This is a genomic window from Citrobacter sp. Cpo126, from assembly GCF_030332445.1.
Lineage (GTDB): Bacteria > Pseudomonadota > Gammaproteobacteria > Enterobacterales > Enterobacteriaceae > Citrobacter > Citrobacter portucalensis.
The window spans coordinates 287,243-344,913 of record NZ_JAOWHT010000027.1 but is presented as its reverse complement, the minus strand read 5'-3'; the positions used below and the strand labels follow the sequence as shown (position 1 = coordinate 344,913).

Annotated in this window: 53 protein-coding genes, 1 tRNA gene and 1 pseudogene (2 of these 55 running past the window's edge); 21 read left to right on the top strand and 34 right to left on the bottom strand. The window is 52.3% G+C overall.

Features of this window, described 5'->3' with window-relative positions:
- Window positions 1–1,340 carry the 5' portion of a YbaL family putative K(+) efflux transporter gene (gene ybaL / locus OGY17_RS06615; protein ID WP_003021783.1) on the bottom strand. 340 nt of this gene lie to the left of the window's left edge, so 1,340 of the gene's 1,680 nt are visible here — the first part of the coding sequence; its start codon is at window positions 1,338–1,340; its stop codon lies off the left edge, out of view.
- Window positions 1,341–1,565: 225 nt separating this feature from the next.
- Window positions 1,566–2,786: a fosmidomycin MFS transporter gene (gene fsr / locus OGY17_RS06610; protein WP_003021788.1), complete on the bottom strand. Its 1,221-nt coding sequence runs from the start codon at window positions 2,784–2,786 to the stop codon at window positions 1,566–1,568.
- A 174-nt stretch (window positions 2,787–2,960) separates the two neighbouring features.
- Here fsr and ushA point away from each other — a divergent pair, with 174 nt between their 5' ends.
- Complete coding sequence (ushA, locus tag OGY17_RS06605; protein WP_125362858.1) at window positions 2,961–4,613, top strand: bifunctional UDP-sugar hydrolase/5'-nucleotidase UshA; 1,653 nt, start codon at window positions 2,961–2,963, stop codon at window positions 4,611–4,613.
- Between the two features lie 181 nt (window positions 4,614–4,794).
- Here ushA and ybaK read toward each other — a convergent pair whose 3' ends face one another.
- Both ybaK and OGY17_RS06595 read right to left on the bottom strand, forming a co-directional pair.
- Entirely contained in the window at window positions 4,795–5,274 is a 480-nt protein-coding gene (gene ybaK, locus OGY17_RS06600; protein WP_149607768.1) for a Cys-tRNA(Pro)/Cys-tRNA(Cys) deacylase YbaK, read from the bottom strand.
- A gap of 201 nt (window positions 5,275–5,475) precedes the next feature.
- The gene (locus OGY17_RS06595) at window positions 5,476–6,270 is read right to left on the bottom strand and encodes a TraB/GumN family protein (RefSeq protein ID WP_003831057.1); all 795 of its coding nucleotides are present in this window, start codon (window positions 6,268–6,270) and stop codon (window positions 5,476–5,478) included.
- Between the two features lie 88 nt (window positions 6,271–6,358).
- Here OGY17_RS06595 and OGY17_RS06590 point away from each other — a divergent pair.
- Window positions 6,359–6,597, top strand: a pseudogene (locus OGY17_RS06590) (serine hydrolase); the annotation flags it as partial.
- Window positions 6,598–6,658: 61 nt separating this feature from the next.
- Here the strand turns inward: OGY17_RS06590 and OGY17_RS06585 are convergent.
- The 10 genes from OGY17_RS06585 to OGY17_RS06540 all read right to left on the bottom strand — a co-directional run bounded on the left by OGY17_RS06585 (window position 6,659) and on the right by OGY17_RS06540 (window position 19,253).
- A complete protein-coding gene (locus OGY17_RS06585) occupies window positions 6,659–7,075 on the bottom strand; it encodes a hypothetical protein (RefSeq protein WP_060682641.1) in 417 nt (138 codons plus the stop codon).
- Window positions 7,044–8,918 (bottom strand): PAAR domain-containing protein, encoded by a 1,875-nt coding sequence (locus OGY17_RS06580; RefSeq protein WP_286606698.1) that lies wholly within the window; start codon window positions 8,916–8,918, stop codon window positions 7,044–7,046. The genes OGY17_RS06585 and OGY17_RS06580 overlap by 32 nt, the downstream gene beginning before the upstream one ends.
- 417 nt (window positions 8,919–9,335) lie before the next feature.
- Complete coding sequence (copA, locus tag OGY17_RS06575; RefSeq protein WP_008783975.1) at window positions 9,336–11,837, bottom strand: copper-exporting P-type ATPase CopA; 2,502 nt, start codon at window positions 11,835–11,837, stop codon at window positions 9,336–9,338.
- Between the two features lie 147 nt (window positions 11,838–11,984).
- Window positions 11,985–12,755: a heme ABC transporter ATP-binding protein gene (locus OGY17_RS06570; RefSeq protein ID WP_008783976.1), complete on the bottom strand. Its 771-nt coding sequence runs from the start codon at window positions 12,753–12,755 to the stop codon at window positions 11,985–11,987.
- On the bottom strand, window positions 12,752–13,744 hold the full coding sequence (locus OGY17_RS06565; RefSeq protein ID WP_048235958.1) for a FecCD family ABC transporter permease: 993 nt from the start codon (window positions 13,742–13,744) through the stop codon (window positions 12,752–12,754). The genes OGY17_RS06570 and OGY17_RS06565 overlap by 4 nt, the downstream gene beginning before the upstream one ends.
- A 51-nt stretch (window positions 13,745–13,795) precedes the next feature.
- The gene (chuY, locus tag OGY17_RS06560; protein ID WP_286606694.1) at window positions 13,796–14,419 is read right to left on the bottom strand and encodes an anaerobilin reductase; all 624 of its coding nucleotides are present in this window, start codon (window positions 14,417–14,419) and stop codon (window positions 13,796–13,798) included.
- Complete coding sequence (gene hutX, locus OGY17_RS06555; protein WP_032942563.1) at window positions 14,419–14,913, bottom strand: heme utilization cystosolic carrier protein HutX; 495 nt, start codon at window positions 14,911–14,913, stop codon at window positions 14,419–14,421. Before hutX ends, chuY begins: the two co-directional genes overlap by 1 nt.
- 12 nt (window positions 14,914–14,925) lie before the next feature.
- A complete protein-coding gene (hutW, locus tag OGY17_RS06550) occupies window positions 14,926–16,263 on the bottom strand; it encodes a heme anaerobic degradation radical SAM methyltransferase ChuW/HutW (RefSeq protein WP_008783980.1) in 1,338 nt (445 codons plus the stop codon).
- Between the two features lie 18 nt (window positions 16,264–16,281).
- A complete protein-coding gene (locus tag OGY17_RS06545; RefSeq protein WP_286606692.1) occupies window positions 16,282–17,106 on the bottom strand; it encodes a heme/hemin ABC transporter substrate-binding protein in 825 nt (274 codons plus the stop codon).
- A 2-nt stretch (window positions 17,107–17,108) separates the two neighbouring features.
- Window positions 17,109–19,253 (bottom strand): TonB-dependent receptor plug domain-containing protein, encoded by a 2,145-nt coding sequence (locus tag OGY17_RS06540; RefSeq protein ID WP_286606690.1) that lies wholly within the window; start codon window positions 19,251–19,253, stop codon window positions 17,109–17,111.
- Between the two features lie 290 nt (window positions 19,254–19,543).
- On the opposite strand from OGY17_RS06540, the gene cueR reads away from it, so the two are divergent.
- Window positions 19,544–19,954, top strand: coding sequence for a Cu(I)-responsive transcriptional regulator (cueR, locus tag OGY17_RS06535; RefSeq protein ID WP_008783984.1), 411 nt, complete (start codon window positions 19,544–19,546; stop codon window positions 19,952–19,954).
- Here cueR and OGY17_RS06530 read toward each other — a convergent pair.
- From OGY17_RS06530 to OGY17_RS06515, 4 genes are read right to left on the bottom strand one after another with little or no spacing between them, the layout of a single operon-like run.
- Window positions 19,951–20,667, bottom strand: a complete 717-nt coding sequence (locus tag OGY17_RS06530; RefSeq protein ID WP_286606688.1) for a DUF3142 domain-containing protein — start codon at window positions 20,665–20,667, stop codon at window positions 19,951–19,953. The two genes, cueR and OGY17_RS06530, sit on opposite strands and share 4 nt — an antisense overlap.
- Window positions 20,637–22,781: a PA5441 family protein gene (locus OGY17_RS06525; RefSeq protein ID WP_286606686.1), complete on the bottom strand. Its 2,145-nt coding sequence runs from the start codon at window positions 22,779–22,781 to the stop codon at window positions 20,637–20,639. The genes OGY17_RS06530 and OGY17_RS06525 overlap by 31 nt, the downstream gene beginning before the upstream one ends.
- A gap of 19 nt (window positions 22,782–22,800) precedes the next feature.
- The gene (locus tag OGY17_RS06520) at window positions 22,801–23,259 is read right to left on the bottom strand and encodes an NfeD family protein (RefSeq protein WP_032942572.1); all 459 of its coding nucleotides are present in this window, start codon (window positions 23,257–23,259) and stop codon (window positions 22,801–22,803) included.
- The gene (locus OGY17_RS06515) at window positions 23,256–24,173 is read right to left on the bottom strand and encodes an SPFH domain-containing protein (protein WP_003831073.1); all 918 of its coding nucleotides are present in this window, start codon (window positions 24,171–24,173) and stop codon (window positions 23,256–23,258) included. The genes OGY17_RS06520 and OGY17_RS06515 overlap by 4 nt, the downstream gene beginning before the upstream one ends.
- A gap of 258 nt (window positions 24,174–24,431) precedes the next feature.
- Between OGY17_RS06515 and fetA the strand changes: the two genes are divergently transcribed.
- Window positions 24,432–25,109, top strand: coding sequence for an iron efflux ABC transporter ATP-binding subunit FetA (fetA, locus tag OGY17_RS06510; protein WP_008783988.1), 678 nt, complete (start codon window positions 24,432–24,434; stop codon window positions 25,107–25,109).
- Window positions 25,096–25,875 (top strand): iron efflux ABC transporter permease subunit FetB, encoded by a 780-nt coding sequence (fetB, locus tag OGY17_RS06505; protein WP_048214769.1) that lies wholly within the window; start codon window positions 25,096–25,098, stop codon window positions 25,873–25,875. Before fetA ends, fetB begins: the two co-directional genes overlap by 14 nt.
- Before the next feature lie 105 nt (window positions 25,876–25,980).
- Here the strand turns inward: fetB and OGY17_RS06500 are convergent, their stop codons facing one another.
- From OGY17_RS06500 to tesA, 3 genes are all read right to left on the bottom strand, one after another.
- A complete protein-coding gene (locus tag OGY17_RS06500) occupies window positions 25,981–26,835 on the bottom strand; it encodes a co-chaperone YbbN (RefSeq protein ID WP_267454096.1) in 855 nt (284 codons plus the stop codon).
- A 58-nt stretch (window positions 26,836–26,893) separates the two neighbouring features.
- Complete coding sequence (locus OGY17_RS06495) at window positions 26,894–27,664, bottom strand: SDR family oxidoreductase (protein WP_003835790.1); 771 nt, start codon at window positions 27,662–27,664, stop codon at window positions 26,894–26,896.
- A gap of 163 nt (window positions 27,665–27,827) precedes the next feature.
- On the bottom strand, window positions 27,828–28,442 hold the full coding sequence (tesA, locus tag OGY17_RS06490) for a multifunctional acyl-CoA thioesterase I/protease I/lysophospholipase L1 (RefSeq protein ID WP_043015448.1): 615 nt from the start codon (window positions 28,440–28,442) through the stop codon (window positions 27,828–27,830).
- On the opposite strand from tesA, the gene ybbA reads away from it, so the two are divergent.
- The 6 genes from ybbA to OGY17_RS06460 all read left to right on the top strand — a co-directional run bounded on the left by ybbA (window position 28,413) and on the right by OGY17_RS06460 (window position 35,654).
- Window positions 28,413–29,099 (top strand): putative ABC transporter ATP-binding protein YbbA, encoded by a 687-nt coding sequence (ybbA, locus tag OGY17_RS06485; protein WP_286606683.1) that lies wholly within the window; start codon window positions 28,413–28,415, stop codon window positions 29,097–29,099. The two genes, tesA and ybbA, sit on opposite strands and share 30 nt — an antisense overlap.
- Entirely contained in the window at window positions 29,096–31,510 is a 2,415-nt protein-coding gene (ybbP, locus tag OGY17_RS06480) for a putative ABC transporter permease subunit YbbP (RefSeq protein ID WP_286606681.1), read from the top strand. The genes ybbA and ybbP overlap by 4 nt, the downstream gene beginning before the upstream one ends.
- Before the next feature lie 186 nt (window positions 31,511–31,696).
- A complete protein-coding gene (locus OGY17_RS06475) occupies window positions 31,697–32,830 on the top strand; it encodes a porin (protein ID WP_008783995.1) in 1,134 nt (377 codons plus the stop codon).
- A gap of 261 nt (window positions 32,831–33,091) precedes the next feature.
- Window positions 33,092–33,922 carry a MetQ/NlpA family ABC transporter substrate-binding protein gene (locus OGY17_RS06470; protein ID WP_204557235.1) on the top strand — a complete coding sequence of 277 codons (831 nt, stop codon included), beginning with the start codon at window positions 33,092–33,094 and terminating at the stop codon, window positions 33,920–33,922.
- Between the two features lie 63 nt (window positions 33,923–33,985).
- Entirely contained in the window at window positions 33,986–35,002 is a 1,017-nt protein-coding gene (sfbB, locus tag OGY17_RS06465) for a virulence-associated ABC transporter ATP-binding protein SfbB (protein ID WP_234096059.1), read from the top strand.
- The gene (locus OGY17_RS06460; RefSeq protein ID WP_003831085.1) at window positions 34,995–35,654 is read left to right on the top strand and encodes a methionine ABC transporter permease; all 660 of its coding nucleotides are present in this window, start codon (window positions 34,995–34,997) and stop codon (window positions 35,652–35,654) included. The genes sfbB and OGY17_RS06460 overlap by 8 nt, the downstream gene beginning before the upstream one ends.
- On the opposite strand, the gene mnmH is transcribed toward OGY17_RS06460, so the two are convergent.
- From mnmH to ppiB, 5 genes are all read right to left on the bottom strand, one after another.
- Window positions 35,655–36,740, bottom strand: coding sequence for a tRNA 2-selenouridine(34) synthase MnmH (mnmH, locus tag OGY17_RS06455; protein ID WP_219377138.1), 1,086 nt, complete (start codon window positions 36,738–36,740; stop codon window positions 35,655–35,657). It lies immediately after the preceding gene.
- A gap of 96 nt (window positions 36,741–36,836) precedes the next feature.
- Window positions 36,837–37,904, bottom strand: coding sequence for a 5-(carboxyamino)imidazole ribonucleotide synthase (gene purK, locus OGY17_RS06450; protein WP_252430775.1), 1,068 nt, complete (start codon window positions 37,902–37,904; stop codon window positions 36,837–36,839).
- Window positions 37,901–38,410, bottom strand: coding sequence for a 5-(carboxyamino)imidazole ribonucleotide mutase (gene purE / locus OGY17_RS06445; protein ID WP_048226215.1), 510 nt, complete (start codon window positions 38,408–38,410; stop codon window positions 37,901–37,903). Before purE ends, purK begins: the two co-directional genes overlap by 4 nt.
- Window positions 38,411–38,648: 238 nt before the next feature.
- Complete coding sequence (gene lpxH / locus OGY17_RS06440; RefSeq protein WP_048214761.1) at window positions 38,649–39,371, bottom strand: UDP-2,3-diacylglucosamine diphosphatase; 723 nt, start codon at window positions 39,369–39,371, stop codon at window positions 38,649–38,651.
- A gap of 2 nt (window positions 39,372–39,373) precedes the next feature.
- Window positions 39,374–39,868, bottom strand: coding sequence for a peptidylprolyl isomerase B (gene ppiB / locus OGY17_RS06435; protein ID WP_003021875.1), 495 nt, complete (start codon window positions 39,866–39,868; stop codon window positions 39,374–39,376).
- A 173-nt stretch (window positions 39,869–40,041) separates the two neighbouring features.
- Here ppiB and cysS point away from each other — a divergent pair, with 173 nt between their 5' ends.
- Window positions 40,042–41,427 carry a cysteine--tRNA ligase gene (cysS, locus tag OGY17_RS06430; protein ID WP_003831109.1) on the top strand — a complete coding sequence of 462 codons (1,386 nt, stop codon included), beginning with the start codon at window positions 40,042–40,044 and terminating at the stop codon, window positions 41,425–41,427.
- A 77-nt stretch (window positions 41,428–41,504) separates the two neighbouring features.
- Here the strand turns inward: cysS and OGY17_RS06425 are convergent, their stop codons facing one another.
- The 3 genes from OGY17_RS06425 to folD form a co-directional block, all read right to left on the bottom strand.
- Entirely contained in the window at window positions 41,505–42,029 is a 525-nt protein-coding gene (locus OGY17_RS06425; RefSeq protein ID WP_003831110.1) for a metal-dependent hydrolase, read from the bottom strand.
- A 126-nt stretch (window positions 42,030–42,155) separates the two neighbouring features.
- Window positions 42,156–42,368 carry a ribosome-associated protein YbcJ gene (gene ybcJ / locus OGY17_RS06420; RefSeq protein ID WP_003021885.1) on the bottom strand — a complete coding sequence of 71 codons (213 nt, stop codon included), beginning with the start codon at window positions 42,366–42,368 and terminating at the stop codon, window positions 42,156–42,158.
- A gap of 1 nt (window position 42,369) precedes the next feature.
- Window positions 42,370–43,236 carry a bifunctional methylenetetrahydrofolate dehydrogenase/methenyltetrahydrofolate cyclohydrolase FolD gene (folD, locus tag OGY17_RS06415; RefSeq protein ID WP_286606670.1) on the bottom strand — a complete coding sequence of 289 codons (867 nt, stop codon included), beginning with the start codon at window positions 43,234–43,236 and terminating at the stop codon, window positions 42,370–42,372.
- A gap of 575 nt (window positions 43,237–43,811) precedes the next feature.
- On the opposite strand from folD, the gene fimA reads away from it, so the two are divergent.
- The 6 genes from fimA to sfmF all read left to right on the top strand — a co-directional run bounded on the left by fimA (window position 43,812) and on the right by sfmF (window position 49,881).
- Window positions 43,812–44,366, top strand: a complete 555-nt coding sequence (gene fimA, locus OGY17_RS06410; protein ID WP_032934356.1) for a type 1 fimbrial major subunit FimA — start codon at window positions 43,812–43,814, stop codon at window positions 44,364–44,366.
- 77 nt (window positions 44,367–44,443) lie between these two features.
- Window positions 44,444–44,977, top strand: a complete 534-nt coding sequence (fimI, locus tag OGY17_RS06405) for a type 1 fimbrial protein subunit FimI (protein ID WP_048214759.1) — start codon at window positions 44,444–44,446, stop codon at window positions 44,975–44,977.
- A 41-nt stretch (window positions 44,978–45,018) separates the two neighbouring features.
- Window positions 45,019–45,711 (top strand): type 1 fimbria chaperone FimC, encoded by a 693-nt coding sequence (gene fimC, locus OGY17_RS06400; protein WP_286606668.1) that lies wholly within the window; start codon window positions 45,019–45,021, stop codon window positions 45,709–45,711.
- Window positions 45,712–45,718: 7 nt separating this feature from the next.
- On the top strand, window positions 45,719–48,340 hold the full coding sequence (locus OGY17_RS06395; protein WP_267448364.1) for a fimbrial biogenesis usher protein: 2,622 nt from the start codon (window positions 45,719–45,721) through the stop codon (window positions 48,338–48,340).
- A gap of 4 nt (window positions 48,341–48,344) precedes the next feature.
- On the top strand, window positions 48,345–49,352 hold the full coding sequence (gene fimH, locus OGY17_RS06390; RefSeq protein ID WP_048214757.1) for a type 1 fimbria D-mannose specific adhesin FimH: 1,008 nt from the start codon (window positions 48,345–48,347) through the stop codon (window positions 49,350–49,352).
- A 34-nt stretch (window positions 49,353–49,386) separates the two neighbouring features.
- Window positions 49,387–49,881 carry a fimbria assembly protein gene (gene sfmF / locus OGY17_RS06385; RefSeq protein WP_286606711.1) on the top strand — a complete coding sequence of 165 codons (495 nt, stop codon included), beginning with the start codon at window positions 49,387–49,389 and terminating at the stop codon, window positions 49,879–49,881.
- Window positions 49,882–49,930: 49 nt separating this feature from the next.
- Here the strand turns inward: sfmF and fimZ are convergent, their stop codons facing one another.
- From fimZ to fimW, 3 genes are all read right to left on the bottom strand, one after another.
- Complete coding sequence (fimZ, locus tag OGY17_RS06380) at window positions 49,931–50,563, bottom strand: fimbria biosynthesis transcriptional regulator FimZ (protein WP_003831119.1); 633 nt, start codon at window positions 50,561–50,563, stop codon at window positions 49,931–49,933.
- Window positions 50,564–51,149: 586 nt separating this feature from the next.
- Window positions 51,150–51,872, bottom strand: a complete 723-nt coding sequence (gene fimY / locus OGY17_RS06375) for a fimbria biosynthesis regulator FimY (protein ID WP_032942589.1) — start codon at window positions 51,870–51,872, stop codon at window positions 51,150–51,152.
- A 386-nt stretch (window positions 51,873–52,258) separates the two neighbouring features.
- Entirely contained in the window at window positions 52,259–52,852 is a 594-nt protein-coding gene (gene fimW, locus OGY17_RS06370; RefSeq protein ID WP_008784010.1) for a fimbria biosynthesis transcriptional regulator FimW, read from the bottom strand.
- A 34-nt stretch (window positions 52,853–52,886) separates the two neighbouring features.
- Here fimW and OGY17_RS06365 point away from each other — a divergent pair, with 34 nt between their 5' ends.
- Together OGY17_RS06365 and OGY17_RS06360 are read left to right on the top strand one after the other, a co-directional pair.
- Window positions 52,887–53,066 carry a hypothetical protein gene (locus tag OGY17_RS06365; RefSeq protein WP_003831122.1) on the top strand — a complete coding sequence of 60 codons (180 nt, stop codon included), beginning with the start codon at window positions 52,887–52,889 and terminating at the stop codon, window positions 53,064–53,066.
- 39 nt (window positions 53,067–53,105) lie between these two features.
- Window positions 53,106–53,182, top strand: a tRNA-Arg gene (locus OGY17_RS06360).
- Window positions 53,183–53,208: 26 nt separating this feature from the next.
- On the opposite strand, the gene torS is transcribed toward OGY17_RS06360, so the two are convergent.
- Entirely contained in the window at window positions 53,209–55,983 is a 2,775-nt protein-coding gene (torS, locus tag OGY17_RS06355; protein WP_286606664.1) for a TMAO reductase system sensor histidine kinase/response regulator TorS, read from the bottom strand.
- 82 nt (window positions 55,984–56,065) lie between these two features.
- Here torS and torT point away from each other — a divergent pair, with 82 nt between their 5' ends.
- Window positions 56,066–57,097 carry a TMAO reductase system periplasmic protein TorT gene (gene torT / locus OGY17_RS06350; RefSeq protein ID WP_111465967.1) on the top strand — a complete coding sequence of 344 codons (1,032 nt, stop codon included), beginning with the start codon at window positions 56,066–56,068 and terminating at the stop codon, window positions 57,095–57,097.
- Here torT and torR read toward each other — a convergent pair.
- A protein-coding gene (torR, locus tag OGY17_RS06345; protein WP_020996565.1) for a two-component system response regulator TorR crosses the window boundary here: on the bottom strand, window positions 57,070–57,671 show its 3' portion. 91 nt of this gene lie beyond the right edge of the window; only the last 602 of its 693 coding nucleotides appear in the window; its start codon lies beyond the right edge, outside the window — the gene reads right to left on this strand; the stop codon is at window positions 57,070–57,072. The genes torT and torR overlap by 28 nt on opposite strands.

The following is a 57,671-nucleotide window of genomic DNA, read 5'->3' as shown; positions in this document are numbered from 1 at the left end:
TCGATCACCACCAGCGGGATCCCTGCAGCCATCAATTTCTCACCCAGCAGGCTGCCGACGCGACCAAAGCCAACCAGCAAGGCATGATTGCAGATATCCACCGGAATTTGCTTCTCTTCTTCGATGGCCTCTTCCAGCGTCTGCTCCTCCAGCGTTTCTGTTTTGGCGAGGTATTTTTCTAACACCGCAAACAGCACCGGGTTGAGCATGATGGACAGGATTGCCCCGGCCAGCACCAGATTCTGTCCGGCCTGCGGCAGCAGGTTTAACGCCATTCCCAGACCCGCCAGGATAAAGGCAAATTCACCAATCTGCGCCAGGCTGGTGGCAATGGTGAGCGCCGTGCGTTGGGAGTGACCAAACAGGCGCACCAGGAAATAGGCGGCAAGGGATTTACCAAAGATGATAATCGCCAGCGTGCCCAGTACCGCCAACGGCTGCTGGATCAGAACTAACGGATCGAACAGCATCCCGACGGAAACGAAGAACAGCACGGCGAACGCATCGCGCAGCGGCAGAGTATCATGCGCCGCACGGTGGCTTAGTTCAGATTCATTCAGCACCATACCGGCGAAGAACGCGCCCAGCGCAAAGGAGACATCGAACAGCTCTACTGCGCCAAAGGCGATACCTAAGGCGAGGGCGAGGACTGAGAGGGTAAACAGTTCGCGTGAACCGGTTGCGGCGCTGCGGGCCATAATCCACGGTACCAGACGACGACCCACCAGCATCATAATCGCGATAAACGCCACCACCTTGCCGATGGTAATGCCCATATCGACGGCCAGCGAGGCGAAACCGACGTCTTCTTTTTCCAGCATCCCGGCGACGGCTGGCAGGAGAACCAGCGTCAGCACCATCATCAGATCTTCGACAATCAGCCAGCCAATGGCAATTTGCCCGCGCTGGCTGTCAATGAGCTGTCGTTCTTCAAGTGCACGCAATAGCACCACGGTACTGGCGGTTGAAAGACACAGACCAAACACGATCCCCACCATCAGCGACCAGCCTAATACGGCTGAAAGCGCCATACCCAGCAGCGTTGCCACTGCTATCTGGGCAATCGCGCCGGGAATGGCGATAGACTTTACCGCCATCAAATCCTTCAACGAAAAGTGCAGCCCCACGCCGAACATCAGCAGAATAACGCCAAGCTCAGCCAGCTCAGGCGCGAGCTTAGTATCAGCAACAAAACCAGGTGTAAATGGACCGGCCAGAACGCCCGCTAACAGATATCCCACCAGAGGAGAAATACGTAGTTTATTGGCAATCATGCCTAATATAAAAGCGAGCACAAGGCCGCCGACAATGGTGGTGATAAGCGGGGTGGCGTGATGCATTCCGTCTCCTTTGGTTGCTGTGATAATCCTAAAAACCCAAACTACGAGTAATAGTTTATGACAATTTTAATGTTTATGTTTATGAATAATTGTTGAATTTTGAAGAAAACGGGATTTTAAGCGTAAAAAAGCACGGATCGGAAAAGTACGGTGATATGTGAGAGGTAAAGGCTGATGGCTACTGCAAGTAATGACGGCCAAAATTTACTTTTGGCCGTCAGAAAATCAGGCTTTGTGTCGGTTATCAGGTAAGAATATGGTCAGTATCCCCAGAAGTGGCAGGAAAGCACATATTTTGTAGACCAAATCGATGCTGGTATGGTCGGCTATCAGCCCTAGCACCGCGGCTCCCAAGCCGCCCATGCCGAAGGCAAACCCGAAAAATAGCCCAGAAACCATGCCGATACGCCCAGGAAGCAGCTCCTGCGCGTAGACTAAAATAGCAGAAAACGCCGATGCGAGGATAAAACCAATGATCACGGTTAAAATCCCGGTCCATTCCAGCGTTGCGTAGGGTAAAACGAGGGTAAATGGCGCAACGCCGAGGATAGACCCCCAAATAACATATTTTCTGCCAATTTTATCGCCTAATGGTCCGCCAATCACCGTCCCGGCCGCGACGGCAAACAGGAAGGCAAACAGGTGAAACTGGGCGTTTTGTACCGATAATCCGAATTTTTGCATCAGATAAAAGGTGTAATAGCTGCTGATGCTTGCCATATAGAAGTATTTGGAGAAAATCAGCACCAGCAGGATGCTTACCGCCAGCACCACTTTATTGCGCGGTAACGGATTTACGATGGCAACTTTCGGTTTTCCTTTACTCATCCGATGCTGCGCGGCATACCAACGGCTGATTTGTGCCAGGACGACAATCGCTAATAACGCAGCCAGAACAAACCAGGCCACATTACCCTTACCATATGGCGCGATGATGACAGCTGCCAGCAAGGGTCCCAGAGAGCTGCCGAAGTTGCCGCCAACCTGGAAAATTGACTGCGCCAGGCCGTGACGACCGCCGGAGGCCATGCGTGCCACGCGGGACGATTCCGGATGAAATACCGAAGAGCCGGTGCCAACCAGCGCCGCGGCGAGCAGCACCATATGGAAACTACCGGCCATGGCCAGCAAAACAAGCCCACTCAGCGTGAAGCACATCCCAATGGGCAGCGACCACGGCATCGGGTATTTGTCCGTCCAGTAACCCACCACCGGTTGCAGCAGCGAGGAAGCAAGCTGGAAGGTTAGGGTGATCATCCCGATCTGCATAAACGTTAGCGAGAACTCTGACTGCAATAGCGGATAAATCGCCAGGATCAGCGACTGAATCATATCGTTTAGCAGATGGGAGAGGCTGATCGCTCCTAAAATGCCAAATGAGGTGCGTGCTTTAGCAACCGACGCTGACGCGCCAGCCACAGGCTGGGTTGGTTCACTTATTGCCATAGAAAGTCACTTCTGTTTGGGTTGCGATTATGAGGGTAATCTATTTTGTTATTATTACCTGACTAACATACCTGCGGAAGGTGTTTGAAGGAAGTCTCATTTCTGAAAACATTTTCGACTATTATTTCATATCATTGTAATTTCAGTCGTTGATTTTGGCTCAGGGAGAGAATTATGAAGTTTTTAAAACGGGGCGTGGCGCTGGCGTTATTAGCCGCATTTACGCTGGCAGGTCAGCCTGCACAAGCGTACGAAAAAGATAAAACCTACAAAATTACCATTCTGCATACCAACGATCATCACGGTCACTTCTGGCGCAGCGAATACGGAGAATACGGACTGGCGGCGCAAAAAACGCTGGTGGACAGTATTCGTAAAGAGGTGGCAGAGGAAGGGGGCAGCGTACTGCTGCTTTCCGGTGGCGACATTAATACCGGTGTACCGGAGTCCGATCTGCAGGATGCGGAACCTGATTTTCGTGGGATGAACCTGATTGGCTATGACGCGATGGCGGTCGGAAACCACGAGTTTGATAATCCCATGACCGTATTGCGTCAGCAGGAAAAATGGTCCAAATTTCCGTTTCTCTCGGCCAATATCTATCAGAAAAGCACCGGCGAGCGTTTATTTAAGCCGTGGGCCATCTTTAAGCGCCAGGATTTAAAAATTGCTGTACTCGGTTTAACCACCGACGATACGGCGAAAATAGGCAACCCCGAGTTCTTTACCGATATTGAGTTCCGTAAACCTGCTGATGAAGCCAAACTGGTTATCCAGGAACTGAATATGGGTGAAAAGCCAGACATCATTATCGCGACCACCCATATGGGACATTATGACAACGGCAACCACGGCTCGAATGCCCCTGGCGATGTCGAAATGGCGCGTAGCCTGCCGGCGGGATCGCTGGCGATGATTGTCGGTGGTCACTCGCAGGATCCGGTGTGTATGGCTTCAGAGAACAAGAAGCAGGTTGATTACGTACCGGGTACGCCGTGTGCGCCAGACAAGCAAAATGGGATCTGGATTGTGCAGGCACACGAGTGGGGGAAATATGTGGGCCGGGCGGACTTTGAGTTCCGTAACGGCGAAATGAAAATGGTCAACTACCAGCTCATACCCGTCAACCTGAAGAAAAAAGTGACCTGGGACAACGGTAAAAGTGAGCGCGTACTCTACACCCCGGAAATAGCTGAAAATCAGCAAATGCTCTCGCTGCTGACGCCGTTCCAGAATAAAGGTAAAGCGCAGCTCGACGTGAAAATCGGTAGCGTCAATGCGCGCCTCGAAGGCGACCGAAGCAAAGTCCGTTTCGTGCAGACCAACATGGGACATTTGCTGCTGGCTGCGCAAATGGCGCGGACCAGCGCTGACTTTGGCGTGATGAGCGGCGGTGGCATCCGTGATTCCATCGAAGGCGGTGATATCACCTATAAGAGCGTGCTGAAAGTACAGCCGTTCGGAAACATCGTGGTGTATGCCGACATGAGCGGGAAAGAGGTGATTGACTATCTGACCGCCGTGGCGCAAATGAAGCCGGACTCCGGGGCCTATCCGCAGTTTGCCAACGTCAGCTTTGTGGCGAAAGACGGCAAGCTTAACGATTTGAAAATCAAAGGCGAACCCGTTGACCCAGCCAAAACCTATCGCATGGCAACGCTAAGCTTCAACGCAACCGGCGGCGATGGCTATCCGCGAATTGATAACAAACCAGGCTATGTGAATACCGGGTTTATTGATGCGGAAGTGCTGAAAGAGTTCGTGCAGAAGAACTCACCGCTGGATGCCAGTGTGTATGAGCCGAGGGGTGAAGTTACCTGGCAGTAACAGGGCTATTTTGTTCGCCATTTTGAACGCGGGCAGTGCTCGGAATCCTCACGTACTACATGTACGCTCCGGTTCCTGCGCGCTGGCCGAGTCCAAACTGCCTTCACCAATAACGCCCTGTTGAGTATTCGGTTTGTAGGCCTTAAAGCTGCGCGCCATCAGGCAATCATTCTATAACCGCTTAATCACGGCGTGCGATGTCGGCGAATTTCGCATCCAGAATTTTCGCCAGGTCGCCGGCTGCTAGTTCGATATCCAGCCCGCGTTTGCCGCCGGAAACATAAATGGTGTCAAACGCCTGGGCAGGGGCATCAATGAGCGTTGGCAATCTCTTTTTCTGTCCTAATGGGCTGATCCCCCCCACCAGATAACCGGTGGTTCGTTGCGCAACCATTGGATCGGCCATATCGACCTTTTTAGCCCCCAGAGCCTTAGCGACCTTTTTGAGATCCAGTTGACCGGCTACAGGCGTGACCGCAACTGCCAGATGCTTCATATCGCCATTCACGGCAACCAGCAGCGTTTTGTAGACCTGGTCCGCATTCAGACCTAACTTGCGCACCACTTCATCACCAAAGTTCGTCTCGGACGGATCGTGATCGTAGGTGTGGATCTGGAAAGAAATTTTGTTTTTTTCGAGTAATTTAACGGCGGGTGTCATAGCAATTTTCCTGGACCAGACAAAATACGACTCAAGCATACGCCTGATGTCTGTCTAAAAAATAGTACCATCTTGCGCAATAGTATTGGCAGGATGATGACTTTGAGCGACAATCGAACTACACCGATGCTTTAAGCATTGGGATCATAATAATGATGAAATTCCTCTTTGACGGGCCAATAGAAATATTGGCCATTTTTTTTACCGTAACATCTCCGGCAAATTTCCCTCTCCGTACAGATGCAACGCGCCAACGGCCACGACGTAATGACCAGCAGGCATCGCCCTGAGCCGATCGCGCCAGGCTGTGTTGCGTTGATGCATCAATACGTCATACAACGACTGGCTAAAGGTATTGGGAAGCGTCAGTTCGCTATTGCGTGGCGGTGTTTTAAGCCACCAGCCCATCATTTGTTGCAACAATCTGGCATTGGTATGCCAGTGCGTCAGAGTATCGTCCAACAGAGCCAGTCCGTTATCAGGCAACTGACATAACAGCTCTATTTGACTGGATGCGCCTTCCAACTCGATAACGGGTTTATGCGCTTGTTTTGCCGCTTTCAGCAATTGGTAATCAATCCCGTATTCTGCCCGTAGACCCAACTGCTGTGCCTGTGTCGCCTGTAATACCATGGCGATTTGCCACAACGGCTGAGTAGATAACAGCGATGGGGAAATACCCAGTTCGTTGGTGACTTTACGCAGGTTTTCTAACTGCTCCGGGCTGATACGTTCTTCGAGTGCGGCAAATGTAGGAAGGTTAGCAAACGGCGCGTCGTCACCGGAAACATCCGCTTCGACAATCAGCGCGTCGGCATGGTTGAGTTTTTTGAGTAATTTGGCAGGCAGAGGTGCCATATCGCGACTGCCCATGTGAATACTGCCAATCAGATGAAAATGGCGGTTGCCGGGCAATGAAATGTCGATGGCAGGCCAGGTATAGTGGTTGCCGCGTAGCGCGGTGAAAAATGTTTTTACCCGGTATAACAGATCCATACGACCTCCCTAAGTAGACTTTCATGCTAGCGCGTGGTCCAGGAAGGTGCAATGCGAGAATCGCCGGATGGCGACGCGAAATCGCCAGGGATGGCGTGTAAACGGCAACGCATCGATAACGCCAACGTTTAGTGTATTAGCCAACTCAAAACGTATGGTCATACAGGCTTGACTGGAACGTTGACCTTTATCGACCCGGTTTATCATATGGCTATTGTGATTTTAGGTAACAGGCCATACTCGGCAGTTACAGAACCTAGAGTGAATCCAAACGTTTTTGTAAGTGGGTTATTACCTTATGCTAAGTATGGTTGGGTTGTTGATTAGATATATGGTGCCTTGAAATAAAATTAAAGAAGGGACTCTGACAAAGTCCCCTCTGTGCAACTTACACTATATTTTCAATACAAATCAAACTAGATATTAGTATAGTCAATATGAACCAAATGGCAGCTTCCACCTTAAAACCTGTAATCAGATAACCAGGTAAATTGCGAATAAATGTATATCCTTCTATGCTCATATCATGATTTGTAACACGATTATATGGAAATATTAGGCTACCCATTATAAAACCAACTTTTGCGTGATATGCAGCCGGGGAACCAATCAAACTAGCCCCCCTTGCCAGACGCGCTGTCTGAGGTAAACGGTCAAATTTTTCCTCATATAATTTCACGATTTTCTCATAGTTATCTTTATTAATTACATATGAAACAAATACTAATACAACAAAACCAAATAAAATAGCCGTAATAAATAAAAACCTTATATTATCGAAGTTTTCTATCAAAAAATTTTTCATATATTAGCATCCCTGATTCTTCATTAAACGTGTCGGGTGAATGGGTTAATTTATCTGGATTATTATCTATCGCATTATTAATAGTTTCTCCCCAAAACTCCCCCCATTCTTCACCTTCTTCCTCAGCTACTTTTCCAGCTACAATTCCCGTACCGATTCCTGTTACCAGGCATAGTCCCGCACCGATCGCACCTACTTCTGATGTGACAAGCCCCAATGCCCACATACAGATTGCCCTTGCTGTTGGTCCAGCGGCACCTCCCGCAGCAATACCCACTACCTGTTTAGCGCCAAATTTACTATACTCCGTTATTGCCGCTTTTTTGCACTCGCTTTCTCGTCCCTTTGCGCAAGCCTCATAAACGTTAGTTGTATAACTCGCTAAATCCAGACCAATACCGACATAACCTGTCGTTCTCATTATTTTTAGAAGTTTGGCAGATTTTTCTATGTAGCTTGCATAACCTTCAATATCTTTCACACCTGTTTGATCCCACTTATGTATAATGGATTTTGTCGATAAACCCAGTGCTTGTTTTATTTCCTTGTATTGTTTTAAATTTAATTGTTCTTTTGAAAACCTATTCAAAATGCCATCTAACTTCTTAAACAACCTTTCTCGTTGACCAAAAAACTCCTCCCCGGAAATACGACCAGAATTACTACTGTATGTTCTTTTATAAAGTTCCTGTATCTCATTGAGAGTTTTATTAATTTCTCCATAATAACCCCCTCCAGCATCCTTTATATATCCTAAGATATCTCCACTTTGTCCTAAAGCATCGCTGTATATATTAGATGAAAATATATCTATTGGGGTTCTGTTTTCATACAATAACTTGGCTTCCTCATTCGTCAGCGGCTCAAGTGCTTTATCAATTTTGTTCCTTGCCGTTTGCAATTGCGCAATTTTTTCAGGCGACTGGGATAGTGGATCAGCAACAACTAAGATTGAACCTGGTTTTTTCTTTTTTTCAGAATTCAACTGATGATATAACTCTTTTACTCCTGATGGCGGATTAACCATTAACTCACATTCATATAATTTAGGCGTCGTCAATTCTGGTACTACACAAAAACCCGGTTCAACTGATAGTCTCGACTCTGAAATTTGTCTTGTTGCGTGAACCGGAGATGTGGGATTTTGAGGCCTGTTTGCTGATTTATAACTTGCTAAAATATAATCATCATATCTGTAAGTAATATTCAAATGGGGGACAAATCGACAGTGGCAAGGACATGTACCTCTGCTATGTGCTGAACCAGCCAGTGAACAGATAATTTCCGTTTCGTATTGAGACATATCACGTCCCATTATTAAGTAATGATCATATAATTCATTACTTATCCTTGTTCTGAATAAAAAATTAGATTTTCTATGAGAAAAGATATCTTTGCTTTCATCATTAACGATTATTTTTTTTCTCAGGTTTATCGTTCCCCCTACACTTCCGAGAAATCTGCAATGTTCAAATCCGTTTTCGGAACCCCGAAGATAATCAGGGGGCCTTCTATACAAAGTAGTTTCTTCTTTAAGCCGTTTCATCGATGTTGATGGTGGCTCTACTTTTCGACCTTCCGAGTCCATATCACTATCCCAGGAACTTAAGTTTGTTCGGCGAAATGAGTTTTTCCCTCTTTCAATCCATGAACCTTTAGGTACGCCGCCTTTAATGTTATATTTTTTACCATTAACGCCGCATACATACTCGTCCATTTCATACACTATTTCCATTCCATCAACGGTATGGCATTCCTTACTCTTTAATATAAATCCGCCACAACTCGTTCTATCTCCCGGTGATAATAAAAAACCTTCAGAACGATTATTAAAAAATCTCATAATTAAATTCTTCCATAAACTATCAAAGGTTGATATCAGTCTATTTTTATTGATTTTGTTGTGATGTTACATGCAAATTTCAAAAAAAATCTTGAACTTTTACATTGAATATTCAGGATGTAAATGTGATGCCCGGAATTAATAAATATTTTAAATCTTGTTCTAATTCAAATAGAGGTTTTTAAAGATTAAGTCTGTGTCTCTTATTTCAGGGAATGACAGATAACGTTCACCAGGTTTACGCGCATTCATTTTTTAAATATTCGTTTCTTGGTTATCGGGAACGTTAAATCCAATTACATTTATATTTGCGATTAAATTATCGTCAATGATTTTGAACAATGTTGGTTTGATCCGGCCTACAATGTTACTTGCACTTTGTAGGCCGGATAAGCGTGAGCGCCATGCGGCAGGGGGTTACTCTTTCGGTTTGAAGCGCAGCAGTCGGTTAGCGTTGCTCACCACAGTAATGGAGGAGAGTGCCATCGCCGCTCCTGCAACGACTGGATTCAGCAGTGTTCCGGTGAACGGCCACAGGATCCCCGCGGCAACGGGAATACCGATGCTGTTATAAATAAACGCGCCGACCAGGTTCTGCTTCATATTACGCAACGTTGCCCGGGAGATAGACAGTGCATCCGCAACGCCCATCAGGCTATGGCGCATCAGCGTAATCGCGGCGGTTTCAATCGCTACATCGCTGCCGCCACCCATGGCAATTCCTACATCGGCCTGAGCCAGCGCAGGTGCATCGTTGATACCGTCACCCACCATGGCAACCTGACGCCCCTGGCTTTGCAGACGTTTAATCGCCTCGGCTTTACCGTCCGGCAGAACACCGGCAATCACCTCATCAATACCGGCTTCTTTGGCAATAGCGTTAGCCGTGGTCGGGTTGTCACCGGTAAGCATCACCAGACGATATCCGTTGCGGTGCAGGCGCTGAAGTGCTGCCACGCTGTCGCTACGCAGCGGATCACGCACCGCTAACAGAGCAGCCGCTTTACCATCAATCGCCAACAGGACCGGGGTTGACCCCTGGGATGCCTGAGCGGTGATTTCAGCTTCCATTTCAGTGGTATCTACCTGTTGCTCATTGAGCAGCGCCTGGTTGCCCAGCAGCAGCGTATGACCTTCCGTTTCACCGCTTACGCCTAAACCGCGCAGCGTACGGAAACCATTGACCTGTGGCAGCGTAACATCACCGGCTTTGTCCAGTATCGCTCTGGCCAGCGGGTGGCTGGACCCCTGTTCAAGGGCCGCAGCCAGACGAATTGCCAGTGCTTCATCGGTGTTGCCAAACGTTTTGATGGCGACAACCTGCGGTTTACCTTCAGTCAATGTCCCGGTTTTATCAAATACGACGGTATCAAGCGTACTGGCGCGCTGCAGCGCATCGGCATCACGAACCAGAACCCCAAACTCAGCAGCACGACCCACACCGGAAATAATCGACATTGGTGTAGCCAGGCCCAGCGCACAAGGGCAGGCAATAATCAGTACGGTAGTGGCAATCACCAGCGTATAAACAATTTGTGGTGCCGGCCCGAAGAAATACCAGATTGCCGCACTCACCAGCGCAATGACGACGACGACCGGAACGAACACTGAGGAGATACGGTCGGCTAGTTTACCAATCTCCGGTTTACTGCTTTGCGCCTGGCGCACCATACGAATAATGCGTGACAGCGTGGTATGGCTGCCAACGGCACTGGCGCGGAACAGCACGCTGCCGTCCTGTACGACCGTACCGGCGTGGACGCTATCGCCTTCGCCTTTTTGTTGCGGAATAGGCTCTCCGGTCAGCATGGCTTCATCCAGCCAGGCTTCGCCCTGAGTGATTTCGCCATCTACCGGAACGCGGTCACCGGTGGTCAGGCGCAGCAACATTCCCGCCTGAACGTCTGCCAGCGGCACGTTCTTTTCGCCTTCGTCGGTAACAACACGCGCGGTCGGCGGTGTCAGATCGAGTAATTTTTCCAGTGCTTTGGACGAACGCTGGCGAGCCCGCGCTTCCAGCATGTGCCCGAGGTTAATCAGACCGATAATCATCGCACTGGCTTCATAATAGAGGTGTCGCGCTTCCATCGGGAACCATTGCGGCCAGAGGTTGACGCTCATGGAATAAAGCCATGCCACCCCCGTACCCAGCGCCACCAGCGTATCCATGGTCGCGGTGCCGTTCATCAGGCTTTTCCACGCATTGCGGTAAAAGTGACCGCCCGCGAAAACCATCACGGCAAGCGTTGTCAGACCAATCGTCAGCCACAGGCTGCGGTTGTCGGCAGTGACCATCATGTTTTCGCCAATCATTCCCCATACCATGACAGGGATACCCAGCAGCAGCGCGACGGCCGCCTGCCAGCGAAAACGTTTCATGGTTGCTACGGCGGTTTCTTGCTGACGCTCGCGGCGCTTAACATCATCTTCAATGGCTTCTGCACCGTAGCCCGCTTTTTCCACCGCTTTCACTAACTGGTCGGCGGACGCACTGCCCATTACCAGCGCAGTACGTTCCGCCAGGTTTACCCGTGCCTGCGTGACACCCGGTACGCTTTGCAGAGCATCTTGTACGCGGATAACACAGCTGGCGCAGCTCATGCCGTTTAACAGCAACTGTTGGCTGTCATCATCAGCCGTAGCTGCCGGAAGCTCGGAAGGGACCGCTGCCAGTGCTTCCGACGGGATTGATGACTCCGTCAGCGGTTTAGCCTTTGGGTGGCTTAACTCCGCGCCGTAACCGGCTTGTTTGATGGTTTCAATCAGCGCTTCAGCACTGGCGCTCCCGGTGATGTGCGCTTCAGTCACAGTGACATCCGCTTGCTCAACGTCCGGGCGTTGCTCCAGACTTTCTTTAACGCGTTTTACGCAGTGACCACAGGACAAGCCGTCCAGGGTTAGATCGATTGTTTGAGACATAACCAACTCCTTTATTGCAGGATTAACTGACTGTGATAAAGGTTAAACCTTCCATCTAGGGGAAGGTCAAGGGAGTTTTTAGAAAAGGTGCAAAAAGGGCGTAAAGGAAGAAAAACGGGAACGTCAGGTCAGCACGTTCCCGGTCTGTTATTGATTGAGAACGATAAGCGGCGTTCGATGCTGCGGTTCATTCATCACCGTGAGATCGGCGCCGTACAGTGCATTTAGTGACGATTGCTGCAGAACATCCTGCGGACGACCGTTATCAACTATCCTGCCGCGTTCCATCAATACAACGCGGTCAGCATAGCGCGCCGCAAGGTTGAGATCGTGCAGGACGCAGCAGACGCTGAACTGTCGTTCACCTACCAGACGACGCAGCAGACGAAAAAGATGCTGTTGGTGGTGAATATCCAGGGCGGAGGTGGGTTCATCGAGAAACAACCATTTTGGCCTGGGTTCGGGCTCCCAAAGTTGAACCAGCAGACGCGCCAGCTGTACCCGCTGTTGTTCTCCTCCCGACAGGTGCCGGTAATCGCGCGCGGCCAGCGCCTGGCAGTCACACAACGTCATGATGTGCTCCGTTTCATCGCCCGTGTTGCGCGTACGATACGGATGCCTGCCCATGCGGATGACCTCCTGCACGCTAAACGGGAAGGCCATATGACTGTTCTGGCGCATCACGGCACGGGTTTTTGCCAGCTCGGTGATTGGCCACTCGTTCAGCGGCTTGCCAAACAAGCTACAACGCCCGCTGTGGGGCTGCAGATAGCCCGTAAGCTGGCGAAGCAGCGTCGATTTTCCGGCCCCATTCGGGCCAAGAATCGCGATGATTTCTCCATCAGGTAGCGTCAGGGAAACGTCATCGGTCAGTCGTCTGCCCTGAATGTGGTAGACCAGATTTTCAGCGACGATCATGACATCCTCCGGCTACGCAGTATTAACCACAGGAAATACGGTCCACCGATCAGGCTGGTTAACAGACCAACAGGCATTTCGGCAGGCTGAACAAGTGTGCGGGCCAGCGTGTCGGCAATCAGAAGTAAACAGGCACCGGCCAACGTAGAGCAAGGAATCAACCAGCGATGATCGGCGCCGGTAGTCATTCTGATCAGATGCGGGATCACCAGGCCAATAAAGCCAATCACGCCGCTGACGGAAACGGCAGCGCCAACCAGGAGCGAGCTGAGCAACAGTAACTGCTGGCGCTTACGTTTGACGTTTACGCCGAGGTAATGCGCCTCTTCATCACCCAACTGCAGCAAATTAAGCGTTCCCGCCATACAGACGGTGACTGCAATGGCTGGAAGAACAAACGTGCTGGCAACCAGCAGCGTTGGCCACTGGGCCTGGCCGAGATTCCCCATCATCCACAGCGTAAGTTGACGTAGCTGCTGTTCGTCGCCCACATAGCTCAGTACACCAATAGCCGAACCGCACAGAGCATTGATAGCGATACCTGCTAACAGTAGTTGCATCATTCCGCCGTGGTTATGACGCTGACTTATCAGGAAAATAATCGTGCAGACCACCATGCTGCCCGCGACGGCAAAAATCATCTGCTCATACAACACCAGCACTACGGGGAATGAAAATGGGATAACTATCGCGATGCCGACCATCAGCGCGGAGCCGCTGCTGACGCCAAGCAGGCCGGGATCGGCCATTGGATTGCGAAAAAGTCCCTGCATAATGACCCCTGCCGTAGCCAGCGCAGCACCGACCAAAACGGCCAGCAGTACGCGGGGCAGGCGGATGTTCAACCAGATATCTCGGTATTCGTCGTTGAACAGGGCGCTGAAGCTAATGTTCAACGCCCCCTGGCTGGCACCGAACAGCATCAGAGCGACCAGCAAGAGAGAAAGGCCCGTCAGAATGCTGACGGAAGAAAGCGAGTCCTTAAGCACGCAACGCTCCATAACGTCTTTGCGGCGCGAAGTTTCCGCGCCGCGAGGGGTTTACGCGGGTTTCAGTCCCGGCTCAACTAAACTGTAAATCTGGTTATTGAGTGTCGGCGCCGTGGCCAGTTCGTGAATGTGCCTGGCAACATCCGCGCGCATCACAAAGCCATGACACTCCTCGGCCTGTATGCGTTGCGCCAGACCTGTGGCTTCACCATTCAGCAAACCGCCGGGGCGGAGAATGGCGTAGTCCAGTAGACTGGTTTGTAGCCAGCTTTCAGCCAACGATTTTTCCCGTACGGCCTGGCCAAATGCGGCCCTGGCGCGTGGGGACAAAAAGGGCCAACTGTCGCCACAGCCCAGAGAGGTAACCAGAATCATGCGTTTGATCTCAGCTTTTTCTGCTTCATCAATGACGGTTCTGTGCGCCAGATAATCCTGGGTACCGCCCATGGAGGAGATCACCGTGGCATGCTGACCCGCTGCGCGACAGGCGCAGGCGGTGACCTGGCTGTCGCAGGCGTCGCCAATAAAGACCTGCACACCTTTTTCCTGCAGCCCGGCAGCAACCTGGGGATTGCGAACGACAGCAATCACCGGACGATGCTCCGCCAGTGCGAGCTCCAGCGTTTTCGCGCCGACGCCGCTTCCACCTGCACCAAAAATAAGCCATGGAGCCATCAGGCATGTTCCTTTAAAGATGAAGACAACGTGTGAAAGGCGCTGACTTGTTCGGCCAGCAGCTGTCGATGCTCATCGCGACCGAGGAAAATTTTGAACATAGCGCTACCCGCCTGGTTGAAGAAGAGAATGGACGCAGTGTCCATTCCCATAAATTTGCGTTCAATCAGGGCAATATGCGTGCAGTTTTCTGCCTTGATATGACCGGTCATGCCTTTTTTGCCGCGCAGGTTGAAGTAACCGTGGCGGTGGAATCCGGAAGGTAATTCACCGGTGAATTCCAGAATGACATCAGCAGTATGGACCAGGGTGGTGACTTTGCCCCATTCGCAGACGGTTTCCCAGACGGTATCAAATTGACTGCCGGAAACCAGCGTTGGGGAAGGGAGGTTTTTCACCACCTCCAGCAATGTAGTGTTGTACTGGGCTGCGATAGCTTCCAGCGTACCGTCCGGCTCAGTTTTCAAAAAATCCTGTAAAGAGACATGGCTCATTATTCACTCCTTTTATGGTTGCTCTACCGCAATGCGCGGCGCGTTAAGTTCCTGAATCAGTTCATCAAGAGACTGCAAAATATTGCTCGCCCAAAAACGCCCTTCATTGGTCAGGCGTACACAGGTGCTGGCATCTCGCGTCAGTCCTGCGTGATGCCATTGGGTCAGTAGCGGGGCCAGTTTTTGTGCATGAGGCGTCAGCTCATCCAGCGGAATGCGGGCCGTCTCAATACCGGCCTGGAGAGTGTGTCGCCACTGGAAACCACGCTCGGCGGTGCGCATCATCATCATTAGCGGTTTTTTTCCGGCGGCGATAGATTCATGCCATGTATTCAGGTTGCGCTCGACCATCCAGGAATAGCCATTGACTGACCCTCCTGCGCCAGAGCCGAATGCCAGACAGTCTGCACCCTGTTTAATCAGCAGGTTGTACAGATTGCGTTCCCGTGTGGTACGCGCCCAGTGGCTGTTGCTGATGCAGCGCCAGCCCGCGCTGTCCATGAAATCGCAGCCCTGAAGATAGAGATCGCGGCGTTCGGCGGGAGAGGGAACGGTTGTGCGCCCGGTTTCAACCGCTTTGCCAAGCGGTGTATTAGGGATCAGATTCAGCGCATAAAGATCTACGCCGTCGAGGCCGATGTCGCGGGCAATCGCCAGATCCTCGCCCCACAGTTTTGCGTCTTGTCCTGGCAGACCAAACAGCAGATCGCACACCACGGCGGCACGATCTCGTTTTACCAGTCCCTGCATAAAGGCCGTCGCGGTCGGGCCGTCCGAAGTACGCGCCATTTTCTTGCGGATTCGGCTGTTAAAAGACTGAATACCGATTGAAAATCTATTGGCGCCAGCGTCAAGGCAGGCATCAATTCGCGCATCGTCAAAATTGAGCACCCGTCCCTCAATGGTGATTTCGCAGTCCGGCGCCAACGGTAGCTTGTCACGCAGCGCGGTAATGATTCTGGCCAGGTCCTGTGCAGACAGCGCAGAAGGCGTACCGCCGCCAAAATAGACGGCGTGAATGGGGGCCGACTGATGTAATGCGCTATCAGCTTCCATCTCTATTTCGCGCAACAGCGCGTTGGTGTAGAGGGCGCAGTTGTCTTCTTCAAATCGGTTTTGATAAAAACCGCAGAAAGTACAATGTGTTGCACAAAAAGGAATATGCAAGTACACCAGCCGTTTACGCGGTGGGGTTGGCTGGTTGATGACCTCCTGCCAGGTCTGTGACAATAGCTCTTTGGCAACCGGGATCGCCCCACGCCAGGGCATCGTGGCGCGGCGATCCTTAAATGGCTGACTTCCCTCGAGCGCAAAATGCGCGGTGAGATCCAGCGAATGTTCAGTTTTCATTCTTCTTAATAAATCCAGTTAGTGAGGCCAGAATTGCTGGTGCAGGGCTTCAACCGCATCGGCGACGCGTGGTCCCATTCCCAGAATCAGCGCCTGGTCTACCGCCACAATGCGCTGGTTTTTCCAGGCCGCAGTGTGGGTAATACCGGCAATCGCGCTCAGGCGAGCCAGACCGCCATCGACCATTTGCGACGTCACCACGATCACCTCCGGGTTGGCGGCGATCAGTGACTCCGCGCTGTAGCTTTTATACTGCTCATGGGTGGCGACATTTTGTGCGCCTGCGAGGGCCATAATGGCATCGGCAACGCTGCCTTTTCCGGCGATCTGAGGTGCGCTGCCGCCAGCAGAGAGAATGAACATGGCTTTGACCGGCGCGTTTTTCGCCGCCACGCTGTGCTTAATACGCTCCAGACGTTGCTGCAGGCGATTGACTAGCGCCTCACCTTGGTCAGGAATGTGCAGTGTTGTAGCCAGTTCTCGAATGTTGGCGTACATCTGTTCGACGGTGGCCGGTACGCGCGGCAACGTCACGACGTTAACCTTTTGCGCCCGCAACTGATCCAACACGATTTGGGGACCTGCATCCTGCCAGGTGATAAAACTGTCCGGATGGAGCGACAAAATGCCCTCGCTGCTTAACTGCTTCCAGTAGCCGATATGCGGGAGTGCGGCAGTTTCGGGCGGATACGAGGTGGTTTCATCAACGCCAACCACCCGGTTGCCGACGCCCATGGCGTATACCAGTTCACTAAGCGAGCCGCCCGCCACCACCAGGCGGTCGGCGGACTGGGCACTGAAAACGCAGGCGAGGCTCAGTAAGCCAATCATGAGCTTTTTCATCGTCAGAAATTCCACGCAAAGCCAACGGCGGCATTGAAACCAGCATCTGGAATAGATTCATGTGCGGTTCTGTAACGCTTATCGGTCAGGTTGTTGAGCGCGAGGTTGACCTGATACTGGTCCTGCGGACCGAACTCGGTGTTGAATGCGAGGTTAAGTGTGGCCCAGCCTGGGTAATTGATTTCCGTGGTGCCGGTATTATCTTTAGCGCTGGACGCCGCGCGGATAAAGGCATCGGACGTCACGTTAGCGACATTCATCAACCAGGTATGTTTCAGGCCGACACGCCCGGTCAGCGTGGGTTCGCCGGTATCCCAGGTTTTTAGGGTATTGCCTTCGTACTGACGGCGAATGAGATTACCGCTCAGGTAAGGTGAAACCGCCCAGCCGTTGTATTCTGCGGTGAGTTCCATGCCCCAGGTTTTGGCCCGATCGATGTTTTCGTAGTAGTAATAGCCGCCCCGTGAAGAGGTGGTATTACCGCTGCAAACGGGTTGGCCTGAACAGGCCAGGCTGGCGATATAGTCTTTGGCTTCGGAGTAATAAATGGCGCCGTCAATCAGCCACATATTCCCTTTATACCGTGCACCCAGCTCATAGTTATTCGAGTGTTCCGCCTTCAGGTTTGGGTTGCCGTAGGTCACGCTTCCGCCTGCGGACGTCTGCATAAACAGCTGAGTCAGCGTGGGGAAAACATAGCCCTGGGCATATGCTGCCCGGAGTTCAAGATCTTTAAAACCGGAATAGCGTAGGCTGGTTGAGGTCACCAGTTCATCATCGTGTACTGAATTTCCCCCGGTGGAATGCCAGGTGCTGCCGCTGCTTTGCAGGGTTTGCGTATCGTTGCGATTGAGCTTCGAAGACAGCCAGTACTGGCGTGCGCCTACGGTCCAGGTCCAGTCATCGGCAAAGCGCCAGTCGTTTTGCGCGAACAATGAGGTGTTGCTTTGCTCCGCTTCGTTGTATGACAGGGTGCGGGTTTGCGTATCGAAGAAGCCGGTAGCTGCGGTCTGGCGCGTACTGCCGTCCGTGTCCTGTTTGATTTTGTCATGCTGATATTGAGTGCCAATCACCAGCTCGTTGTTCGCGGGAAGGGCGAAATTGCCCTGCAGCGTTACCCCCTGGGTATACTGTTTGTCGTTGGTATTGGTTTGATTGTTTATCGTCAGCGCTTTAATCGCCGGGCTGGGGATTACCTGAGTCGTTTTGACCCGGTTTTCAAATTTGCGCTCTATTGTCTGGGTGTATGCGTCAACATGGATTTTCTTCAGGTAATCCCCGCCAGCCGCGTAGTCGTAGAAAAGACCGATTTTCTCGCGTTCCAGCTTAGGTATTTTGACGCTAAAGTCGTCGAACTGGCCCTCTGGATCGTCAAACCAGGTTTGAGTAGACAGTTTGTAACGATCGAGGGAGAGTCCGATTTTATGGCGATCGAAATTGTAGCCAAGCCACACGCCCTGGCCGTTATTACGGAAATTGGTGTCGGGCAATCTCCCGTCAGGCGTATCGCGGTCCCCCTGGTCGGAATAGCTGCCATTGATGCGGTAGTAAAAGTTTCCGATGCTGCCCCAGGCTGCTGCTGATTCTTCCCATCCTGCCGTTGCCGAGTTATAAACGGCCTTAACGCTGCCGCCGAGAGGCTTATCGCCGCCTTTTTTCGTAATAAAGTTTACGACACCGCCAATCGCCTGCGAACCGTAAAGGACAGAGTAGGGGCCTTTTACTACTTCAATCCGTTCCAGCGCGGATTCGTCAATCAGCAAACCGGCCCCGTAGTTTTGCCCGGCGCGCTGGTAGCTGACAACCTGGCCGTCGATCAAAATCAGCACCCGCGAAGAGGCTTCGCCACGGATACGAATTTGTTTCCGGCCAGCGAGGGCGTTATCGGTGACTTCGACGCCGGGAATATCTTGTAAATCATCAGCAATAGAAACGCTGGTGGAGTTTTGCAGCGTCTGGCGATCGATAACCTGAATAGTTGCCGGGCTATCCCAGAGACTACTTTCAGAGCGGTTAGCCGTGACGATCACCGTATCATCGTCGGGCGTTGAAGCGTGTGTTGTAGAGATAGCTGCAGAAGCAGCGCCGGACATGCATAATGTCAGGGCTGAAAGAATAAATGGCCTTTGGTTAATCCGTGGCAACATAAGAGAACCTTTATTAAATGTAAATGATCATCATTATCATTCGCATTTGTATATAAAAATGTTTCCCTTTGTTCAACATGAAAGATGCATAACCAATATATCTTTTGATTTGAGTCAATTTTGTACGGTCAATAAATACTGAAATGTGATCTGTATCGGGTATAACAATGTGAATAGAAAGGATTTATTCATCTCTTTGTTGGCTTATAATGTGCAGATTTCTCGGGTAAATGATTACGGCAATCTGGGCTATAATGTGGCTCAGCACCAACAAGCACCGCGGGGGAAATGTGAATATTAGCGATGTTGCGAAAAAAACCGGTTTAACCAGCAAAGCCATTCGCTTTTATGAAGAGAAAGGACTGGTGACGCCGCCGCTGCGTAGTGACAATGGCTATCGCACTTACAACCAACAGCATCTGAATGAACTGACGTTGCTGCGTCAGGCGCGGCAGGTTGGATTTAATCTGGAAGAGTGCGGCGAGCTGGTAAACCTGTTTAACGATCCGGCGCGTCACAGCGCGGATGTGAAAAAGCGCACCCTGGAAAAGGTGGCGGATATTGAGCGGCATATCAGTGAGCTGCAGGCCATGCGCTTGCATTTACTGGCGCTGGCGGACAGTTGCCCGGGTGATGACAGCGCTGAATGTCCGATTATGGATAATCTCTCCGGCTGCTGCCATCACAAAGCGAAGGCTTAACGGCGAGAAGGATTAAGCATAAACACCACCGTACCGCGGTACCACGGAGATTTCTCAAGCTGCGCTTCAGCCAGTGGATCTCGGCTACCGTTTTGCACCAGTCCCAGCTTAAATGGAATGCGCAGGCGGCTCAGCGCGGGTAGATACGCCTGATAATTCGTCACCGTGCGACGCCCCTGATAGCTTTGCACCACCAGTTCATCGACCGCCAACGCGTTCAGCGTAGCGACGTCGCCCGTTTTTGCCCAATCCAGTAGTCCGGTTACCCCTAGCGCAAACTCGGCCGGGAGCTGTTGGCGCAGTTGCTGCAGAAAGCGGGCGTAGTCGGTCAGTTGATGGGTCGCTGCGTCAAAATCAACCTGCAGGCCGACGACGTTATTCCCGGCGGTCTGCCAGCGCTGCATCAACCGTATGATACGCGCCGGGATATCTTCCGGTACGTCGAGGGTTGTAAAGCGTACGGTCAGCCAGATTGAGGGAAAAGACAGACGACTGACCGGCAGTCCGAGGCGCTGGAACACCACGTTACCGGAACGAACCAGTACCTCGCCCTGGTGCAGATAAACCGTTTGCGCGTCTTTCAGCTCGTAACTGGCTTTCACCCCAGACCACAGCCAGAAGGCTGAATGTTCACGGGCGACGACGATATCCGCCGCCTGTGCCTGGCCGAGAAGCAGTGCGGTTACCAGTAATATTTGAGTTTTTGCGCCCACGGGCTTCCCGGATACTGCGTTTTCAGTTGGGTGAACCAGCCCTTACGCTGCAATTTGTCCACGTCTTCTCCGCCACATTCGTTAGCGCCTGATGGCGCATAGCACATGATGGCGCGATACAGCGCGAAGCTCTTATCTTCGACTTCCGCGGTGGGTGAGGTGATTACCTGCTGGTAGTAGCTCTGTCTGTCGAACTGGCCGAACGGTTTCTTGCGCGAGATAGCTGATTCAAGCACATCGTTGCCAGCGCTGTTTTTCCACAGATCAACATGTGTTTGCGTGGTGCGGAAGAATTCGCCAAGGCAGTTCAGCGCGTGAGCATCATCCGCTTTTTTGCTCAATACCGTTACCGTTTCATTGAGGCTGCGGCACGTATAACCCTCCTGCGCCGTGTCGCCATTCCAGTCGAATATGCTCAGGTTAACGTCAGCAAACGCTTCGCCAATGACCGGTGATGTAATCGCGCTGGCCAGTTTTCTGTCAGTAAGCCAGTCGCCAAAACGATTATCTGTAAGATCCCGCACCAGCAGCGTATGCAACGCAATGGTACGCTCTTCGTTATTCGGGCCATGAACGGCCTGCTGGCGCAGCAGTTCTGGCGTGGCCTGCGTTTTCAGCACCTGCGAACGAAAGCGCAGGTTGGTCACCGCGCTATTCGGTGCGAAAACTGCCGCCACATCGCCGCTATATACCAGCGTGGCGGCAAGCTTAGCCTGCACATATTGCTGCTGTTCGTTATCCTGGCTGAGTTTTAACAACTGCTGCCAAAAATCGCGCGCCTCGGCCCATTTCTTCTGGCCCATCAACGCTTCGCCGTACAGCACCTGTTCGCTGAAGGCGAGGGTATCGTGAGCGGCAAGTTTCTGCGCTGGCGTAACTGTCTGAATAATTGCCGCGTAGTTGCCCGTTGCCAGCCACAGATTCAGTTGCAGGTCGCGCCATAGCGGCAGTTTTTGGCTCTGTTCAAACACCGGTTTGCTGGCGTCGAGCTGTGCCTGCGTCAGCGTGGGTTTGCTGTTGTTATCCAGGCGCAGCGCGCGTAGCAGTTCGATATAGCTGACTCGCGGCGCGTCGGGGAAGGCCTCAACGACGGACTGGTCGTAGAACGCCATGCCATAGACATTATCGTATTCGATGACATTTTCGCGCAGTTGCCGTGCGTCAGCCGACTGCTTCAGCGTCTGTTCATACAACCCGGCCAGCTGCGGCCATGACTGTAAATACCAGTTGATGCGACGCAACATACCTCGTGAAGAGTCAGCGTAGAGTCCTTGGGGAAAACTCTGCAGATAGGCCTGCGCCAACTCTTGAGCCTGAGTGGCATCCTCGCGATTAATTTTCGCAATATCAAAATCGCCGTACTCGCCCACGCTGTTCTGACTGCTCTTGTTCAACGCCGTGCGCATCAGCATGTATTGCGCGGTCTCTGCTAACCACGGACGATCGCTTGTAGCAAGTTGAGTGAAATCCCGTTCGGCACTGGCATAATCACCGGCATAGAAACTGGCGGCTGCTGCCAGATAGCTTTTATAGGGCAGAGCTTGAGAATCTGCCGGGAAGGTGGCAAGAGAAGACTCAATTTGCTCGCGGGTTGCCCCAGAAAGCAGTCCCGTACGCGCCTGGGCTAAAGCCTGACGCTGTTCCGCTGTTAATGTGGAATCGGCCAACAGCGCGGCAAAAAAGGCGCTAACGCTCCCGGCGTTATTCGAAACATGACGGTTCTCTAGCTCAGCGTCGTTGATATTTATTTCGTCGGCGCTAATGTTCAGCTCGGCCATCTGTCGGGAGAGAGGGCTGTCCGCGGCGGATACCTGAGCTGCCGCTGTATGCGGGGCAGCCTCATCCCATTGCGGGTGATAGGCAAAATAGAAATCGCGGGAGCGGGTGATATCTGCGGGCATCGACTGTACGGGCAGAACAAATGATTTTTCCTGGCTCAGCAGCCGCAGCAGGTTGTCGCGGCTGTCGTTTTCAGGGTTAAAGGTCGGCGTTCCCTTCAGCAGGCAGCTGTCGTCGCTCCATTTGCAGTCTTCCATATCGAACGAAGCGAATGCCTGCGGGGCGGCGGTCAGCAATGTGCAAAGGGCAAAGGCAAGGGGTGTCTTCCTGACCATAGTCTTATTTCCTGTCTTTTTAGTGTGATACCGCTTTTATAATCAGGGTGATTCCCTCAACGGCAATGACTTCAACCTGCGTTCCGGCGCTCAAATCGTCACGGGCGCTAACGGGCCAGGAACTGTCGCCGACGCGCATATGTCCGCGACCATTGACCAGGTTAGTTTCCAGAGTAAATCGACGGCCAACTAACTGTTGTCCACGTTGGTTAAGATGGCTGTCGGCTGGCTGCTGCTCCTGAACGCGCCTTGCCAGCCACTTCCACCACAGCCAGGCCGCCAGCAGGGTGAGGGCGGCGAACATCGCCCCCTGCCACGCCCAGTCTAGCGGAACGAGCCAGACGACCAGACCGGTAATCACCGCTGCCACGCCGCTCCACAGCAGATAACCGTTGCCGCCCAGCATCTCGGCGGCCAGTAACAGACCACCGAGGCTGAGCCAGAAAATATGCGGGTGCACCAGAATCATCGCTATCATGATTTTTTCCGCTCGCTGGCGCTGTCCTTAACCAGTTCGGCGATCCCGGCAATGGAGCCCATCAGGCTGCTGGCATCCAGCGGCATCATCACCACTTTGCTGTTATTCGACGAGCCGATATGCTGCAGCGCTTCGGTGTATTTCTGTGCCACGAAGTAGTTCACGGCCTGAATATCCCCGGCGGCAATGGCCTCAGAAACCATCTGTGTTGCGCGGGCTTCTGCTTCTGCGGAACGTTCACGCGCTTCAGCCTGTAAAAATGCAGACTGACGTTCACCTTCCGCGATGAGGATTTTCGACTGCTTCTCACCTTCGGCCTTGACGATTTCCGCCTGGCGGATCCCTTCGGCTTCCAGAATGTAGGCGCGCTTGGTACGTTCGGCTTTCATCTGCGCGTTCATGGCGTCAATCAGTTCCGCCGGTGGACGCACGTCGCGGATCTCAATACGGGTGATTTTTATGCCCCAGGGATTGGTGGCCTCATCAACGATATGCAGCAGGCGCGTGTTGATGTTGTCGCGCTGGGAGAGCATTTCATCGAGCTCCATCGAGCCGAGAACAGTACGAATGTTGGTCATGGTCAGGTTGATGATCGCCAGTTCCAGGTTGCTGACTTCATACGCGGCTTTCGGCGCGTCGATCACCTGAATAAAGCACACAGCATCAATCGAGACGTTGGCGTTATCTTTGGAGATGACTTCCTGAGAGGGGATATCAAGCACCTGTTCCATCATATTGATCTTACGACCAATGCGGTCCATGAACGGTACAACAAGGCTTAAACCCGGTTGCAGGGTTTTGGTGTAACGGCCAAAACGCTCTACCGTCCACTGATATCCCTGCGGGACGATTTTGACGCCTGCGCCGACGATCACCAGCGCGACAAAAATAAGAATAGGAATAAAAATGAGCATTGATGAAACCTCCTGTTGTGCTGTCCTTTACTGCCTCATTAGTCAAATTATACCCGATTTATCAAGGTGAGCTCCCCTATAATAAATTACAGGGATATACCCGTCATACTTCAAGTTGCATGTGCGTTAGCTGCGTTTGCTCACCCCAGTCACATAGTTAGCTATCCTCCCGGAGGTTCACTCACTTGCTGCCTTCATGCAACTCGAATTATTTTGGGTATACACTGTCTGCACGAAAGATGTAAAAAGGGATTGGTAATGGAAGAAAGCAGCATTCTGCTTCAGTTAAAAAATGTCGCGTGGCAGGCAGGGGCGACGCAGGTTCTTAATAACATCTGTTTTGATCTCCGCGCCGGAGAATTTAAGCTGATTACCGGCCAGTCCGGCTGCGGTAAAAGCACGTTACTCAAGATTGTGGCGTCGTTAATTAGCCCGAGTTCTGGTGAAATCCTTTTTGAGGGTAAGGAGATATCAACGCTTAAGCCTGAAGCTTATCGCCAGCAGGTCTCTTATTGCGCGCAAACGCCCGCTTTGTTTGGTGACACCGTTTACGACAATCTCATTTTCCCCTGGCAAATTCGCGACAAACGTCCGGATCCGGATGTGTTTCTGGCCGATCTGGCCCGATTTGAGTTACCCGAGACGATCCTCAAAAAAAACATCAATGAGCTGTCCGGCGGCGAAAAGCAGCGCGTCTCGTTAATTCGTAATTTGCAGTTTCTGCCGAAAATTCTGCTGCTTGATGAAATCACCAGCGCGCTGGATGAATCCAACAAGCGTAATGTGAACGAATTAATTCACCACTATGTTCGCGATAAGAATATTGCTGTGCTGTGGGTGACGCATGACAAAGATGAAATTGATCATGCGGATAACGTCATAACCCTTCAACCGCACGCCGGTGAAATGCAGGAAGTAAGTAATGAACGAGCATAATATTACCAATGAATCCCTGGCGTTAGCGATGATGCTGGTGGTGGTCGCGATACTGATCAGCAACAAAGAAAAGCTGGCGCTGGAAAAAGATATTCTCTGGAGCGTTTGCCGGGCAGTGGTTCAGCTTATTATCGTGGGCTACGTGCTGAAATATATTTTTGGCGTCAACCATAGCATTCTGACTTTATTGATGGTGCTGTTTATCTGCTTTAACGCGGCCTATAACGCGCAAAAACGCAGTAAATATATTGATAAAGCTTTTCTCTCGTCGTTTATTGCCATTACGGCGGGGGCGGGGCTAACGCTTTCGGTGTTGGTTCTGTCAGGCTCTATCGAGTTCACGCCGATGCAGGTCATCCCGATCTCCGGCATGATTGCAGGCAATGCGATGGTGGCGGTGGGGCTGTGTTACAACAATTTGGGGCAGCGGTTTAACAGCGAGCAGCAGCAAATTCAGGAAAAACTCAGCCTCGGCGCAACGCCGAAGGTGGCTTCTGCACCGCTTATTCGCGACAGCATTCGCGCCTCGTTGATCCCGACGATTGATTCAGCGAAGACCGTGGGGCTGGTGAGTTTACCGGGGATGATGTCGGGATTGATCTTTGCAGGTATTGACCCGGTAAAAGCGATTAAGTATCAGATTATGGTGACGTTTATGCTGCTATCAACCGCCAGCCTGTCGACCATTATTGCCTGCTATTTAACCTATCGGAAGTTCTATAATTCGCGCCACCAACTGGTGGTGACGCCATTAAAGAAACCGTGATGTGATGCCGTATGGCGGCTATCGCCATATCCGGCCGACGGGAATGAGGTGTTGGTTGTGTTTGTAGGCCCGATAAGCGTAGCGCCATCGGGCATGATGAACCAATTAGTACAACAGCGCGTACAGCTGGCGGCGATACTTCGAGGCCAGCGCATCGCCCGTGCCCAGTGCGGCAAGGATCTCCTGGAAGGTCTTACGTGCCTGACCATCAGCAGCCGTAAGATCTTTCTTCAGGTGACTAAACAGCAATTCCAGCGACTCTTCGTTGCGTCCGACCTGGTGTAACTGAATGGCCAACTGCGTTGCCAGCGCCGCATCCTGTGGATTGCTGGCGACCTGCTGCTGCAACTGTTGGATTTCCGGCGTATCCGCCGCCTGCTTCAGCAGTTCAATCTGTGCGACCAGCCCCTGATAACGGGTATCCTGATCCTGCAATGGAATTGTTTTCAGCACAGCTTCGGCATCGTCAGAACGATTGAGGGCGATTTGCGTTTCCGCCAGCAGCAGGCCGATTTCGCTGCTCTGGTTGGAGATCTGCCAGGCTTCTTTCAGCAGCGGCAGCGCATCCACGTGATTACCGGCTTCGATGAATTCGATAGCCTGGCGTGCTTTCAGCTCTTCTTCGCTCGGCAGCACTTTCTCCAGCAGCGCGCGAATAACCTCTTCCGGTTGCGGGCCCTGGAATCCATCTACCGGCTGACCGTTCTGGAACAGATAAACCGTAGGGATCGCGCGCAGACCAAACTGGGAGGCGATCATCTGTTCGGCGTCGCAGTCCAGCTTAGCGAGAATAAACTGACCGTTATACTGGGCGGCAAGGCTCTCCAGTACCGGCGTTAATTGCAGACAGTGCTGGCTGCGCTCAGACCAAAAATAGAACAGGACCGGCGTGGTCATCGACTGTTCAAGGGTCTGCTGTAGGTTCGATTCGTTAATGTTAACAATATTCTGTGTGGACATGGAGTTACTCTCTTTTGTCGATTTCTTGTTACATGGGGGCTGACGCGCGAGCTTCAACTCAACCCTGTAAAATTTTGTCCATTATGCGGCCTGGCAACAGGCGTTTAAGCAGCATCACTGCCCAGGTCACCAGCGTAACCGGATAACGTAGCTTTGGTTTATCGCTCTCAAACGCATGACGCACTTTAGCGACAACCGCTTCTGGTCCCAGCGTAAAACGCGCGGCAATGCCGGGATTTTCAACGGGAGCATCGCTCTGGGTCTGGTTGACGTTTTCGGTAAAGCGGGTACGGATGGGGCCGGGTTCAATCAGGCTGACCTTAATCCCGCTGTGGCGCAGTTCCATACGCAGTGCGTCGGACCAGGCTTCCAGTGCATATTTGCTGGCGGCATAGGCGCCGCGTCCCGGCGTTGAGATCAATCCCATCACCGATGAGGTCATCACAATGCGCCCTTCGCCGTGGGGTAACATGGCAGGTAACAGGCGCATGGTAAGCTGATGTGCGCCAAAGAAGTTGGCGGAAAACTGCTGTTCCATCTGTTCGCGGCTGATGGTGGGCAGGGGACCATAGACGCCGTATCCGGCGTTGTTAAAGATCCCATATAAACGATTATCGGTCAGGGCGATCACTTCGTCGGCGGCGCGATCCACGCTCTCGGGTGAATCCAGATCCAGCAATACGCCGGTGAATCCCATACTGTTCATACGCGCGACATCGTCAGGTTTGCGGCAGCCTGCCAGAATTTGAAAACCCTGGCGCTTTAGCTCAAGCGCGCTTTCCAGACCGATTCCGCTGGAACATCCTGTTATTAAGACCGATTTTTGCATAACTTTACCTGTCAGGATCTCCGTTGAATTACGAGTCGTGATTTACTATATCCGTCATACTTCAAGTTGTCTGCGCGTTGGCTACGCTCGCTCACCCCAGTCACATAGTTATCTATGCTCCTGGGAACTCTCTCACTTGCCGCCTTCATACAACTCGAATTATTTAGGATAGAAAAGGGGTGAGATGTTGCGCCATCCAGTCGGCGATAAAGGGCTGGGCGTCACGGTTAGGATGAATACCATCATCCTGCATCCACTGGGGTTTCAGATAAACCTCTTCCATAAAAAAAGGCAGCAGAGGAATATCAAACTCTTTGGCGAGCTTTGGATAAATCGCGCTAAAGGTTTCATTATAACGGCGACCGTAGTTTGCCGGCAGACGAATTTGCATCAGCAGTGGTTCGGCATTTGCCGCTTTCACGTCCTGCAGAATCGTGCGCAGGGTTTGTTCGGTTTGCGCAGGTGCGAAGCCGCGCAGGCCGTCGTTGCCGCCAAGTTCGACCAGTACCCAACGCGGCTGGTGCTGCTTGAGTAATGCTGGCAGACGGGCCAGACCTTGCTGCGAGGTGTCGCCGCTAATGCTGGCATTCACCACCGGCGTTTTGGTTTGCCATTTATCATTAAGTAGCGCAGGCCACGCGGCGCTGGCGGACATTCGGTATCCGGCGCTCAGGCTGTCACCCAGAATTAATAACGTGTCCGCTGCGGCGGCGCGGAAAGTTAACAGGACCAGGAACAGGAAAGGCCAATGCCAGCGGAAAACATTGTTGAAGTTCATCATCTTAAGAAATCCGTCGGTCAGGGTGATCATGAGCTATCCATCCTTACCGGAGTTGAACTGGTTGTCAAACGCGCCGAGACCATTGCGTTGATTGGCGAGTCGGGATCGGGGAAATCCACGCTGCTGGCGATTCTCGCCGGGCTTGACGATGGCACCAGCGGTGAAGTCAGCCTGGTGGGGCAGGCGCTGCACACCGTGGACGAAGAAGCCCGGGCGCAGCTGCGGGCGCGGCACGTGGGTTTTGTCTTCCAGTCATTCATGTTAATTCCGACCCTCAACGCGCTGGAAAACGTCGAACTGCCCGCGCTGTTGCGCGGCGAAAATAGCGGAAAAAGTCGTGACGGGGCAAAAACGCTGTTGGAACAACTGGGACTGGGAAAACGTCTTGATCATCTTCCGGCCCAGCTTTCCGGCGGGGAGCAGCAGCGCGTGGCGCTGGCGCGAGCGTTTAACGGTCGCCCTGACGTGCTGTTTGCCGATGAACCAACGGGCAACCTCGATCGCCAGACCGGAGACAAAATAGCCGACCTGTTGTTTTCTCTGAACCGGGAACACGGCACCACCCTGATTCTGGTGACGCATGACCCGCAGTTGGCGGCGCGTTGCGACAGGCGCTTACGTCTGGTGAATGGACAGTTGCAGGAGGAGGCATGATTGCACGCTGGTTCTGGCGCGAATGGCGCTCGCCTTCACTACTGATTGTCTGGCTGGCGCTGAGCCTGGCGGTAGCCTGTGTGCTGGCGCTGGGCAATATCAGCGATCGTATGGAAAAAGGGCTGAGCCAGCAAAGCCGTGAGTTTATGGCGGGCGATCGGTCGCTACAAAGTTCGCGTACCGTGCCGAAAGCGTGGATTGACGAGGCGCGACAGCGTGGCCTGAAGGTGGGCGAACAGCTCACCTTTGCCACCATGACTTTTGCCCGGGATACGCCGCAGCTGGCGAACGTCAAAGCGGTAGATGATGTGTATCCGATGTACGGCACACTGCAAACCAACCCGCCGGGACTGAAACCGCAGCCGGGCTCGGTACTGCTGGCCCAACGTCTGATGGCGCTACTCAACTTAAAAGTCGGTGATTCCATCGACGTTGGCGATGCCACGCTGCGTATTGCCGGGGAGGTGGTGCAGGAGCCGGACTCTGGTTTTAATCCGTTCCAGATAGCACCGCGTCTGATGATGAACATGGCGGATGTCGAAAAAACGGCGGCGGTCCAGCCGGGAAGCCGCGTGACCTGGCGCTATAAATTTGGCGGGACGCCATCGCAACTGGAAGCCTATGAAAAGTGGCTGCTGCCACAGTTAAAGCCTGAACAGCGCTGGTATGGGCTGGAGCAGGATGAAGGGGCGCTGGGGAAATCACTTGAGCGTTCGCAACAGTTCTTGCTGCTGTCGGCGCTGTTAACGCTGTTGCTGGCGGTCGCCGCGGTTGCCGTGGCGATGAGCCATTATTGCCGCAGCCGTTACGATCTGGTGGCTATTCTGAAAACGCTCGGTGCGGGCAGAGCGCAACTGCGCAGGCTGATTGTTGGTCAATGGCTGATGGTGCTGGCGCTGGCTGGCGTAACCGGCGGACTGTTCGGACTGTTATTCGAGCGCGTGCTGGTGCTGCTGCTCAAGCCGGTTCTGCCTGGAGAACTACCGCCTGCCAGCCCCTGGCCGTGGTTATGGGCACTAGGCACCATGACGGTGATTTCGCTATTGGTGGGGTTACGCCCTTACCGCCTGCTGCTGGCAACGCAGCCGCTGCGGGTGCTGCGCCGTGACGTGGTGGCAAACGTCTGGCCCCTGAAGTTTTATTTGCCAGTGGTCGTGATAGTCGTGATTGCACTGCTTGCTGGACTGATGGGCGGAAGTCCACTGCTGTGGGCGGTACTGGCTGGTGCGGTGGTACTGGCGCTGTTGTGCGGGGTGCTCGGCTGGATGCTGCTCAACGTGCTGCGTGGTCTGACGCTCTCCTCACTGCCGCTGCGTTTGGCGGTCAGTCGACTGTTACGCCAGCCGTGGTCAACGCTCAGCCAGCTATCGGCATTTTCGCTTTCCTTTATGCTGCTGGCGTTGTTACTGGTGCTGCGCGGCGATCTGCTCGACCGCTGGCAGCAGCAAATGCCGCCGGAAAGTCCGAACTATTATCTGATCAACATTGCCACCGAGCAGGTGGTTCCGCTGAAGGCTTTCCTGTCCGAGCATCAGGTGATCCCGGAATCGTTCTATCCGATTGTGCGGGCGCGTCTGACGGCTATCAATGAGAAGCCGACCGAAGGCAATCAGGATGAGGCGCTGAACCGCGAGCTTAACCTGACCTGGCAGGATACCCGACCGGATCATAACCCGATAACCGCCGGAAGTTGGCCGCCAAAAGCGGGCGAAGTGTCGATGGAAGAGGGGTTAGCGAAACGGCTGAACGTCAAACTCGGCGATCGGGTGACTTTTATGGGCGACACCCAGGATTTCAGCGCCACGGTCAGCAGTCTGCGCAAAGTGGACTGGGAAAGCCTGCGGCCCAACTTCTTCTTTATCTTCCCCTCCGGCGCGCTGGATGCTCAGCCGCAAAGCTGGTTAACCAGCTTTCGCTGGGAGAACGGCAACGGCATGCTAACGCAGCTTAACCGCGAATTCCCGACCATCAGCCTGCTGGATATTGGCGCCATCCTCAAACAGGTGAGCCAGGTGTTGGATCAGGTGAGCCGCGCACTGGAGGTGATGGTGGTACTGGTCACAGCCTGTGGCATGCTGCTGCTATTGGCGCAGGTCCAGGTCGGTATGCGTCAGCGTCATCAGGAGTTGGTGGTCTGGCGCACGCTGGGAGCAGGTAAGAAGCTGCTGCGTACCACGCTGTGGTGCGAGTTCGCCATGCTCGGGATGGTTGCCGGACTGGTGGCGGCCATCGGTGCGGAAACAGCGTTGGCGGTACTGCAAACCAAAGTGTTTGATTTCCCGTGGGAGCCAGACTGGCGACTGTGGGTAGTATTACCATTTAGTGGAGCATTGCTGCTCTCTTTATGCGGCGGATGGCTCGGTTCACGTCTGCTAAAAGGTAAAGCGCTGTTCCGTCAGTTCAGTAGTTAATTCATATTCGTGATGATTACGCACCGGTTTTAAAATCGGTGCGTCTTTTTTTCTATGTAGCACAAATTGATAACTCCTTGATATTTAACAGCACAGAACAATAAAAACCCAACAACACGAGAGTATTAATAAACGTTAATATTTGTGTGCTGAATAATTGGCAGGCTATCTATCAAGGTATAAATAATGACTATAAAAAAAACAGCGCTGGCGGTATCGATCGGCGCAGCAGTGGCATTAACGACTTTCGCTTCACAGGCGGAAATCACGGTCCTGAAACAAGATCCGCAGGCGGGTAACCCGCTGAGCCGTCTTAACTTCACCGTCGGCGGAAGTATTCGTCCGCAGTTCCAGAATATGGCCGGTGACGATGGTAAGAATGGCTACAAACGTAATGGCTTCGATGGCGGTACACGTTTCCGCTTCGCCGCTGACTACTATCTGTTTGATGATATCAGTTGGGTGAGCTACTACGAGCTGGGCGTTAACTTCCCGGCGATGTTCAACTGGGATAACCACTACGCTGACGGTGCCAACGATACCACGCGTCGTATGTTGTACACCGGTCTGAAGAGTGCAACCTGGGGTACGCTGACCTTCGGTCAACAAAACAGCATTTACTATGATGTAGTCGGTGCGAAAACGGATATCTGGGACTATGACATGATCGGTCAGGCGCCAGGTAACGGTATTAATGGCGACTATGATGGTTCCTATCGTACGCGTAAATCACTGAAGTATAAGAATACCGTTGGTGATGTGGATCTCTACGCCTCTTATCTGTTCAGTGATGATTACAACCCGAACAACGGTCTGCGCTACAAGCGTAAAGGCGGCGGCTCACTGGGTGTGGATTATCACATTACCGATGACCTGACCTGGGGTACGGCGTGGAACTACACTCGTGCGGAAATGCGTGGCAACACCAGCAAAACCTACGATCAAAACATCGTCGGTACCGCGCTGAGCTGGAAACCGGACAACTGGACCTTCTCGATGGGCGGCGGTTGGTATCAAAACTTCATGACCACCAAAAAAGTCTCTGTTAACGACTACTTTGCCGGTGACGCCTGGGGTCTGGAATACTTCGCCGGTTACACCTTCCCGGTGGGTCAATATGCGCTGAAATCCGTTCAGCCGTACTTTATGGGCGACCGTATTGAGTACGTGAATGGCCGTAACTACCTGCGTACCGACAACGGCGTGGGGATCAGCTTCCAGCTGGATTACGGTTTCCGTGTTGACTACGAACACGTATTTACCTCCAGCACCGACAATCTGGGTGACATGAACCTGGTTCGTCTGCGTTACGACTTCTAATCGAACGCTTGCCGCCCGATACGCTTGCGCTTATCGGGCCTAAGAAAGCTGTTGTAGGCCGGATAAGGCACTTGTGCCGACATCCGGCTTTTTCATACCTTCTTTCATTTAAAAACATACTCTGCAACATCATGAAATAATTTCAAGGACAGCAGGTTGTGATCTGTGTCATGTTAACAATCAGCCTGTTAACGGGCCAACAAGAACAACGTCGCAAGAACGGCGTGAGACATGACACCACAACGTTAAAATGGAGAGAATATGGGATTGCGTCAGAGTTTACGCGTCGCGACCGGGGCGCTGTTACTGGCCTGTGGATTACAGTTTGCTCATGCGAACAGTGACCCGCACACAATTGTGTTTGGCGTCGCGCCTGGGCCGTACGGCGATATGGTGAAACAGGCCATTGCCCCCACGCTGAAAGAGAAAGGCTATAACGTAGTGGTCCGCGAATTCAGCGATTACGTGCAGCCAAACATGGCGCTCTCCAACGGTAGCATTGATGCTAACCTGTTCCAGCATTCGCTCTATTTTGACAAATTCACTGCCGATAAAGGCCTGAAGCTGAGCAAGCTGATTGTGGTCCCGACAGCCGGGATGGGTTTTTACTCACATAAAATCAAAAGCCTGGATGAGTTGAAAAAAGGGGATGTGATCACGCTCTCCAACGATCCCACCAACCTGGCTCGCGGTCTGCGTTTCCTGCAGTCTATTGGCCTTATCACCATCAAAGACAATATTGATCCAACTAAAGCCTCCGAGCGCGATATCGCCAGCAATCCCAAAGGGCTGGTGTTTAAACCGCTGGAAGCGGCACAGCTGCCGCGTACGCTGGACGGTGTGACCGGTGCGCTGGTCAACGGTAACTTTGCCGTGGCGGCAAAAATGGATCTCGCCAGCGCCATCAAGCAGGAACACCTGGACGAAAATCTGAAAAATATCATCGCGGTACGCAGTGAAGATGCGGATAAACCGTTCGCAAAAGATATTGTTGAGGCGGTGAAATCTCCGGCGTATCGCGCGGTGATCGACGATCCGCAAAATATCTACAGCGCCTTCCAGAAACCGGAATGGATGTCGACAGCCCAATAATCGCTGCGCACAAGGGTTAACAGGGGCAGCGACGACTGCCCTTTTCGCATTTCTGAGGTGGCTATGATTGAGATTGAGAAAGTTTGCGTGGATTTTAGCGCAGGCCGTGGACCATCAACCCGGGCGGTTGATGACGTTAGCTTGCGCATTGGCGCAGGTGAGATATTTGGCATTGTCGGGACCAGCGGCGCGGGGAAAAGTACGCTGCTGCGCACCCTGAACGCCTTAACGCGTCCGAGCCAGGGAAGCGTGAAGGTGAACGGCGTAGAAATTTCCGCGCTGGAAGGGGGGCATCTACGTAAAGCCCGTCAGCGTATCGGTATGATTTTTCAACATTTTAACCTGATGCATACCCGTACCGTGGCGCAAAACGTCGCCTTTAGTCTGAAGGCTGCCGGATGGGAGCGCAGTAAAATTGGTCCGCGCGTGAGCGAAATCCTGGCGCTGGTGGGGCTGTCCGACAAGGCGAACCGCTTTCCGGTTCAGCTCAGCGGTGGGCAAAAGCAGCGTGTGGGTATTGCCCGCGCGATTGCCAATCACCCGGATGTGCTGCTGTGTGATGAACCTACCTCGGCGCTGGACCTCGAAACCTCAGCCACGATTCTGGCGTTGCTTAAGCAGATCAACCAACAGTTGGGGATCACGATCGTGCTGATCACTCACGAGATGAACGTGATCAAATCGATTTGCGATCGCGTGGCGGTGATGTCCGGTGGCAAGGTGGTGGAGTCTGGTGAGGTGTTTGACGTTTTTGCTCATCCGCAGCACGCGTTTACGCAGCAGCTGGTGTCGCATACCCTCAATTTGACGCTGCCCGAGCGTCTGCGCCAGCATCTGCCCGGCCAGTTGCTAAAAATTCTGTTTATCGGCGATTCGGCGGAACAGCCGGTGTTGTCAGACGTCGCGGTTAAATTTGGCGTGGCGGTGAACATTCTGCACGGCAAAATTGAATATATTGGCGAACGTGCGCTGGGGATTCTGGTCGTGCAGCTGACCGCGCCGCATAACCCTTCAGCGGTGGAAGTCGCCGTGGAACATATTCGTCAACGTACTGCACAGGTGGAGGTGATTCGTGGATGATTTATTGCCGGATTTGACGCTGGCGTTTAATGAAACTTTCCAGATGCTGAGCATCTCTACGGTGCTGGCAATTATTGGTGGTCTGCCGCTCGGTTTTCTGATTTTCGTCACCGACCGGCATTTATTCTGGCAAAACCGTTTTGTGTATCTGCTCAGCTCCGTGCTGGTGAATATTATTCGTTCGGTACCGTTTGTGATCCTGCTGGTTCTGCTGCTGCCGCTAACCCAGTTTTTGCTCGGGAATACCATTGGCCCTATTGCGGCGTCGGTCCCGCTCTCGGTGGCGGCAATCGCCTTCTATGCCCGTCTGGTTGATAGCGCGTTACGTGAAGTCGATAAAGGGATTATTGAAGCGGCGGAAGCGTTTGGTGCCAGCCCGATGCGCATCATCTGCACCGTTCTGTTACCTGAAGCGAGCGCGGGTCTGCTGCGTGGGTTGACGATAACGCTGGTGAGTCTGATCGGATACTCCGCGATGGCCGGGATCGTTGGCGGCGGTGGAGTCGGCGACCTGGCGATTCGCTTTGGTTATTACCGCTACGAAACCCAGGTCATGATCGTCACCGTGGTGGCGCTGATTATTTTGGTGCAGGTCGTTCAGGTGCTGGGTGACTGGCTGGCAAAACGCGCAGATAAGCGCGACAGACACTGATCACTGTGCGTTAAGCCACTCGGCAACGTCCTGCCATGTGCCGCGAAAGACGATTTTCGCGGCTTTCTTTTCCAGCTGATAGCGATACATCGGGTCGTAATACTCATTGAGCAACGGTACCAGCCAGCCCATATGGGCGTCGGTGCTGCCCGTTGCCTGCTGTTCGCGCAGAGCCTCGTCGAGCAGGGTGGTCAGTTCGGCAAAACGTTGTAAACCCAGACGACGGCGTATAGCAAACAGGCCGTGGTGCAGATACTCGCTGTACTCCTGCCAGCCCTGGCTCTCGCCATAAGCGTGGGTAAAATCGTGGTGCATCTTCACGAAATACTCTTCGCGTAGTCGCTCCAGACGACGCTCAAAAGGATCGTCCACCACCGCAATTGATGCCTGGGTCATGCGCTCGCGCAGGCATTCTGGCAGATGATTAGCCCCGATCATGCGGCCTTCATCTTCCAGTACCCACAGACGTAAATCCTGACGGCTATCGGTTTTGAGCATTTCAACCGCCAGCAGGTTTTCAAAACTCGCCTGACTCAATTGAGGTTCAACGGTGCGCCCAAACGAGGAGCCGCGATGGTGCGCCAGACCTTCGAGATCCACACCGTTTGGCTGCTGTTGCACCAGTTGCGTTTTACCGTTCCCGGTACAGCCGCCAATTAAGACGATCGGCTTTTGCACTAATTCTTCAGTCAGCTGTATCACTGCCTGGCGCAGGGCTTTGTAACCGCCTTTAATCAGCGGATAGTCAATACCGGACTCATGCAGCCACTGCTGCACAATATGCGAACGCTGACCGCCACGCGCGCAGCATAAATAGCCTGCAGGATTTTGACGGCAGGCATCCTGCCAGGCATGCATGCGCTGTTGGCGGGTCTCCCCCGAGACCAGTTGATGGCCGAGCGCGAGGGCGGCTTCGGGCCCCTGACGTTTATAACAGGTCCCGACGGCGGCACGTTCGTCATCGTTCATTAAGGGAAGATTGATTGCGCCCGGCATTGCGCCTTGCTGAAATTCGACGGGGGCGCGTACATCGATTAAAGGCGTACCGGCGAGCAAAATTGCGCGGTAGTCCGTTCCATCGTTCATGTTTGATCCTGAAAATACAAAACAGCAATGGAGGGGATTTTACGCGCCAGAGGAGGGGCCGGGGAAGGATAAAATCAACTCCCCGGCATTATTGGCTTATTTCAGCTTTGACTGCGCCCAGATAATACCGCTGGCATATTCCGGCGGCAGCAGGGGGATAAGCGCTTCCAGCGTTGCGCTAAGGCGCGCGGTATCGCTGTCGCTCAGGTTCAGGTGACCCACCTTACGCCCTTCACGCACCTCTTTGTCATACCAGTGCAGATGCACCAGCGGCAGCTTCAGCCAGTCGTAGTTCAGGTCGCTACCAATCAGGTTTACCATCACCGAAGGGTGGTTCACCACCGGTGTCGGTAATGGCAGGTTGGTAATGGCACGTAGATGCAACTCAAACTGGCTGATGCTGGCGCCGTTTTGCGTCCAGTGGCCACTGTTGTGCACGCGCGGAGCCAGTTCGTTAATCAGCAGACCTTCCGGGGTGATGAAACACTCCATCGCCATCACGCCGACATAGCCCAGCTCCTGCATGATGGCAGAGAGCATTGCTTCAGCCTGTTCCTGCTGTCTGGCATTAGCCTGCGGGAATACCACGCTGGTGCGCAGAATGCCGTCCTGATGGAGGTTATGGGTCAGCGGATAGAAAACGGTGCTGCCGTCGTGCGCACGAGCGCCAACCAGTGAGACTTCTCCGGAGAAGTTGATTCCCCGCTCGACGATGCACTCGCCGTAGCAGTCGTCCGGCAGTTGCTCAGTTTCATTTGCGCGCAAGCGCCACTGTCCACGTCCGTCGTAGCCGCCGACGCGACGTTTCACAATCGCCAGCTCGCCAAGTTTGTCGAATATCGCAGACCATTCGCTTTTATCTGCCAGCAGTTGCCATGGCGCGGTCGCCAGACCGAGCTTGTCAAAAAGCTGCTTTTGCGTCAGACGGTCGGCAATAATCGGGAAGACGTCGCGGTTAACAAACGCCGGGTGGCGTGCCAGTTCGCGGGTGAGTGCCGTTTCCGGCCAGCGCTCAATCTCAGCGGTGATCACGCTTTGCTGAAAAGGGACCGCAGCCGGTTCAGCGTCCAGCCCGACGGGCCAGACCGCTATGCCCAGTGGCTCACCGGCCTGGCGCAGCATGCGCCCTAGCTGTCCGTTGCCAAGTACGCAGACCTGCTTCATGCGACACCTCGCGGGTCCGGGTTCTCCAGCACCTCGTCGGTTTGCGCTTTACGCCACTCAGCCAGACGCTGATGCAATTCTTTGTCGTGTGTTGCCAGAATTTGTGCTGCCAGCAGGGCCGCATTTGCCGCCCCCGCTTTGCCGATCGCCAGCGTGCCGACCGGAATACCGCGCGGCATTTGAACGATAGAGTAGAGGCTATCTACGCCGCTCAGCGCTGCGCTTTGCACCGGAACGCCCAAAACTGGCACCAGCGTTTTCGCCGCAATCATGCCAGGCAAATGCGCTGCGCCACCGGCCCCGGCAATAATCACCTGATAACCGTTCTCTTCAGCGCTTTCGGCGAAGCTAAACAGTTTGTCTGGGGTGCGGTGGGCGGAGACGACTTCAACATGATGCGGAACGTCCAGGATTTCGAAGATTTCGGCGGCGAACTGCATGGTAGCCCAGTCGCTTTTGGACCCCATCACGATGGCGACACGCGCCGGATTATTGCGGGAAGACATGCGTCTGAAAACTCCTGTGGTGCACTACACTCGACTTTTGAGGCCACAGAGAATAGCATAATTCACCGCCAAGGAAAACGATTGCGCGCTTTGTACTTCACTCTTCAAGCTGCCTCTTTGTTGGCTGCATCTGCTCACCCCAGTCACTTACTTTTGTAAGCTCCAGGGGACTCACAGATTTGCCGCTTTGATGCAACTCGAATAGTTTTGTGTAAAGAGGAACTGGGTATCTGCAGAATTAAAACGGAAAGGCGATCAGTTCAACGTCGTCAGGGGTGACTTTGATCATCGAACCTTCGGTGTGCCATGCGCCTAATACCACGCGGAAAGCGGGTTGCTCATTGGCCGTAAGTTTGTGGACGGCAGGGCGGTGGGTATGGCCGTGAATTAACCACTGAACCTGATGTTTTTCCATCTCGCTAATCACGGCCTGCTGATTCACATCCATGATTTCCAGCGATTTGGTGGTGTTGGCTGCTTTGCTGTTGGCACGCATTTTCGCAGCGATTCGCTGGCGAACGAACAGCGGCAGAGCGAGGAACAGCTTCTGTAACCAGGGTTGATGCACTTTGGCGCGAAATGCCTGATAGCCTGCGTCGTCGGTGCATAAGGTGTCGCCATGCATGATCAGCACCTTGCGGCCATACAGGTCGAGCACTTTTTCTTCGGGAAGCAAGGTCATGCCGCTCGCACGGGCAAAACGTTTACCGAGCAGAAAATCACGGTTGCCGTGAATAAAAAAGCAGGGAACGCCGGAATCAGTCAGTGATTTTATCGCCGCGGCCATTTCACGATGCAGCGGATTAGGATCGTCGTCGCCAATCCAGGCTTCAAACAGGTCGCCAAGAATGTATAGCGCATCGGCCTTTCGCGCATCACCGGCTAAAAAACGCAGAAAACCGGCGGTGATCGCCGGTTCTTCTGTGCAGAGGTGAAGATCTGCAATAAACAGTGTCGCCACGATTACTCGCTGACGGTCACGTTTTCGATGATAACGTCTTCTTTTGGCACATCCTGATGCATACCGCTGCGACCAGTGGAAACGCCTTTGATTTTATCAACCACGTCCATGCCTTCAACAACTTCAGCGAACACGCAGTAACCCCAACCCTGCATGCTTTCGCCGGAAAAGTTCAGGAAGTCGTTGTCTGCAACGTTGATGAAGAACTGTGCGGTTGCGGAGTGCGGAGCCTGAGTACGCGCCATCGCCAGCGTACCACGGGTGTTTTTCAAACCGTTGTTCGCTTCGTTTTTGATCGCTTCTTTCGTGGCTTTTTGCTTCATGCCTGGCTCGAAACCGCCGCCCTGGATCATGAAACCGTTAATAACACGGTGGAAAATGGTGTTGTTGTAAAAACCTTCGCGGCAGTAGTCCAGGAAGTTTTTAACTGTTTCAGGCGCTTTATCATCAAACGTTTTGATTACGATATCGCCGTGATTAGTGTGGAAAGTAACCATTTTTGCATCCTGTTCCGATAGATTGGTGCTTCGACCCCGTCAAGGGTCAGAGTTAGGGGTGTGTTATAGCATAACCGCAAGCTGCGATCACCTCGCAAAGTGTGCTGCTTCCGGTCTAAATTATGGGTATTATACAGACTTTACTATCCACACACGTCTACACGGAATCTTCGATGTTAAAAATCTTTAATACACTGACGCGCCAAAAAGAGGAATTCAAACCTATTCATGCCGGGGAAGTCGGCATGTACGTGTGTGGTATTACCGTTTACGATCTCTGTCATATTGGCCACGGACGTACCTTCGTTTCTTTCGACGTCGTTGCGCGTTATCTGCGCTTCCTCGGCTATAAGCTGAAGTATGTGCGCAACATTACCGATATCGATGACAAAATCATCAAGCGCGCGAATGAAAACGGCGAAAGCTTTGTGGCGTTGGTCGACAGAATGATCGCGGAAATGCACAGCGATTTCGATGCGCTGAATATTCTGCGCCCGGATCTGGAACCGCGTGCTACGCACCATATCGCTGAAATTATCGAAATCACTGAACAGCTGATTGCCAAAGGTCACGCTTACGTTGCCGATAACGGCGACGTGATGTTCGACGTTCCGACTGACCCGAATTACGGTCAGCTGTCACGCCAGGATCTGGATCAGCTGCAGGCGGGCGCTCGCGTTGACGTGGTTGACGTGAAGCGCAACCCGATGGACTTCGTGCTGTGGAAAATGTCCAAAGAGGGCGAGCCGAGCTGGCCGTCTCCGTGGGGCGCGGGCCGTCCGGGCTGGCACATCGAATGTTCGGCGATGAACTGCAAACAGCTGGGCAACCATTTCGATATTCACGGCGGCGGTTCGGACCTGATGTTCCCGCACCATGAAAATGAAATCGCTCAGTCCACCTGCGCGCATGACGGTGAATACGTCAATTACTGGATGCACTCCGGGATGGTGATGGTTGACCGCGAGAAAATGTCCAAATCGCTGGGCAATTTCTTTACCGTTCGCGACGTGCTGAAATACTACGACGCCGAAACCATCCGCTACTTCCTGATGTCTGGTCATTACCGTAGCCAGTTAAACTACAGCGAAGAGAACCTCAAGCAGGCGCGTTCTGCGCTGGAGCGTCTGTATACCGCGCTGCGTGGCACCGACAAATCCGTTGCGCCAGCCGGTGGCGAAGCCTTTGAAGCGCGCTTTATTGAAGCGATGGACGATGACTTCAACACCCCGGAAGCCTACTCCGTGCTGTTTGATATGGCACGTGAGGTTAACCGTCTGAAGGGGGAAGATATGGCGGCGGCTAACGGCATGGCTGCGCATCTGCGTAAGCTTTCCAGCGTACTGGGCCTGCTGGAACAGGATCCAGAAGCGTTCCTGCAAAGTGGTGCGCAGGCGGATGACGGTGAAGTTGCTGAAATTGAAGCGTTAATCCAACAGCGTCTGGATGCCCGTAAGGCGAAAGACTGGGCGGCAGCTGACGCCGCGCGTGACCGTCTCAACGAGATGGGCATCGTGCTGGAAGACGGCCCGCAGGGTACCACCTGGCGTCGTAAGTAACTCTGTAATGCCCGGTGGCGCTTACGCTTACCGGGCCGTGTAGGCCGGATAAGACGCATCGCGTCGCATCCGGCAGATTAATGTTTCCGATACCACCACAGCACACCCATCATTACGATTCCCGGCAGCCATACCCACATCAACTCCGACATGATCACCTGGTGCCCGTACGGCGTGGCGTAGCGTGATAACGCAAACGGGGCGACTTTAATCACCTGCCACGGCGCGAAGAAGCGCTCATCCGACCACGGCCACAGCCAGCCGACGCCTTTACCGCCGGTGGTGACAGAATCCAGCAGACTGTGCGACAGCAGTGAAACCGTCAGGAATAGCCAGCAGCGAATCAATCCCGCCTTAAACCATCGTCGGCCAATCAAGACGCAGAGCAGCGGTACCACGAAGGCGAACAGCAGTGAGTGGGTAAATCCCCGGTGGCCAAACACATTGCCGTAGGCGACGCCGAACTTAAATGACAACACGTCGGCATCTGGCAGCATGGCCAGAACGACGCCAGCAAACAGTAATCGTGGGGGGATGACTTTAAGTCCGAGACCTAACCCTAAACAGAGCGGAACGGCCGCGTGGGTAACGATAGTGGGCATGATGATCGCTTCGTGTGGAAAAACAACATGCTAACAGTTCACTGTGAAGCGGGGATGAAGTCATTATCTGAAAACGAGAGAGAGGAAGTGGCCGGATACGGTGTTAACCTCATCCGGCACTTGGGGTCACGCCACGACGCTAATGCTGTGGCCTTCAAAGCTGACGGTCTGTCCGGCAACGATTTTGCAGCGTTTACGTGTTTCAACAACGCCATCGACCTTCACTAACCCTTCGCCAATAGCAATTTTTGCCTGGGCGCCACTTTCGCTCCAGCCTTCCAGCTTCAGCAAATCGCAGAGTTCAACGTGTGGGTGTTTACCCAGTGAAAATGTGGCCATCTTAAACGTCCTTTACATCATGATATTCAACACACGCCTGCAGCGTGTTTTCGATAAGTGTGGCGACCGTCATTGGTCCTACGCCGCCGGGGACCGGCGTGATATATGACGCTCGTGCGGCCGCATCGTCAAAGACCACATCGCCAACAACCTTACCATTCTCCAGACGGTTGATGCCGACATCAATCACAATCGCGCCTTCTTTGATCCACTCACCAGGAATAAAGCCCGGTTTACCGACGGCAACAATCAGCAGGTCAGCATTTTCTACGTGGCGGCGCAGATCTTTGGTGAATCGGTGGGTGACGGTGGTGGTGCACCCAGCCAGCAGTAGCTCCATACTCATTGGGCGACCGACAATATTCGAGGCGCCAATGACCACGGCATTCAGACCGTAGGTATCGATGTTGTAACGCTCAAGCAGGGTAACAATACCGCGCGGAGTACATGGGCGCAGGCGCGGCGCGCGCTGGCACAGACGACCGACGTTATACGGGTGGAAACCGTCAACGTCTTTATCTGGCGCAATACGTTCCAGCACTTTCACGTTGTCGATACCCGCCGGCAAAGGCAGTTGTACCAGGATACCGTCGATGGTGGTATCTGCATTGAGCGTATCGATCAGCTCAAGAAGCTCCGCCTCGCTGGTGGTTTCAGGCAGGTCATAGGAGCGGGAGACAAACCCCACTTCGTCACAGGCTTTGCGTTTACTCGCAACATAAATCTGCGAAGCCGGGTTGCTACCTACCAGCACAACAGCCAGGCCTGGGGCGCGTAATCCAGTCGCTAAACGCGCCTGAACTTTTTGAGCAACCTCAGAGCGCACCTGCTGCGCAATCGTTTTACCGTCAATAATCTTTGCTGCCATCAGAGAGAGAATTCCGTCTGTTACGTTAAACCGAAGGGGATGTCACTATTTTGTCAGAAGCGGGGCGTGCTGTCAGTTTTCGTTTGCGTTTTTACGTGCGATAACGGGTGCCATGGTCAGAGCATGGGATCAGCACAGAGGCTGAAGTCTCCCAGGTAATTAATGAGCATGCGAATTAAAATTAACGTGAATGAAACAATTCATCACCCTGGTGTTTTCAGGGGTAATGCGCCATAAACCAGTCTGTTACGTACCTTTATGGAAGCATTTAAGTAATATTCACCCAGATTTTTCTTAGGTCCCAATAAGAATTGGCCAGGGTCAATAAAAGGATTTGCAGGTATTTTTCATTAATTGAAATGTTTAATTTAACCCTGTGACGAATAGTCATATTCGCGAAGATTAATTAGTGAATCAAATACTCAGGAGAGTTGGGGTAAAAGGTTAGCTAATTCTCTTGCGATATATATCTTTACAGGATGCAGAGATAATTAGCCTGACATTTAATGTCGATAATGATTCAAACGGATCCCGCAGGATGCCGGAGCCGGATGTGTGTAATTCAAGGGAAATCCATGAAACGTAAATTAATGACCTCTTCTGTTATTGCCAGCCTGATGTTAGTTGCAGGTGCAGCGGTTGCAGCCGATCCGGTAAGCGTTAGCGGCGGTACTGTGCATTTTGAAGGTGAACTGGTCAATGCAGCCTGTGCAGTCAGTACTCAGTCATCAGATCAGGTTGTCACCTTAGGCCAGTATCGTACCGCCAGTTTTACCGCAGTTGGCGATACAACGGCGCAAATTCCTTTCTCCATCGTGCTGAACGACTGTGACCCGAAAGTTGCCGCAACCGCAGCCGTGGCTTTCTCTGGTCAATCCGATATTACCAACAACAACCTGCTGGCTGTCACTTCTGCAGATAACGGTACCACTGCCAGCGGTGTCGGGATTGAGATCCTGGACAATACGTCCACCGCGCTGAAGCCGGATGGAGCTACCTTCTCTACCGCTCAGGCGCTGGTAGAAGGGACCAACACCCTGCGTTTCTCTGCGCGTTACAAAGCCACTGCCACCAGCGCTACGCCGGGTCAGGCAAATGCCGACGCGACGTTCATCATGAAGTACGAATAAGCCGTTCTGATTTGCGCAAGGATGACGTTCGCCTCACTGGATGAGGCAATTTCCGGGGATGATGAAGGATGCGGCAGATGATAGGGAAAGGTGTGGCGCTGGCGGGAATGCTGTGCGTACTGCCTGTGTTTGCACATACGGTAATACTGGAAAGCGGTCGCCTTCACTTACGGGGGCAGCTCGTCAATGGTGCCTGTACGGTCGCTACCGACAGCCAAAATTTGCGGGTGCAAATGGGGCAGTATCGCACCAATGCTTTCTCCGGGACGGGAAGCTTTGCCTCTACCAGCGTGCCGTTTTCACTACGCTTAACGTCATGCAGCTCCGATGTTTATGACCACGTTGGGATTGCGTTTGCAGGTGTGACACCAGCAGAAGATCCGCAGGTTTTTCTTGCTAGTGGTGATGCGTCTGCGGCTTCGGGGATCGGTCTGGCGTTATTTGATGAGCGCCAACAGCAAATTATTCCGAATGCGCTGCCGCTTCATTATGCACCGATTATAACGCAAGAGATGACGTTTCATTTCACTGCTCGTTATCGGGCTGTCTCGGAAAATATAACGCCGGGAACGCTTCGTTCAGACGTGTGGTTTACGTTGGTTTATCCCTGATTAATTTCCCAACGATAATCACACCAAAGGTATTTGTAGCTATGTTTAATTATCTAAAATCAGGTTTTATCCTTTTACTTGCCTTATTTTCTGCTGCCAGTGTTCAGGCTGCCGGAGGCATTGCATTAGGCGCCACCCGCGTTATTTATCCAGCCGATGCCAAACAAACGTCCCTGTCTATTAGCAATAGTGATACCAAAGAACGTTACCTGGTCAATTCATGGATCGAGAATAGCGCAGGCGTTAAAGAAAAATCGTTTGTGGTTACGCCTCCGCTGTTCGTCAGCGAACCCAAAAGCGAAAACACGCTGCGTATCATCTATGCAGGTGTTCCGCTGCCCAAAGACCGTGAATCGCTGTTCTGGATGAATGTGAAAGCCATTCCGTCAGTCAATAAAAACAGCCTTGAGGGTAAAAACGTTCTGCAACTGGCGATTCTGTCCCGCATCAAGCTTTTTGTCCGTCCGAATAATCTGCCGCAAATTCCGGAAGATGCGCCCGGGATGCTGAAATTTTCCCGTACCGGCAACCACCTGAAAATCAATAATCCGTCAGCGTATTACGTCACCTTGGTCAATCTCAACGTGGGGAAAACGAAGGTTGATAACGTGATGGTCGCGCCGAAAAGTGATGCGCAGGTCCTGCTATCAACGGGCGTTCAGGGCAACGTCACGTTCCAGACGGTCAATGATTATGGCGCCGTGACCCCGGCCCAAACGGTTAGCGTGCGTTGAGATAACGATGAATAAGACAACGTATTTTCCTGGCCTGTTACCGGGGGTTACGCCACCGCTGGCGGGGGTGGCGTTGTCCACGCTGGCGGCGCTCTTTCCCTCTTTAAGCCATGGGGAAAGCTATTTTAATCCGGCCTTTTTATCTGCGGATACGGCAACCGTGGCGGATTTATCACGTTTTGAAAAAGGCAATCATCAGCCTGAAGGTGTTTATCGTGTGGATATCTGGCGCAACGATGAGTTTGTTGCCACTCAGGATATTCGTTTTACGAGCAGTGCGGGAAAAACCGGGGAGAAGTCCGGTGGGCTGATGCCGTGTTTTGGACTCGACTGGGTGAAGCGCCTTGGCGTCAATATCACCGCATTTCCGGCACTCAGTAAGGATCCGAACGATACCTGCATCAATCTACCTGAGGCGATTCCAGGCAGCGAGATTGCATTTGATTTTTCTACCCTGCGCTTAAACGTCAGCCTGCCGCAGGCGTCAATGTTAAACAGCGCGCGTGGCTATATTCCGCCGGAGGAGTGGGATGAAGGGATCCCGGCTGCGCTGGTCAACTACAGCTTTACCGGCAGCCGCGGCAGTGACACTGACAGCTATTTCTTAAGTATGCTCAGTGGCCTGAACTATGGCCCCTGGCGCTTGAGAAATAACGGCGCATGGAGCTATTCCAAAGGTGACGGATACCACTCACAAAGCTGGAAAAACATCGGTACATGGCTTCAGCGCGCGATTATCCCGCTGAAGGGTGAACTGGTGATGGGCGACAGCAACACCGGCAACGACGTTTTTGACAGCGTCGGGTTTCGCGGTGCGCGGCTCTATTCCTCAGACAGTATGTATCCCGACAGCTTACAGGGCTATGCGCCTACCGTTCGCGGTATTGCGCGTACCGCAGCGAAACTGACCATTCGTCAGAATGGCTATGTGATTTATCAAAGCTATGTTTCACCGGGCGCTTTTTCGATAACCGATCTCAACCCGACGTCATCCAGCGGTGACCTTGAGGTGACGGTGGACGAAAAAGACGGCAGCCAGCAGCGCTATACGGTGCCGTACTCCACGGTTCCCTTGTTACAACGAGAAGGGCGTTTCAAATACGACGTGGTTGCCGGGGATTTTCGCAGCGGCAATAGCCAGCAATCTTCACCGTTCTTTTTCCAGGGAACATTAATTGCCGGGTTACCAGAAGGCTACACCGCTTATGGCGGTACGCAGCTGGCCTCACGTTACACCGCGGTAGTTTTAGGCACTGGCCGAAACCTGGGGGACTGGGGGGCGGTTTCTGTGGATTTAACCCATGCGCGCAGTCAACTGGCGGATGACAGTACGCATCAGGGGCAGTCTTTGCGTTTTCTGTATGCAAAATCGCTGAACAACTTTGGTACAAACTTCCAGCTGTTGGGATATCGCTACTCAACGCGCGGCTTCTATACCCTTGATGACGTCGCGTATCGCAGCATGGAAGGGTATGAGTATGAATACGACAGCGAAGGCAATCGCCACGACGTGCCCGATGTGAAGAGTTACCACAACCTGAGTTACAGCAAAAAGGGCCGCTTCCAGATTAACATTTCGCAGAACCTGGGAGACTACGGCTCGCTGTATGTTTCGGGGAGTCAGCAAACGTACTGGAATACCTCAGACACCAATACCTGGTATCAGGTGGGCTATGCCAGCGGCTGGCAGGGAATTAGCTATTCACTCTCCTGGTCGTGGAATGAATCGGTAGGCATCTCCGACACCGACCGTATTCTGGCATTCAATATGTCAGTGCCGTTCAGCCTGCTAAGCGGACGGCGCTACTCGCGTGATAACGCGCTCGATCGCACCTACGCCACTTTTAATGCCAACCGCAACAGCAACGGACAAAACAGCTGGCAGAGCGGGATCGGCGGTACGTTACTGGATGGACGCAACCTGAGCTATAGCGTGAATCAGGGGCACAGCAGCACCAACGGTTACAGCGGAAACGCCAGCGCCAACTGGCAGGCGGCTTATGGCACGCTGGGCGTGGGATACAACTACGATCGTGATCAACATGACTATAACTGGCAGCTCTCCGGCGGCGTGGTGGGGCATGCAGACGGTATTACGCTCAGTCAGCCGCTGGGGGACACCAATGTGCTGGTTAAAGCACCTGGCGCGCAGGGTGTGCGGATAGAAAACCAGACCGGCGTGCAAACCGACTGGCGCGGATACGCGGTGATGCCGTATGCCACCGTTTATCGCTATAACCGGGTCGCGTTAGATACCAATTCAATGAACAACAATACCGATGTGGAAAATAACGTTAGCAGCGTCGTGCCAACGCAAGGAGCATTGGTGCGAGCCGCGTTTGATACACGTATCGGTGTGCGGGCGCTGATAACCGCGAAATATGCAGGTAAACCTGTGCCATTTGGATCCGTTGTGCGTGAAAACACCAGCGGCGTGACCAGTATGGTGGGCGAAGACGGACAAATCTACCTGAGCGGCTTACCGCTAAAAGGCGAATTGCTGATCCAATGGGGGGAAAGCGCTAACGCTCGCTGCGTGGCGCACTATGCCTTGCCTGAGGAGAGTCTGAAACAGGCGGTGACGCTCACGAACGTGACGTGCGAATCTCCAACGGCACGACAGGAATAATACGATGAAACGACAAACAGGTTTGTTACTGGGAAGCGCTTTACTGCTGATGGCTCATTCGTCCTGGGCGACGGTCTGCCAAAACTCGAATGGCACACCAACGGATGTTTTTTACGATCTGTCGAACGTCTTTAACAGCAGCAATAATCAGCCGGGGCAGGTGGTGACGTTACCGGAAAAATCGGGCTGGGTTGGCGTTAATGCCACCTGTCCGGCTGGGACAACGGTGAATTACACCTATCGAAGCTATGTCACTGAACTTCCGGTTCAAAGTACCGAGGGTGGTTTTCAGTATCTGAAGCTCAATGACTACCTGCTGGGGGCCATGAGCATCACCGACAGCTATGCCGGGTTGTTTTATCCTCCGCGAAATTATATCCGTATGGGCGTTGACTCGAACGTTTCGAAGCAGAAGCCTTTTGGCGTACAGGATTCAAACCTGGTGTTTAAACTCAAAGTGATCCGCTCGTTTATTAACATGGTGCCGATCCCGCGCCAGACCATGTTCAGAGTCTATGTCACGACCAGTACCGGAGATGCGCTAAGCACGCCGGTTTATACCATCAGCTACAGCGGTAAGGTGGAGGTTCCACAAAACTGTGAGGTGAACGCAGGGCAGATTGTCGAGTTTGATTTTGGCGATATTGGCGCATCGTTGTTCAGCAAGGCGGGGGCAGGAAACCGTCCCGAAGGCATTAATCCGCAGACCAAAACGGTGGCGATAAAATGCACCAACGTCGCTGCACAGGCCTACTTAACCATGCGGGTAGAGGCCGAGAAAGCCTCTGGGCAAATGATGGTATCGGACAATCCTGACTTAGGGTTCATTGTCGCCGACAAAACCGGTAGACCGCTGACGCCCAATAATCTGTCCAGCACGATCCCATTTCAACTGGATGATAACGCCGCGGCAAACGTGAGTATTCGGACTTGGCCGGTCAGCGTGACGGGGAATAAACCTACCGAAGGGCCTTTTACTGCCCGTGGCTATCTGCGAGTAGATTATGACTAACAAGCAAACGCCAACTTCATGGGCGCTTCTGGTGATGCTGCCCATACTGACATTCAGCTCGTTGTGCCATGCGTCCTCATCGCTGGGCGAAATCAATATTGAACTGCGCGGAAACGTGGTGGACTTTACCTGCGCGGTGATTGCCAGCGACAGCAATAAGTCGGTTGAATTGGGCACCTGGCCAACAAAGCAGTTACAGACCAGCGGGGATACTACCCAACCAGTCTCGTTTACGCTGAAGCTGGAAGGCTGCCCGCCGGGATCCGCGTCAATAACGTTTTCTGGTACCCCGGCCCCCGGTACGACGTTGCTGGCGCTTGATGACGCGGTGATGGCGCAAAAGGTGGCGATCGAACTGCATGACAGCGACCGTACGCGATTACCGCTCGAGCAGGCCAGCCAAACCGTAGGGATTGATGAGAACGGCAATGCCACGCTGACCTTTTTCGCCAACTATATCGCGTTAGCAGACGGGGTTCAGCCTGGCCTCGCCAGGGCCGATGCCACATTTATGATTAACTATAACTAATCAATGCGCGGATAAAACGCTCCCGAACGAAGTCTCGCCGGGAGTGCTATTACATTAATTCATGCATTTTTGCGTAATCGATCAGCTCAACGATAGTATGTAAGCCGAGTTTGGCGTAGATGTTAGCTTTGTGAGCACTAATCGTTTTATTGCTGAGTAACAGCTGCTCAGCAATTTCCTTATTAGAAAGGCCATTTGCCAGATAACGCAAAACCGTAACTTCGCGATTAGAGAGCGGCATGTCATTCAATACACCTTTTTTCATATTTATATTGTTAATGAAGTTAAGGGTGTCTGAAGGGAAAAAAGAATATCCCGATAAAATCATTTTTACCGCATTGTAGATATCATTTAAATCCTTTCGTTTACTGACAAAACCATTTGCACCGGCCCGGATAGCACGCCCGGCATAAAAAGACTCCGATTTGGAGGAGAGAAACAACACCCGAGTATTCTCCTGCAGAGACTTTATTCTCTTGAGTAATGTAAATCCATCTGAACCAGGTAGTTCAATATCCAGAATGACAAGATCGACAGGGTAAGTGCGCAGGTGCTCTATTGCCGTACGGCTGTCATCGGTCTTCAACACAACCTGGATATTACTGTTTTTTTCAAGTAGTACTTCTATCGACATTCTGACAATAGGGTGTTCGTCCATAATGATAACGGATGCTGGTTTCATTGTTGTATGCCTCAAACTGTATGCGTATCTTGATAATTTTATAAAACATAAGGCGTTATAATATTGTCAAATAGCCAAGGGTTGTTCTGAGGGAGAGTCGAATAAATATTATTTCATCCTTGTTTATTCGGTTGCTCTTCTACAGAACAATGAATTTGTGGAAAATCCATTTCACACTGGGAAAACTAACAATTAATCAGAAAACTATGGGGATTATACCTGCTCTGTTCTTTCGGAAAAGGCTTACAACATTCAGGTTGTTAATGTCAGTTAGGATGTTCTAAAAGATCCAGATGTGTTAATGACTATTGGCATTATTTTACTGCTGTTTGAATTATGGCAGACTGAAAAAAATTTTTAAATGGTAAAAACAATACAATAAACTAATTGTTTAGGATTTGTTAAGGTGGGAATGACGCTATTTGTGCTGATATGCACAGAATCAGTATGGTTTACTGGGGTGGTGGAAGTTAGCATAATACCAGGAATAGTTGTAAATATTAAATAGTTGTGAAATTTAGATCTTTTATCTCATATAAAAATAAGTAATTTCCTAAAAAATCTTATGGCACATAGGGTTAGGGTGTTAAATTAAATGAGCAGAGGTAACGCTGAGGCGATGTATCAGGTGCAAAAAACGCTGCCGGTTTGCTAAGCCCAGACGCGCAATCAGCTGGTTCAGGCGATAGATGATACGGTGGTAGGGGCGAGCTTGTAACAAAGCAATCTCTTTTAAGGAGTTACCTTGTAAGAGTAATTCCACCATCTCCCAATCGAGCTGGTTTATGTGCCTGGAGTGAATATAGTTAAGGACTGGCGACAATAAAGCGCGGCGCATCTCCGGGAGGCGCAGGCTACGTGACAAGATATAAAATGGACCGGACAGAGAAATAAAAGGGATTAGGTCTTCATCGTGGCGGGAAAGTAATATGAAGATTTGGATGTTATTCCGCGGTTTAATTAGCTGGCGCAGATACTCCAGAACATCAAAATAAGAGATTGTTAAACCTTCCATATCAACCACTAACTGACTAATTACCGACTCTCGCAGGCTGATTTTGGCCGATTCAATGGTCTGGAAGATCGCGGTACGTGCTCCTGAAAATAAATGTCGACCCAGCGCATAGGCCAGATAGTAATCTGTCGTAATAATCGCCTGAGATATAGTGTCACTCGGTAATGTGTATTCGAGTTTTTGCGTCAGATACTCAAGTTGGTCAAATACCTGTGATGTGTAGTGAGGATATTGCCAGGTACAGTTAGTGTTTCGTATACGGCGATGTCGATCCCGGCGTTTTGCGCTGTGCATCCTTTTCCATTCCATTTCTGTTGCGGCAGGTCTGGATAAATTGCCGACTATAAACATCCCTGACCCAAATTTTCTCCAGCGTAAAGGCGAGTTTCCTTGTGCTGTTGGGTTTCAATGCTTCAGCAATCATCAGACTGGCAATTGCGTATCCCATCAGAATAATCTGCCGGAAGTTTTCTGATGTCTTACTCAATGCCCAAAAAGTCGTTTTATCCAGTTCAACCTCTCTATGGGATTAGATAAAATATTACCGGGTGTGTCTTTCTGTTACCCCGGAAATAGTAAGCCAGGATTATTCTGGCAGCATGGAGATAGGTACAGTAGGTGCCGATACTTAATTGGTGATGAGATTTTTCTCAATAAAAAATCAGGCAGAGAGATGCCACCTAATTTTGTAGAAAGTTCAGATGCGCCCGGATGTATCTTAAGAATTGCTGATCGTTTTTCACATGCAGTTTTTTCATAATGCTGCGACGGGTGGCTTTGGCCTGAATTTCGCTTACCGAGAGCAAGTGAGCTGTTTCGGCTAAGGTATAGCCGCTGGCGAGAAACATTAAGAACTGACGTTCTTCGATAGAAAAGTTGCGAGTGGTGCAGTAATGGCAGATAGTTGCGGGCACGTTGTTGCGCAGCGCGCGTTTTTGCAGGATAAGGACTAATTTTTTAGTCATTTCCTCAACGTCATCTTCCCGATAGATCAGTGGCAACATGTACAGGCAGGGCCGGAACATCAGCTTATCTTTATCGTTTCTGTTGCAGATGACAACCCGGTGTTGGCGGCGGGTATGGACCGGAATCTGATAGCAATCGGCGCTGAGCCAATCTTCATCCAGGGAAATAAACGCGATGTCAGCGCGATCGATATCCTCGACAGGCAAAAAGCAAATCTCCTGATGCCACTGATTTGCCAAATGGGAGATGATAATTTTTAGTCCATGTTCGAAGTGACTGTTTTCTTCCTTGATGGCGATACTTAACATTAAAGAGTTCCTGAACCGCTGGAGGGGTAAGGGAATGTTAAGCAAAATCATAAATATTCTAAATACATGTATCCCTAAATCTGGCGTTTCGTGGGCTGAGTTGTTACCAGGCGATTTCCTGGATACCCTTGAACAAGCAGAAAAAATCAACATTCGTTCACTTCGCCAGCAACTGAAACAAAAGGCATTGACTCAGCAGGCGCTGACCGTATAATTCACGCGTTTCATCTGCATGAAGTAATCACTTCGCAATGCGCCCTTAGCTCAGTTGGATAGAGCAACGGCCTTCTAAGCCGTAGGTCGTAGGTTCGAATCCTACAGGGCGTACCATTCAAAATCAGTCCCTATGCTCAGCTTCAACGTACCGTTACGCGCGGGACGGTTTTTTTTTCCAGCCAACGTTCTACCTCGTAAAGACTTTGTTGGATCTCCTCTCTGAGTGAAAAATCACCCAACGGCTGCTGTTCCAGTGCTGCGCACATCGTGCTGGCTGAGCGCATTCCCATGCTGGCGCAGCTGCTTTTTAGCTGATGCGTCAGACGTTTTATCCGCTCGTCGTCATGTGCTGCGCGGGCAGCGTCAATCTCATCTAATACAGGAAGAGTGTGTTGCTTAAAGAGCGCTAACCATTCGTGCACCTTTTGCCATCCCATAGCCTGGATATCTCCAGACAACTGCTGAAAATCTAACCGTTTGTTGTCATTTTCTGATGCAAGCGGGAGAGTCGCACTACCGTGCAGATAATGCGTAATAAGTCGACTGAGTTCATCCCGGGGGACTGGTTTTTGAATAATGCCAAGGAACAGGGTGCTGGTTCTTTGGCTTAGCGTTTCGTCGATGACGTGCGCGCTAAAGCCGATCAGGCTAAGTGCCGGATAGTCGTGGGCTAACTGCTGCGCCAGCGTGATCCCGTCGATATCAGGAAGATCGAAATCAACCAGAGCAGCATCGTAGCGTGTATCTTCCTGCAATATTTTTAGCGCCTCAGCGGCGCTGCTGGCAGCAGTAACCTGTGCGCCATTGAGGATGAGCATTTCAGTACTGATACGTTGTGTAAGAGGATTATCCTCGATAAGCAATAAGCGTAAGCCCTGTAACGATATGGAGCGTTGTGCGGGTTTCATGATGGGCATCGTGGTTGCCCGCAATGGCAGACGCAGCTGGAAACAACTCCCGACGCCGGGCGTGCTGGTGACGCTCAGCTCTCCCTGCATTGCCTGAGCGAGACTGGCGCTGATGGTTAGTCCGAGTCCGGTTCCACCTCGTTTACTGCTTACCTGAACAAACGGCTGAAAAATATCGTGCTGGCGGGCAGGGTCAATACCACATCCCGTATCTTCAACCTCGATGTACCAGTTTTTGCCCTCACATCGGCTACGCAGGATGATGTGTCCCCGATCGGTAAAGCGTAGTGCGTTGTTTAATAAATTAGTAATGATTTGCCGAATGCGGCGCGGATCGCCACGCAGGGAAGCGGGAACGTCATCGGCAAAATCCGCAACCAGCACGACCGGGCGACCAGCAACGCGGCTGTTCATGAGTTGAAGCGTACTTTCCAGCAAGGGTTTGGGTTCAAAAGGCTCATCGCCTATCGCCACATTTTTTCCACCGGCTTCGATGGCGGAATAGTCCAGAATATCGTTGAGGATGGTCAGCAAAGACTCGCCCGAGTCGGTGATTGCGCGTAGATTTTCCCGATGCTGTGCCAGGGAGGGATTGTCTGAGAGTAACTGCGCAGTGCCGAGGATACCATACAGCGGGGTGCGTATTTCATGGCTCATGGCGGCAAGAAACGCCGATTTTGCCTGGTTAGCTTTTTCAGCTTCTGCACGGGCCTGTCGGTGTTCAGATACCATAGAACGCAGCTCGGCGGTGCGAGCTTTAACCTGTGCAGCCAGATGTTCGCGATGGCTATTGAGGGCGTGAACGCTGCCGCGAAAGGCATCCATCAACCGCCCGATGGTATCCAGTTCACGAACGCCTGCGGTTTCCGGGAATGGGGAGTCAATATCCCCCTCAAGCAGACGCTGTAACGCCTGGGTTTGCTGTGCCAGTGGTCGAGTGACTGAGCGATAAACCACACGCCAAAGTATAAGAATCAGCAAACATAATGACACGCCACCTAACAGCAGCAGCAAGTGTTGCCCGCGCTGGCTGGCCTGTTTGAGATGTGCCAGTCCGCTTTGATTACGCTGGCCGATGGTTTCCACCAACTGGCTGACTTCGCTACTGAAACGGGTAAATTGCTCGATATTATTCTGCGATAAGATCTGCAATTGGGTCGTGATGTCATTATCCTGGCGATACAGGGACAGCAGCTCAACATAACGGCTAATCGTATTGACGGTGTTGGTCACCTGAGTGCGCACCACGGGATCTTCAATACGTAGTTGTCGGCGCTGAAGTACTCTGACGGCGGCATTCAACTGGTTTTCCAGCGCAGCCAGGTTATTCTGCGCCTGGTTATTCCCCAGGTTCATGACCATTTGCTGCACGCGTAGCGCACTCAGGCGCAGTTCATTCATCTGGTTATAATATTCCAGATCGATATCGATGAGCCTGTCCAGCGCGTGTTCAGCGGCCTGCCCCTGATGGCTCTCAATCAAATCATAAATGCTGGCCTGTGTCGCTCCCGCCGACGTGGCGGCATTACTGGCCTGACCGCGTGCCATTTCGGCAACGTCAGCGGTGGCCTCAATAATTTGCTGGCTGAGTTGTTGCTGTTGAGCACGTAATTTCAGGCGTTCGCCAACCATCTCCCCCTGATGGCTTAACGACCGGGCGATTTCTTTCTCCTGCTGTTCAATGGCAGAAGTATCAAAGCCCTGTTCACGAAGGGTTTTGAGTAATGTGGTTATTTTCAGACTCTGGGCGGTTAGCATTCTCCCCTGAGCCAGCCACATATTTTCATTGTCTGCGGTGGTCAGATTTTGTGCGGAAAACAGTTCCCAGGCGCTGGCTTCGCTGAGCTGGCGTGCCATATCCATGGTTGGAATTAGCGCCTGGGTATTGGCCTGCTCAACCTGGCTGACAAAACGCAGGTTATACCAGCCTGTCAGCGTACTGATGAGAGTCAGTGCCGCCATCAGCGCAAAGCCTATCCACAGTCGTTTGGTCAGAGATAAATTCACTGTCTGGTCGCCACAGATTAAAAAGGTTGAGTCCAAAAGAGGAAAGCAACTAGGATAAAGCCTTATCAATGTTGAGGCTATCATGCGCGTATTGGTTTTCCTGTTAATCACGCTTTTTCCCGGTTTGAGTCATGCGGCCGGGTCCGCATTGCTGCGCTGGCAGGATACGCAGCAGGCAGTCCCGGAACTGCAATCGGACGTTACTGCAAACAAAGTCTGGAAACTGTGCGCGCTGTATCCCAGCCTGAAAGACTCCTATTGGCTTTCCGTGAATTACGGCATGCTTGAGGCAGCGAGAAAATACGGAGTAAGTCTGAAGGTGTTAGAGGCGGGAGGGTATCGTCAGTTCTCCACGCAAAAAACACAAATCGCCCAGTGCCAGCAATGGGGAGCAGATGCCATATTGCTGGGTAGCAGCACGACGACCTTCCCGGATCTTTCCGCGCAGGTAGGCGCGTTGCCGGTCATTGAGGTAGTGAATGCGATACACGATCCGACGGTGAAAGCACGGGTCGGCGTTCCGTGGTTCCAGATGGGGTATCAGCCGGGCCGCTATCTGGTCAAGTGGAGCGGCGGCAAACCGTTAAAGGTTCTGCTATTGCCAGGACCTGATGACGCCGGAGGCAGCCGCGAAATGGTGGCAGGATTCCGTCAGGCGATTGCTGGTAGTCAGGTGAACATCGTGGATGTGGCGTTGGGGGATAATGATATTGAAGTTCAGCGCAACCTGTTGCAGGAGATGCTTGAGCGTCACCCGGATGTCGATGTGGTTGCCGGTACGGCAATTGCTGCGGAAGCGGCGATGGGAGAGAAGCGGAATCCGGGGACGCCGCTCACCGTGGTCTCTTTTTACCTGTCGCATCAGGTATATCGCGGACTTAAACGCGAAAGAATCATTATGGCTGCCAGCGATCAGATGGTCTGGCAAGGTGAACTGGCGATTCAACAGGCGATCAGGGTACTACAAGGGCAACCGGTACCGGAAAATATCAGTCCGCCGATCCTGGTGCTCACCCCGAAAAATGCCGACAGCCAGCATGTTCAACGCTCGCTGTCTCCTGGCGGGTTCCGTCCGGTTTATCTGTATCAGTACACGTCGGCCGCTAAAAAATAACCTTCGCCGTGCTGTGTCACCAGTAAATCAGCCCGTAGCTTGTGGCGCAAACGGCGGATCAGTACATCTACGGTGCGTAAGTCTGGATTGTCTACCCGTCGTGCCGAAAGCATACGCAGTAAACGTTCGCGGCTGAGAATTTCCCCCGGATTGGTGACAAAGGCGACCAGCATTTCATACTCGGCGCGGGTGAGTTTGATCGTCTCATCGCCCAGCTCCAGGGTATGCCGGGAGACATTCAGACAGTATCCGGCAAACTGATAGCAGTTATCTTTGGTCTCCGGCTGTGCCTGGCGGGCAAGATCGATACGCCAGAGCAAATTTTTAACCCGAACCACCAGTTCACGTAGCTCCAGCGGCTTGGTGACATAATCATCAGCGCCCATTTCCAGGCCAACGATCCGGTCAATTTGATCGCTACGACCTGTCACCAGAATGATCCCCACCGTTGAGCGTTCGCGCAGGGCGCGGGTCAGCATTAAGCCATTTTCGTCCGGGAGGTTGATATCCAACAGAATGAGATCGACAGGATGTTGTGACATTATTTCACGCAGACCAGCTCCGCTGGCAGTGA

Excerpts from the sequence above, each read along its gene's own strand:
- fsr (WP_003021788.1), bottom strand. The coding sequence starts at position 2,786 with ATGGCAATAAGTGAACCAACCCAGCCTGTGGCTGGCGCGTCAGCGTCG.
- ushA (WP_125362858.1), top strand. The coding sequence starts at position 2,961 with ATGAAGTTTTTAAAACGGGGCGTGGCGCTGGCGTTATTAGCCGCATTT.
- ybaK (WP_149607768.1), bottom strand. The coding sequence starts at position 5,274 with ATGACACCCGCCGTTAAATTACTCGAAAAAAACAAAATTTCTTTCCAG.
- OGY17_RS06595 (WP_003831057.1), bottom strand. The coding sequence starts at position 6,270 with ATGGATCTGTTATACCGGGTAAAAACATTTTTCACCGCGCTACGCGGC.
- OGY17_RS06585 (WP_060682641.1), bottom strand. The coding sequence starts at position 7,075 with ATGAAAAATTTTTTGATAGAAAACTTCGATAATATAAGGTTTTTATTT.
- OGY17_RS06580 (WP_286606698.1), bottom strand. The coding sequence starts at position 8,918 with ATGAGATTTTTTAATAATCGTTCTGAAGGTTTTTTATTATCACCGGGA.
- copA (WP_008783975.1), bottom strand. The coding sequence starts at position 11,837 with ATGTCTCAAACAATCGATCTAACCCTGGACGGCTTGTCCTGTGGTCAC.
- OGY17_RS06570 (WP_008783976.1), bottom strand. The coding sequence starts at position 12,755 with ATGATCGTCGCTGAAAATCTGGTCTACCACATTCAGGGCAGACGACTG.
- chuY (WP_286606694.1), bottom strand. The coding sequence starts at position 14,419 with ATGGCTCCATGGCTTATTTTTGGTGCAGGTGGAAGCGGCGTCGGCGCG.
- hutX (WP_032942563.1), bottom strand. The coding sequence starts at position 14,913 with ATGAGCCATGTCTCTTTACAGGATTTTTTGAAAACTGAGCCGGACGGT.
- hutW (WP_008783980.1), bottom strand. The coding sequence starts at position 16,263 with ATGAAAACTGAACATTCGCTGGATCTCACCGCGCATTTTGCGCTCGAG.
- OGY17_RS06545 (WP_286606692.1), bottom strand. The coding sequence starts at position 17,106 with ATGAAAAAGCTCATGATTGGCTTACTGAGCCTCGCCTGCGTTTTCAGT.
- OGY17_RS06540 (WP_286606690.1), bottom strand. The coding sequence starts at position 19,253 with ATGTTGCCACGGATTAACCAAAGGCCATTTATTCTTTCAGCCCTGACA.
- OGY17_RS06525 (WP_286606686.1), bottom strand. The coding sequence starts at position 22,781 with ATGGTCAGGAAGACACCCCTTGCCTTTGCCCTTTGCACATTGCTGACC.
- OGY17_RS06520 (WP_032942572.1), bottom strand. The coding sequence starts at position 23,259 with ATGATAGCGATGATTCTGGTGCACCCGCATATTTTCTGGCTCAGCCTC.
- OGY17_RS06515 (WP_003831073.1), bottom strand. The coding sequence starts at position 24,173 with ATGCTCATTTTTATTCCTATTCTTATTTTTGTCGCGCTGGTGATCGTC.
- fetA (WP_008783988.1), top strand. The coding sequence starts at position 24,432 with ATGGAAGAAAGCAGCATTCTGCTTCAGTTAAAAAATGTCGCGTGGCAG.
- fetB (WP_048214769.1), top strand. The coding sequence starts at position 25,096 with ATGAACGAGCATAATATTACCAATGAATCCCTGGCGTTAGCGATGATG.
- OGY17_RS06500 (WP_267454096.1), bottom strand. The coding sequence starts at position 26,835 with ATGTCCACACAGAATATTGTTAACATTAACGAATCGAACCTACAGCAG.
- OGY17_RS06495 (WP_003835790.1), bottom strand. The coding sequence starts at position 27,664 with ATGCAAAAATCGGTCTTAATAACAGGATGTTCCAGCGGAATCGGTCTG.
- ybbA (WP_286606683.1), top strand. The coding sequence starts at position 28,413 with ATGCCAGCGGAAAACATTGTTGAAGTTCATCATCTTAAGAAATCCGTC.
- tesA (WP_043015448.1), bottom strand. The coding sequence starts at position 28,442 with ATGAACTTCAACAATGTTTTCCGCTGGCATTGGCCTTTCCTGTTCCTG.
- ybbP (WP_286606681.1), top strand. The coding sequence starts at position 29,096 with ATGATTGCACGCTGGTTCTGGCGCGAATGGCGCTCGCCTTCACTACTG.
- OGY17_RS06475 (WP_008783995.1), top strand. The coding sequence starts at position 31,697 with ATGACTATAAAAAAAACAGCGCTGGCGGTATCGATCGGCGCAGCAGTG.
- OGY17_RS06470 (WP_204557235.1), top strand. The coding sequence starts at position 33,092 with ATGGGATTGCGTCAGAGTTTACGCGTCGCGACCGGGGCGCTGTTACTG.
- sfbB (WP_234096059.1), top strand. The coding sequence starts at position 33,986 with ATGATTGAGATTGAGAAAGTTTGCGTGGATTTTAGCGCAGGCCGTGGA.
- mnmH (WP_219377138.1), bottom strand. The coding sequence starts at position 36,740 with ATGAACGATGGAACGGACTACCGCGCAATTTTGCTCGCCGGTACGCCT.
- purK (WP_252430775.1), bottom strand. The coding sequence starts at position 37,904 with ATGAAGCAGGTCTGCGTACTTGGCAACGGACAGCTAGGGCGCATGCTG.
- purE (WP_048226215.1), bottom strand. The coding sequence starts at position 38,410 with ATGTCTTCCCGCAATAATCCGGCGCGTGTCGCCATCGTGATGGGGTCC.
- ppiB (WP_003021875.1), bottom strand. The coding sequence starts at position 39,868 with ATGGTTACTTTCCACACTAATCACGGCGATATCGTAATCAAAACGTTT.
- cysS (WP_003831109.1), top strand. The coding sequence starts at position 40,042 with ATGTTAAAAATCTTTAATACACTGACGCGCCAAAAAGAGGAATTCAAA.
- OGY17_RS06425 (WP_003831110.1), bottom strand. The coding sequence starts at position 42,029 with ATGCCCACTATCGTTACCCACGCGGCCGTTCCGCTCTGTTTAGGGTTA.
- ybcJ (WP_003021885.1), bottom strand. The coding sequence starts at position 42,368 with ATGGCCACATTTTCACTGGGTAAACACCCACACGTTGAACTCTGCGAT.
- folD (WP_286606670.1), bottom strand. The coding sequence starts at position 43,236 with ATGGCAGCAAAGATTATTGACGGTAAAACGATTGCGCAGCAGGTGCGC.
- fimA (WP_032934356.1), top strand. The coding sequence starts at position 43,812 with ATGAAACGTAAATTAATGACCTCTTCTGTTATTGCCAGCCTGATGTTA.
- fimI (WP_048214759.1), top strand. The coding sequence starts at position 44,444 with ATGATAGGGAAAGGTGTGGCGCTGGCGGGAATGCTGTGCGTACTGCCT.
- fimC (WP_286606668.1), top strand. The coding sequence starts at position 45,019 with ATGTTTAATTATCTAAAATCAGGTTTTATCCTTTTACTTGCCTTATTT.
- OGY17_RS06395 (WP_267448364.1), top strand. The coding sequence starts at position 45,719 with ATGAATAAGACAACGTATTTTCCTGGCCTGTTACCGGGGGTTACGCCA.
- fimH (WP_048214757.1), top strand. The coding sequence starts at position 48,345 with ATGAAACGACAAACAGGTTTGTTACTGGGAAGCGCTTTACTGCTGATG.
- sfmF (WP_286606711.1), top strand. The coding sequence starts at position 49,387 with ATGCTGCCCATACTGACATTCAGCTCGTTGTGCCATGCGTCCTCATCG.
- fimZ (WP_003831119.1), bottom strand. The coding sequence starts at position 50,563 with ATGAAACCAGCATCCGTTATCATTATGGACGAACACCCTATTGTCAGA.
- fimY (WP_032942589.1), bottom strand. The coding sequence starts at position 51,872 with ATGCACAGCGCAAAACGCCGGGATCGACATCGCCGTATACGAAACACT.
- fimW (WP_008784010.1), bottom strand. The coding sequence starts at position 52,852 with ATGTTAAGTATCGCCATCAAGGAAGAAAACAGTCACTTCGAACATGGA.
- OGY17_RS06365 (WP_003831122.1), top strand. The coding sequence starts at position 52,887 with ATGTTAAGCAAAATCATAAATATTCTAAATACATGTATCCCTAAATCT.
- torT (WP_111465967.1), top strand. The coding sequence starts at position 56,066 with ATGCGCGTATTGGTTTTCCTGTTAATCACGCTTTTTCCCGGTTTGAGT.